We start from the raw sequence: 57,671 nt of genomic DNA on the forward strand, positions 1-57,671 counted from the left end.
CGATGGCGGCGACTGCTCCCCATGCCGTGACGCGGCGTGAGTAGAAGGCGGCGAGAACCACGGGGGTGAGGGCGGCGGAGTAAATGGTGTAGGCCCAAAGCATTTTCTGGAGGATGGACTCGGCGTAGACGGCCTGGTAGAGCGCCCAGATGCCGAGGAGCACAACGGCGAGGCGCGAGACGATGAGCACGCGCTTGTGGGAGGCGTCTGGTGCGATGTAGCGAACGAAGACGTCATTGATCAGGTTGGTAGCGGGCGAGAAGAGATAGTTCGATGCCGTGGAGATAACCTTGGCAAAGACGGCGCCGAGCAGGAGAGCGCCCATGAATGCGGGCAGCCCGTGTCGCGCGGTGTAAGGAATGATCTCGCGGGGATGTGCGGCCACTTCTCCAGTGGGAAAGAGCGCGCGCCCGAAGACAGCAATTGCAACGATGAGGGTTTCCAGCAGAAGCGTTCCGATGATCCAGCCAATGACGGAGATGCGTGCGTCGCGCTCCGATTTGGCGGAGAAGAACTTCTGGTACATGACCTGGTTGCCGAGCATCAGCAGCATGGTTGGGACGAGGAATTCGAGCGCGCGGAGAAGCCCCATGCCTGCGCCCTGGTCGACGCCCTCGGGGCTGAGGCTGAAGTTGCCGAAGACGGTGAAGTAGGCGGGTGGCAGTGCTGCGTGGACGCCGGACCAACCGCCGGCTTCGTGCAGCAGCATGGGGGTGGCGATGATGCAGATGACGGTGACAAGCGACCCGATGGCCACGTCCATGTAGGCCACGGAAGACATCCCAGCGAGCGCGGTGGAGACGATGACGAAGGCGGCGATGATGAAGGTGCCGAGCTGACTCGAAACGGTATCAGGAAAGATCAGGTGCAGGACGTCGCCGCCGCCTTTGAACTGGTAGCTCGTGATGCCGACATAGGCGAAGAGAATGGCGAAGGTGCCTAGTACGCGAGCCGCCTGGTTGTACCGAGCCTCAAGAAGATCGGGCAGGGTGAACTGGGCGAATTTGCGGGCGCGCGGCGCGATGAAGTAGATGAGCACGAGGCCGAGCCATCCGCCGGCGGGCTGCCAGAGTGCGGCGAATCCGTTGCGATAGGCATTTTCGGCTCCGGCGAAGAGGGAGCCTGCGCCTATCCAGGAGGTGAGCAGGGTGAGCACCAGGACCAGGGCAGGCAGGGAGCGGCCGGCGACGAGGTAGTCAGCTTTGGTTTTGACGGTGGAGGTGCGGTAAATGGCGACACCCAGCAGAACCGCGACGATGATGGCCAGGACGATCACGTAAAGCTGGGACATGCGGCGGACACCTCGGCGAAATCAATGGGTTGCGAGCAGTGTATCGGATGAGCGCGTAGGCGTGCGGACGGGCCGGAGGGGCTTCGGTTGACCGGGCTGGGGGCGGGAGTTAGACTGTAAATGCGGGGTGGAGCAGCCCGGTAGCTCGTTGGGCTCATAACCCAAAGGTCGCAGGTTCAAATCCTGCCCCCGCAACCATCTAGGCCATAGGCCAACCGGATTTCAACCCAGTTTGAACCCAACGAGGGCGCCCCAGCGGGCGTCCTCTCCGGTTTTAGGACGCATACCGCACCGATCTCCTTTCCAGAATCGGCCGTATGGCTTGGCAGTTCGCCGTTCGCTGATTGTCCATCGGCACCTCGCCGTACTGCGTGGTGGTACGGATATCGGCGTGGCGCGCCAGCCCCTGTTGTACGTCCAGAGGAGTCTTGGCCCCCCGGAGAAGGGTGATGTATTTGTGGCGGAAGGTATGCCAGCCGATGCTGCCATAGCCTGCCGCAGTAGCTGCCTCACTCCTGGGCCCATGCACGTCGATGCGGGGGCGTTTGCGGTTGGAAGTGAAAACCCACTGCAGCGGACGCCTGGGGCCGCTCCACATTCCGGGCACGCTACCAGACACCACCCCGCCCGCCAGATCCAGTCCTGCTGGAGCGGCGAAGCGTGATGGCACTTCCCGGTGACATGGTCCTAAAAACCACGCCCGAGTTCCCTCGGTTGCCGAACCGCTTCCAGTCGAGCAGCACTGTCGCAAAGCTGGGGTCGAGTGGCAACTCGTCGTCCGAGTATTCGCTCTTCACCGGCCCGATGCGCCCATGCACCACGGCCTCTTCGACCTTCATGCCTTGGATGAATTAGACCGGATTGAGCGCGATCGAAGTGCGTGCGGTACCTTGCTCGTACGATCCCATTCGATCTCGACCTACTTCGTGAACGCTATGAGCAGGAACTTCGCCCTTATCTCGGAAACCCCAAGCGCGAGGATCTCACGCTGAAGCTCTGGACCGAAGCGATCGAGGAAGACCGATCGCAGGAACCGCAGTATCCCAGTGGAGCGGTCGTAAGGAGCTACTCCACCAATCGCGTGCGAGACTGGATGCTGGTCTCGCACGCGATCGGTTGACCGCCGCTGCTTCATGAGGGGGCTGGCCGTTTGAGGGATGCTCACGACGGTGCCGACGGATTCGGCAAAGGTCAAGATAGCCAGCTACCGGATAACAACGCCAGAAAAGAGGTAAAGGTCTGGCAGTTCGCCGTTCTTCCATTACCGATCCGGTTCAATTAAGCGAATTCCTCGGCAGGGATTTCCAACTGCCAGAACATCATTCGGAAGGCTGCGTGAGACTACAGTGCCGGCGCCGACTACCGTGCGTGATCCAATTGTCACGCGCGGCAAGATGATTGCTCCCGACCCGACCCAAACAATGACCCAATCGTGACGTACAGTATTCCGCATCGATCGCGGCGATTTCGCGGCATGAACAGCATGCCGACTCAGGCCAGCTACCTCGTACACGATTCGGATAACGTCGTGGGCGAATCATCATTATGTGACTCGGACAACGACAGGACGGAGGCGGGAAATAGGTGATACGCACTCTCCTCAGCGTTGTACGCCATAAGAGGCCACCACGGCACCGTCGCTCCGGCGGATTAAAACGAGTGCACCGTGCTGCGCCGGAAGCGTGTAATGCAGGCGCGCGTGGGTAATGCTGTCCTGGATATCGATGGGCTCGTCCTCAAACGATTCTGAGGAGAAGGAGTAGAGGACCGCGTCGCGCATCACGGTGGGAAATGCAAGCACGCCTGGAGAGAGCGGACGCAGTTGTGCGAAGGGCGCGGTCACTCCGCTCTTTTCCATGGCAAAGCGATAGAGGGCAGCTGGAGCATCGAAGCCATCGGAGAACTCGAGAGGCTCGGCAGCCCAGAGAATTTGGCCGTTTCCGTGGCGCACGATCTGGATGGAGGAACCATCGGCGAAGCGCATCAGGCTGACCGGTCCGGTCTGGACCTCGGAGGGAAATGAGACAGACACAGTGCGATCGTTTCCGGGCAGCGCGAGCACGGATTGACGAACGTCCAAGGGCGCAAGTTGAGCCGAGATGTGAAGGGGCGCCATGCGATCGACGGGCTGCCAATGTTCATCGCGATCCACTGGACCAGTGACAACCAAGGTTCCTCCGGCTTCGACGTAACCGAGCAGCTTCTGCCAGGCATCTTCGCCCAGAGCCTGCGCGCTGGGGAGGATTACCAGGCGCGGTTTGCCGAGTTCGCCTACCCGGTTCTCCGGCAAAATCCGCAATGGCTGATGGTTGTAATAAGCCATTGCCCGAACTGCTTTCTTTTGCATAGCAATGACCATGTCCCACATGCCCGTGTATTGCTGGGCCTGGGAGGTGACGAGGGTGACGCTCGGGGGCTCGATGGGGGAGAACAACTCCGGATGGCTTGAAGCAAATTGTGCCAACCCGGCGAGAACCTGGGCTTCGGGCTTCTCGGTTCCATCCGGGCGTATAGCGCCGATCGAAACTTCATCCCCGATTGCCATCATCGCATTCACGTTCCACACCCATTCGATTCCGCCTGCGCCCTGGGCGAAGGAGATGGCCAGCTTACGGGAGAGCTGCCATGATTCTTCCTCCGCCGAGAGCCGCAGATGCCCGTTCTGGGTTAGCCGGCGCTGCTCTCCCATCTCTTGGATCAGCATGGGTTGGCCCGGCATCTTGGCCGAGAGGCTTGCCCAGAGGACGCTATCGAAGTCCCACCACGTATGCGTCGCAGTGAAGCTGATATCCGGCGAGTAGAACGCTGGAGAGAGGCGCCCGGAGACACCGCCCTCGTCCTGTCCTACGGTGATGAGCTGGTTCGAGCCGGTACCGCGGATCGTCTCGGTTTGATGTCGTACCCAATCGCGGAAAAAGGATTGGGTGAACAGGAAATAGTCGTACACCTTAAGCGGATTGTGGCCGGCGCGGACGGCGTCTGGCCCGAAAGCCGCTGGCTCGGGCAGAGCGAAAGGATCGGCGGAGCCGTTTTTAGCCGATGCATTCAGAGAATCAGACCCCGGAGCCGCCGCGCCGGGACCTGTATCAGCCCAGGCGGGTAGGAGGGCCTGCTGATCCGGATATTGCTGAAGTAGCCAGGCACGCCAGGCGGCTGCCTCGTCGGGGCTCGGCGACGTCTGCCAGAAGTTGCGATTGGGGCTGGGTTCATTGATCAGGTCCCAGGCCAGGAAGGGCACCTCGTGAAAACGGCTGGCGAGGGATGAAACGTAGCGGTCCTGCTCGGCCCCTTGCGCCAGATACGGGTGGCCCTTGCGCGTGAGGTCAGGAGCAAATGCAAACAGATTGAACTGCACCGGCAGCCCGTACTTGCGGGCCGTCATGAGAAAGGCCTCGATGGAACGAAGGGTATGCTCGCTGGCGGATTTGTCGGGATTCAGCAGCAGATCCCAACTGGTCCAGATTCCGGTGCGGAGCATGTTGAGGCCGGCGGCGCGGATGGAACCCATATCCTTGTCCCATGCCGAGGGATTGGGCTCGTAAAGAAACCAGCGATGAACGTCGCTGGCCATGTAGGTGGTGCCGACAACGGGCAGTGGTTTTCCATCGAGCTGGAAATAGTCTGAATCGACGGTAAGGCGCGGGCCGGAGTTGAGCCAGGCGAGATCGCGAAGCCAGAATCCGGTTCGGTAGGTCCACAGCGGTTGGCCGCGGCGCAGCAGCGTGGCTTGAACGGTGTGAAGGCCACGGCCTTTAGATGCGGATTGGGGTAGAGTGATGATCTTGCCCGGCACGGCGGGAAACGAGAATTCTCGCGGGGTCTGATCGTCAGCAGACACTCGGAGCTTCAGCTGGTCCCCTGATTCGGGATGGCCGTCCCTGGCAAGCTTGAGCTCAAACTCAAGGGACTCTCCGGGGACAAAGACCGCGAAGCGCGGGCGGAACGTGAACCGGTCATTCTGACGCAGCGCGAGTTTTTGCAGGTTGGCCATGAGGCGGTCGCCCTCGATGCTTGCGGGATCGGCATCGCAGGCCAAGAAGATCCAGCGGCCACCCACGAATCGCTGCGCAACGCGATCGATCATGACTACCGGCGCGGCGAACCGATGCCCATCGCGCGTGCCCCATGCAAGCGTGGTGAGAAACGCATCCTGCGTTCCGTTTGACCCCTCGTCCACGGGTTGGCGACGACTGACGGACAGCCGAAGGACGGGGCTGAAGGCGCGCTTCCACGCGAACGGCGAAATGTCGACGCTCACATCAGGATTCTGTTCGAAAGCGAGCGATGTTGAGCCGGGTGTTTCCTGGTAATCGTCGATGAACAGCTCATGAGAGGCTGCCACGCTGGGGGGGCGCAGTTCCCATCGGCGGCCGTTTCGGTAAGCTGGGCGCGTAAAGGGCTTTCCTCCGAGGACGACAAGGTTGCCGCCGCGCTCCAGGAAGTGCAGGATTGCGGGCCAGTCCTGTTCGGGATAGGCGGATCCGTAGGGCATGATGAGGAGCCGCGTGGCCGGTTGGGCCAGCACCTCCGGCAGACGATCGGCGTCGGCGCTGCGTACTCCTTCGAGTTGGGCCCTCAAGGCCTCGGTGGAAAATGCGCCCGTGTCGGCGGCAGGAAAGCCGCTCTCGGTGAAAAAGATAGTGCTCGGTTGAGCCATGACCGACGGAGTCCAGCCAACCAGGCAGGAAAGTAGGAGAACTACACCGACACGAAATGACATAGCCCAGCCTCGAATCTCTTCAGCGCCCAGCAGGTGTCGAAGGTAGGTGACGAACTCTTCTACTGTACCCCCAGATGTAGGTGGTTGGATGGCACCGAAGCAGAATTGCTTCAAGATAGAATTAATACGCTTAAAAATGGGTCAGTATTTTCATTGCAGACCATTGACATCGAAATAATGATCTGCAACAGTCTCCTATGTCGAATGACGTGTGCCAGTGCCGCCGTGTGTTCAGACCTGGGAACGGACAGCAGGAGGATTTTAACGATGACTTCGAAAGCAGGATCAAATGCGCCGGAGAGCAGATCAGGCATTCTCGCGATTCATGGCGGCACCCCGGTCCGCAGCACGCCGCTCCCGCTGGAATTCCCCGGAGTCCACCACATGGACGATGAGGAGATCGATGCTGCCGTCCGCGTGTTGCGCAGCCGGTCGCCTTTCCGGTACTACGGGATTGACCTGCAGCGAGAAGTTGAGTCGTTCGAAGCGGAGTTCGCACAGTATCTCGGAATTGATCACTGCCTGGCGGTCAATAGCGGGACGGGAGCACTGCATCTTGCGTTATCGGCTCTGGGAGTGGGCCCCGGACAGGAAGTGATTGTGCCCGCCTACATGTGGGTGTCGGTGGTTGCGGCCGTCGTGAACCTCGGCGCCATCCCGGTGCTGGCGGACATTGACGAGACCTTTGGGGTAGATCCGGAATCGGTGGCCGCGAAGATCGGTCCACGGACCGCCGGTGTGATCGTTGTCCACATGAGCGGCACTCCGGTCAATGTGCAGGAAGTCGCGAAGATTGCGCGCGAGCGCGGTATCTTCCTGCTGGAAGACTGCGCGCAGTGTGCGGGCGGCAGCATCGGCGGCCAGAAGGTCGGGACCTTCGGCGACATGGCCATCTTCAGTTTCCAGATGAACAAGAACATGACCAGCGGGGAAGGCGGAGCCGTGGTAACCCGGCATGAGCATTTGTTCCATCGCGCCGTGGCATGCCACGACACCGGGTATGCGCGGGATGCTGCCGGACGAGCCATGTTCGAGCGGCGCGATCTCTGCCTCTGGGGCCGTGGATACCGGCTGGATGAGATGCGGGCGGCGATATTGCGCGTGCAGTTGCGCAAACTGCCGCGGATTATCGAGCAGATGCACGGAAGCAAGTACCGCATCCGCAAGGCTCTCGAACAACTGCCCGAGATCAGGCTGCGGCGCATCGTGGACGAGGCGGGCGACACGGGATGTTTCCTGCTGACCACCTTCGCGACAGCGGAGATGGCCCGCGAACTCAATCAGGCCCTGCGCGCCGAGGGCATCATTACGTCGTCGCAAGGAGTGAACAACGTCGTAATGACCGAATGGGGCCTGCACATCTACTACAACATCCCCAGCCTTGTTCTAAAGACGAGCATCGACAAGAACAACTTCCCGTGGGGCCTTTCAGAAAACCGGGAATGCCGGGCCGAATACGGAAAAGGAACCTGCCCGCAGGCGGACAGCCTGTTCGAGAGAACCATTCTCATTGCGATTCCCTCCTGTCTTTCACCGCAGGATGAAGACGATATTGTCGGAGCATTCAGGAAGGTTCTTGCGGCGGTACCGGCCTGAGTTGCTTAGTGCCCGTTCCCGCGAATTCGCAGTGAATGGGAGTGCAGACCATTGGTACATAATGTTGGCGCGGTACCTGAACAGTACCCGCCAAGGACGGCGGTAGCACACTGGCGGGTAAGCCTCTGAAGGTCAATGAACCTATGCCTGAAACCACCCGAGCGGCAAGCCCGATACGATTGCGCCGGGTCCTGACCCTGTGGGATCTCATCTTCTACGGCATGGTGTTGATCCAGCCGACAGCGCCTATTCCGCTCTTTGGCGTCGCCCAGAAGCTCTCGAACGGACACACCGTAACCACCATCCTGATCGCGATGCTGGCCATGGTCATCACCGCCGTAAGCTACGGGCGCATGGCGGCGGTTTATCCCTCCGCGGGTTCCGCTTACACCTATGTCGGACGCACAATCAATCCGCACCTCGGATTCCTGATTGGCTGGGCCATGCTTCTTGATTACGTGCTGCAGCCGCTCCTAAACGTCATCTGGATTTCGGTGGAGTTGCAGAGCCGGTACATTCCCCGCGTCCCCTTCGCGGTCATCGCACTGATCGTGGCAGGATTTGTCACCGAGCTGAACCTGATTGGAATCAAGTCTTCAGCGCGGGCAAACAAGCTTCTGCTCACTGCGATGTGCGTTGTGATCGCCGCCTTTCTTGTAATGGGCGTTCACTATCTGTTTGACACGGCCGGATGGGGAGGGCTGCTTTCCACCGCGCCTTTTTACACTCCCGCCACTTTCAATCTGCGCCATATCTGGGGAGCCACCTCTTTCGCGGCGCTCACCTACATTGGATTTGACGGCATTACGACGCTTTCGGAGGATGTCGAGAACCCGAGACGCAACGTGCTGCTCGCCACTGTGTTGGTATGCGTTCTCACGGGACTGCTGAGCGGAACCGAGGTGTATCTCGGCCAGCGCATCTGGCCGGACTGGCACCTGTTTTCTAATCTCGAGACAGCTTTTCTGGATGTGTGCCATCGCGTGGGCGGAGGCGTACTCGCGCAATCCATGGCCTCCATCCTTTTGCTTGCTGCGCTGGGTAGCGCACTCACCGGCGGGCTCGGCGCAGCGCGACTCCTTTTTGGTATGGGCCGGGACGGAGTACTTCCGCGCCGCTTCTTCGCGCACATTAACCGCGACACTAATACGCCCACATTCAACATCCTTCTCATCGGCGCGCTCGCGTACGTGGGCGCGATCAGCCTCAACATAATCGGCAACGCCTATGAGCACGCCGGCGAGTTACTCAACTTCGGTGCGTTCCTTGCCTTCATGGGGGTGAACCTTTCGGCTTTCTGGCACTTCGCCCTGCTGCGCAGGGCAGGATCGCGCCGCGTGCTAGCCGACGTCGTTCTGCCGCTCATCGGCTTTGTGTTCTGCGGCTCCATCTGGCTCAACCTCAACGTGATCGCGAAGATTGTCGGCGGAGCCTGGTTTGTCCTAGGATTCACCTACCTCGCGGCCACCACGCGGCTGTTTCAACGAGCGCCGAAGGCCATCGATTTCAGCGAAGCCTGATCACGTCATCAGGCAAATTCAATCCATTTGGTCGGGGGTTCCGAGAATGCCTGGGGAAACGGTCCTTTGTAGTCCTGTGCAATCCAAGCCCGTTCGCAGTACTCAACGTGCGGTAGTTTCTCTGGCGCATTGCGGCTTCAACGCAGCACGCCGGGCTGTGCTTCCGCTGACGCTTCTGCTTGCGGCCGCCAGCGGCACGCCGGCCCATGCAGCTCAGGCTGCCGACGATAAGCCGGCCTACTTCGATCGCACACTGCCCATCGACGCGCGCGTGGACGATCTGATCAAGCGCATGACGCTGAAGGAGAAGATCGGTCAGCTCAACCTTCCCTGCGTATACGTTGATCAACTTGGCACCACGGTGGACGAAAAAGCCGAACAGGTAAGGAAGTTCGCTGCGGGAACCCAGACCGAAGAGATCGGACCCGGCGCCGGGTTCTTTACGCTCGCCGACACCCTCAAGCAGAAGGACCTCGAGTGGCAGGTGAACTACTTCAATGAGCTGCAGAAGATTGCCACCACCCAGACTCGCCTCAAGATCCCGCTGTTGCAGGACGAGGAGGGAACGCACGGCGCAATGTTCCCCAATGCAACGGTGTTCCCGGAGGGCCTCGCGGTCGGAAGCACATTCGACATGCCGCTCGTGCAGCGCATCTACGCCGCGTCTGCTGAGGAGGCCCGCGCCATCGGCATCCATGTGCTGTCCACCCTCGTGGCGGAACTGGACCGCGACCCGCGCATGGGGCGCAACATGGAGGCGTACACCGAGGATCCCTACCTGTATGCGCAGATCATGAAGAACATCGTGCGAGGCGCGCAAGGATCCGATATCGCCGCTCCCGACAAGGTTGTGGCTCTCCTGACCGACTTTCCCACCCAGAGTGAGTCGGCCAGCGGAATGGAGCGCGGTGCCGTCGAGGTGTCGGAGCGCAGCCTGCGTGAGAACTACCTCGTCCCATGGGTGTCCGGGTTCAATGCGGGCGCGCTCGGCGTCATGGCGGGCTATCCGGAAATCGAGGACGTTCCGGAACACTCGTCGGAAAAGTGGAACACCCAGGTACTGCGCAATGAGTTGGGGTTCAAGGGAATCCTGGTGAGCGAAGGCAACGGTTTCGACTCGATCGTGTATGAGAACGTCGCCCCCGATCAAAAGCAGGCCGGAGCCATGGGGCTGCGCGCAGGCGTGGACCTGAACATCACTTATGAGCCCGCGTACATGGGCCCAATGGTGCAGATGGTTCAGAACGGTGAGGTTCCGGAATGGCTCATCGATCGTGCAGTGAGGCGAGTGCTCGAGCTCAAGTTCCGTCTGGGTCTGTTCGAAAACCCCTTTACGGACCTCGAGCACGCGAAGAAGGTCATGCATTCCCAGGAGCACCAGGAGCTCACACTGCAGGCGGCGCGAGAAGGAATCGTCCTTCTCAAGAACGACGGCAACCTGCTGCCCCTGAGGAAGCAGGTGAAGACGATCGCCGTCATCGGACCGGATGCTGACGACGCGTGGAGCCAACTCGGCGATTACTCGCCTTCGGCCGTGCCCTACAAGATGACCAGCATCCTTGATGGCATCAAGCAGAAGCTGGGCGCTCAATCCGGGGTCCTCTATGCACATGGCTGCGACGTGATCGGCGGCAAGAAAGATTTCGCAGAAGCTGTGGCGGCAGCGCGCAAGGCCGAGGTGGCTGTTGTTGTAGTGGGTGAGCGTCCCGACAATGCAGGAGAAAGGAAGCTGGGTATGTCGACGGATGGCGAGGCTTACGATGTTGCAAGCTTCGACCTGACCGGCTACCAGGAGGAACTGGTGCAGGCGATTCAGGCGACCGGCACTCCGGTTGTGCTGGTCCTGGTGAACGGGCGCCCGCTGTCCATCCGCTGGGAAGCCGAACACATTCCCGCCATTGTGGAGGCATGGGAACCCGGTGAACGCGGCGGAGAGGCCGTCGCGGACGTGCTCTTCGGGGATTACAACCCCACGGGCCGCCTGGCGATTACGATTCCGCGCAGTTCCGGACAGCTTCCGGTGTTCTACAACCACAAGCCCTCCAAGGCGTACTGGATCAAGCATGCCTGGTCGAAAGACGGAGGATACGTCGATATGCCGGGAACGCCGCTCTATCCATTCGGATATGGCCTGAGCTACACCAGCTTCAAGTACAGCAACCTTCGCGTATCGTCTGGGGAGATCTCCGAGGGTGGGCAGGTTAACGTCACCGTGGACGTGGAGAACAACGGCCATCGTGCCGGCACCCAGCTCGTGCAGTTGTACCTGCACGAGCACTACGCTCCCGTTTCGCTCCCGGTGGAGCAACTGCGCGCATTCGAGCGGGTCGATCTCCAGCCGGGAGAAAAGAAGACCGTGAAGATGACCCTTCGACCGGAGGACCTGATGCTGCTCGACCGCGATATGCTGTGGCGGGTCTCGCCCGGCACGTTCGACGTGCTGATCGGCAATTCGTCGGCGGATATCGCCCTCCGCGCCTCGTTCGAAGTGAAGCAGCCCTCCGGTCCGCTTGCCGGGCGTGGATTCAGCACGCAACCAGACCTGGCGAGATAGGTCCCGTCAAGCGTGATCAATGCATCACCTCAGCCAACGATCCGCGCATTGGCCAAGTGGCCGGCAAGTTCTACTTCTAGGCGGCAGACTAGGGTTCGGATAAGGCTGAGCCGAGGCGACGCTATGGGGACGATATAATCACGGGGCGAGCATCGGTCAGGCGGTTCGAATGCGGCTGTCCGCCCCGCCCAACGGAGCACGTCTCCCGTATTTGCCTTATTCGTTCACCACGCGAATTGAAAATCGCGTGTCCGCCGATGTTCACGAGAGCGACAAGAAAATGCCCAAGACCGTCGAAGCGAGTGATTCCCAACGCCTCGTCAAGCCCGAACAACGGGAGCTTGGAATCCTCCGCCTCATTCATCAAGGGACAAATTACTCTCGGTTAGACATCGCGAAGAAGACGGGCCTGAGTGCTTCCCTGATCACGTCGCTGGTGCGCGACCTCATCGCACGCGGGCTGGTCACAGAAAACACGCCTATATCCTCATTCGTAGGCAGAAAGCCCATACCGCTTGAGATTCGCGGGGACGCGGGGTACCTCGTGGGGGTCGACATCGGCTCATACTACTCGCACGTTGTGATCACTGATCTCAATGGCCGCATCGTCCACAAGGCCCAAATCGAGACCGGAATCCCCGATGGCCGGGTTGCCGTACTGCGCAGGGTATTCGCCTGCGTGCACCAGGCCATCGCGGTATCTGGCGTCCAGCGAGACCTCATCCTCGGCGCCGGCGTCGCTCATTCGGGGGTCATCGATACCGAGAACGGCGTGGTTCTGTCTTTCCCCCGGCCCGGCCAGATGGCGGAATGGAAGAACATACCCCTGCAATCGATCTTCGAAAACGAGTTCAAGATTCCGTGCCGCCTCGAGGACAGTGTCCGCACCATGGCCATCGCCGAGCGGGTTTTTGGCCTCGGCAAGGAGATCAGTGACTTCCTCTTCATCGAGGTCGGCATGGGCATCGGCGCCGCCTTCTACTTCAACGGCGAGCTGTACCGCGGTGCCGGCGGCAAAGCCGGTGAATTCGGGCACATCACCGTAGATGAAGATGGCCCGCTCTGCTCCTGCGGCAACAACGGGTGTCTCGAGAGCGTAGCCTCGTGCGCGGCGATCATCGAGGCGGGAAGGACCGGCATCGAGCGCGGAGTGGACTCCAGAATCCGCGACTTTGCCGGAGGGGATCTGAACCAGATCAGCGTCGAACTCATCGCGCGCGCCGCAAGCGAAAACGACAGCCTCGCCTTCCGCGTTCTGCAGGAAGCCGCGTCTTTCATCGCGGCGGGCCTAGCGGATTTGGTCAACCTGCTCAATCCGCGCCTCGTCATCTTCGGTGGCGCCCTTTTCCGGGCCGCGCCCCACCTGCTTTCCGATCCGCTGAAGCGCGTCATCCGCCAGCGGTCGCTTGAGAAATCCGCCAACGACGTCCAACTGCGAGTCTCCTCGCTCGGCAGCGAGGCCGGCGCACTGGGCGCTTCCCGGGTCATCTCAGTGGCAGCGCTCGAACGCCTCTACCGCTCGCAGCTCCACGCGTGAATTCCGTCTGCAGATCATGACAACTGCCAAGTATCGCGCTACCCCACAGGCTCTCATCTTCGATTTCGATGGCGTGCTGGCCGACACGGAGCCCCTCTACTGGAGGGCGTGGTGCGAACTGCTGAAGCCCTGCAACATCGATTTCACATGGGCAGACTATTGCCGCATCGGTCGAGGTATCCGCGACGAAAACATGCTGAGCTCTTTGGCTGAGTTGATCTCCGACCCGGACGCCATGCATCGTCTGAAGGAGAGACTTCCCGAGCGCAAGGAAATCGTGCGCCGCTGGAAGCTCGCACAGCCGCCAATTGCTGAAGCAACGATCGCGCTGCTGCACTCTGTTGCGCGCCGGAGCCTCGGACTGGTCACGAGTTCCGATCGCAGTGACATCGAACCATTGCTGCACAGAGCGGGTATCGCCGAGTGCTTCACCGCTTGCGTATTTGGAGATGAGATCACGGCGCACAAACCCGATCCCGCACCGTATTTGCTGATGCGCGAAAAGCTGCAAGTCAGCGGCGGTATCGTATTCGAAGATTCCGATGCAGGATTGAAGAGCGCGGCGGACGCCGGTTTCGATGTTGTTCGGGTCGAAAGTCCTGATCAATTGCCTGCGCTCGTCCACAAACTGCTCAATCGCGATTCAGGGGGAAAGTACAATGAACGCACTTAGGTTGACTTCAATCGCAATCGCCCTGGCAATCGGATTAGGGCATCTGGCAGGACGAACCTCGGCGCAGCCCTCCGCCCCCGAGACTGCTTTCCACTGGCCCGAAGGCAAACGGGCGGCCGTGAGTCTCACCTTCGACGACTCACGCACGTCGCAAATTGATGCCGGGCTGGTCGTACTGAACAAAGCAGGAGTGAAGGCGACCTTCTATGCCCAGGCGCCCGGGATTGAAAAGCGGCTCGATGGCTGGAAGCAGGCGGTAGCGGCAGGGCACGAAATCGGCAGCCACACGGTCACGCACCCCTGCACCGGTAACTACCCGTTCTCACGTAGCAATGCCCTTGAGGATTACGACCTAAACAGGATGGCTGAACAACTCGATGAGAACAGCCGGCGCATTCACAGCCTACTCGGCGTCACGCCCAAAGACTTCGCGTACCCCTGCGGCTTGAAGTTCGTTGGCCGCGGAATGCAAACCAAGAGCTACGTCCCTCTGATCGCCAAACGCTTCCTGACTGGGCGCGGCTACCTTGATGAAGCGCCTAACGACCCCTCGTTCGTAGACCTCACGCAGGCCATGGGCACTCCCTTCGACGACCTCGACTTCGATCACATGAAGCAAGTTGTAGACGACGCGAAAAGAAACGGCAGCTGGATCATCTTTGTTGGCCATGACATGGGTTCGCGTACGTATCAGACCACCGACCTCGATGCTCTGGCCCGCCTTTGCGCATATCTAAAGGACCCAGCGAACGGGATCTGGCTCGGCACAGTGGAGCAGATCGGCACCTACGTTCGCGATCACCAGCACCTGCCTCGAACACGGTAGCCGGGCCCATGACGTCCAGGGGACCACACCATGAAGATCATTGAGATTCTCTGGCCGCAGGATCGCGAGGACGCATCCCGCCCGACGGATGGAGCAACGAGATCCGCCCGGCCGATTGCCCGCACACACTAGTCCACGCACTTGCAGGCGTTGGGGCACTACACACAGGACCTACAAAACACGCAGCCAGATCACCCTTCGTACCACTCCACGCGGATCCTCGTCGGATGGATACGGCGCGAAGGCTGATCAGTCGCATGAGGTTTCCTGGTACCAGTTTCCACGGACCGTGTTGGACTGCAGGACTATTTGGAGAAGAGTGTCTGCTTCTCCAACGTGATCTGGATGGGGAGCAGAGCCGTGAATCTCGAATCGTATCTGGGTTGGGGGCCCCGGCGAGATTCGAACTCGCGACCCGCTCTTTAGAAGAGAGCCGCTCTCACTCCACTGAGCTACGGGGCCAGTTGCGCCTCGATCCACGCAATCTCCTTCCGACTCGCACTCTTTACGCGACGAACGACAACTTCAGTGCGATACGGCCGGAGATTGCGGATCTCGACGTTGACCAGGCAGCGAAACCACAACCCATCAATCCTCCTGTAGACCTGCGGCTCATTTTCCGGCACCGGAATATCCGACCTTGCCGTGTTCTTCAGCGGACGGAAGCGCCTTGGCTGCTTATAGAGAAGCAACCCGGTAAGTGGATGAACAAAAAATCCGTCCACCTTCGACGGACGTCCTCCGAATGCCGGCCGTCCATACACCTCGCCATCCTCCCCGATAAAAGTCTTGGTCTCGACCTCCCACATCAGATGAGTCCAGATGTGGTAGCCGCTGAGTCCACGCCGGTCAAGAGCTTCGCAGAACTCGCCGAAGACTTTGTCCCAAGGCCGTCCAACGTTCTTGCGGATTGCCCCGCGCAACGGTGAAAGAAAGTCGGAAAAACCTTTCGGGTTGATCTGTCTTTTCCGGGAAGAAGAACGGAACCCGCCGTATTCTTCCGGATAGTCGTGCTCCCGATCGGGGCTGACTCTTACACTGCCGCCGTATTTCTTCGTGATCGCCCAACTGCGGCCATGCCGCGGTCGTTCGGTCGTGCACTTCGCCAAATCTCGTCTCACATTCACCTCGCTAATGATTCGTCATCGGTTGACCTCCTCTCTGGTACATGGCAATCTCCTTTCGTTCTGGTGGAGCCGGTGGGACTTGAACCCACATTGAGATTTCTCTCCCTGATTAAAAGTCAGGTCTCTGCAATCCAATTCGAGTACGACTCCAAACTCTGGTGGGCCACCGGGAAGTCGAATCCCGTCCGAGCGGTTAAGAGCCGCCTATGCTGCCGTCAACACCTGTGACCCGCTGGTGGACGTGGTGAGAGTTGAACTCACGGACTGGCGCTTATAAGGCGCCGGCTACATACCAGCCAGCAGCTACACGTCCACACAATCTGGTGGCTGCGGTCAGATTCGAACTGACTACCTTGCGCTTATGAGACGCACGCTCATCCGCATGAGCTTCGCAGCCATTGGCGAGGGTGGGAGAACTCGAACCTCCGGGTCCGGTTTTGGGAGACCGGCAGTGTAGCCACTTCGCTTACACCTCATTTTCAAAGCGACAGAACATGATTGACAACGATGTCATTCGGGACATAGACTTCGCAGCGTTCCAAAATGACAACGATGTCAGCACGCTTGGAACCTCTAGACGTGCCGACCAAAGCAAAACCCCCCAGGAGGATCTATGGAACGCTACTACACGCTTCGTGAGTGTCTGAAATGGAGGCGCCGCGATGCGCTTTCTTGGTTAGGCTGCTTGCTGGCGCTCCTCATTCCGGCGATGGCCCTGCACGCCCAGGAATTTCGCGGAACGATTACCGGTCAGGTGACCGATGAAAAGAGTGCGGTACTGCAAGGGGCGACGGTCATTGCCGTCGGCCCGCAACAGACCTACAAGGCGGAGACTACCGCCAAGGGCGACTTCACCATTCCGCTGGTGCAGCCGGGAACTTACTCGATCTCCGCGGAAGTGCAGGGATTCAAGAAGACCGAGCAGCAGGGCCTTGTGATCGACGTATCCTCCAAGGTGAATGTCAACCTTGTGCTCGCCGTGGGCACCGTCAGCGAGACGGTCACGGTAACGGCGGAGTCCGCCACGGTCAATACGGTGGACGCGTCCGGCGGCACGGTGATTGCTCCCGAGCAGGTGCAGAGCCTCCCCATGAACGGGCGGCAGATGTATACCCTTTTGAGCCTGACGCCAGGTGTCAAGGGCTCCGATCCGGGCACTCAGGCTTCGGGGCTGAACGAATCCAATGGCTACTCGATCAACGGCAACTGGGGTAACTACAACCAGTTTTCGCTGAATGGCGCTCCCGTTTCGCAGCAGAACGGCGGCGGATCCGGTACGTGGAACATCTCCCCCAGTGTGGACGCGGTGGAAGAGTTCAAGGTGATGACCAACACCTACGACGCCCAGTACGGGCGCACAAACGGCGGCACGGTCAACACCATCCTGAAGAGCGGCACATCCCAATACCACGGCACGGCGTTTGATTACTGGCGCAACGCGGTGCTGGATACCAACCGCTTCGACCTGAAGCAGGCCGGTGTGCCCAAACAGGCCCACAATCTGCACCAGTTTGGCGGGACAGTGGGCGGTCCGGTGCCCGGTCTTCGCAAGAACACTTTCTTCTTCTTTAGCTGGGAAAGTTGGCGAGAGGCTCGGCCCGGCAGCGTCACCGAGAACACGATCACTTCCGACATGCTTCCGGGTTCAGATGGTAGCGTGGACCTGTCGAACTACCTTGCGGCTATCGGCGCGACGAACGGCATTTACGATCCCCTCACCACCTATTGCGTCACCGAGGGGAGCAACGGATGCAGCAAGTGGGCGCGCCAACAATTCCCCGGCAACGTGATTCCCGCGAATCGAATTGATCCCGTGGGCGTGGCCCTGCTGAAGCTCTTGCCGAAGGCGACCAGGTCGGGATACCTCAACAACTACGTGGTGGGCAATCCGGGCCACTACAGCTACAACCAGCCCATCGGCCGCCTGGATCACAACTTCAGCGACAAGACTCGTGCCTACGGCATGATCGCGGTGTATTCCAGCAAGTCTCTGCAGAGCGGGAACGCCTTCCCCGGAGCAGCGGCCTTCAACAGCAACGGGTACAACAACACGCAGTACACCATCAGCCCGGTGGTGGACGTTACGCACACCTTCCGTAACAACCTCTTCATGGATGTACGTGCCTCCTACAACCGCATGAACAACGAGAGCCCGGATGGAGCCGAAGCTGCCGGGCTGGCGAATGTAACCGCCGCCAGCATTGGCCTCACCATGCCGGCCATCCCCACGACGCACAACAACTACCTCCCCGAGATCCACGCAGATGACGGAATTCTGCCCAACTTCGTCGGCAACGTTGTGAACCCGTCGATCTTCGAGACCTACAACATCGCCCCCTCGCTCACCCACGTTATCGGGCGGAGCACGCTGCATTATGGAGGCGAGTACAACTGGTACCACGACATCGCCAACGGGGTTCGCCGTCCCAATGGCGGCTTCAACTTCGGGCCTGGATTCACGCAGAAGGATCCCTACCAGAACAGCGCAGACGGATCAACGATCGCCGGGTTCCTGCTGGGATATCCGTCGTGGGGCGGCGTGGAGTACAACGATCCGACCTACGAGTCCTACAAGGACTACGCGCTGTTCATCCAGGATGACTGGAAGGTCAATCATAGGCTGGCGCTCAATGTCGGGTTGCGCTACGAAAACGAAACTTCACCCATGGACCGCTGGGGCCGTCTGCAGGCGGGCATCTGCCTGACCTGCACCAATCCCATCAGCGGCACATTGCCGACGGTCACAATGCCCAACGGCACAACGTTCCCCAGCACGATCATGGCGGGACTGAAGTTCCAGACGGACCGTACGCCGTATGAAAACACTTGGGGCATTCTTCTGCCCAAGTTCGGCGCCACCTTCAGCCTGACGAACAATCTGGTTGTGCGCGGCGGCTGGGGCCTCTATCGCGCTCTTGGGTTCGAACTCGGCGGCACCTCAACCTGGGACGCCAACACGGGCTATAACACCTCATTTGACAACGGCCGCACACCCAATCCGGCATTCCGCACCGGCACGCCTTTCACCGACGGGTACATCACTCCTCCGGGTGATTCCAAGGGGCTGGCGTCGGGTGACGGCGACGGCATCTGGGAGGATAGCTGGAACCGCAAGATTCCCTATACGCAACAGTTCTCGTTCGGTCTCCAAGGCGGCCTGCGGGGCGGCATCGTGTGGGATGTGGAGTACGTCGGTGCCCGGACATTCGACCTGCGCGCCGGCATGCAGCGCAATCACCTGACGCCGACCGAGTTCGCCCAGGGCATGGCCGATTCCTCCTACTTGGATACGCTCATGCCCAATCCCTTCCAGGGCAACGCGCTGATCCCGAGCGCCACCTACCTGGGTTCGCACTCGCAGGTCTCCGTCAAGGAGATGATGGTTCCGTATCCGCAGTACGACAGCGTTTGGGGGCCCGAACTGTGGGAATGGAATACGCCCCAGGGATACAGCCACTATGACTCATTGGTGGGTAAGGCGGAGAAGCGCTTCTCGAATGGGAGCTGGCTCAGCAACGGCCTCAGCTTCACCACTGCCTTCACCTGGTCGAAGGTGATCAGCGCAACCAGCCGCCTGAATAACGGTTGGCTCACCGATCCGGAACCGACGTACGAGATTGATGGATCGGATCGTCCCTTCCTGTTCAGCTTTGGAGGCGTCTACAAACTCCCGGTCGGCCGCGGAGGAGTGGTGGCCAGAGATGCACACGGGATCCTCGGCGGGGCGCTTAACGACTGGCAGCTGAACTTCATCGTCCAGGACCAGAGCGGACAGCCGGTTTCGTTCCCCAACAACTGGAACTACACCTGCGGATCCTTCGACATTCGCCCGGCGCATAAGAGCTGGGGTAGCTACCTCAACAATTCCCAGCCGAATTGCTTCCATGGCTTCCCTGAGTATGAGGCCATTACGTTGAAGGATCGGACCTCGGCGGTACGCACGCCGTGGGCGCCGCAGGAACAGTTAGGCCTTCAGAAAGGGTTCCAGCTTCTGGAGAAGACTTCCCTGCAGTTCCGCGCGGAGGCATTCAACCTGACCAACACGCCCATCTTCAACGGCCCGAATACCGGGGGACCCAACACGCCCGTCATTCGCCAGGCCAACATTCCCGCAAACCTGCCGGGTGCCTACACGGGCTACGGCACCGTAGGCCCATCGATTCAGAACGAGCCTCGGGAGATTCAGCTGTCGCTGAAGATCCTGTTCTAGCGACACGTCAGCAAAGATAGAGGGCACGCGCTGCCGTGCCTTCTGTCTGTTTTATAGTGATCACACTCAACGGCGCTGCGCTGCGGCCATTCCTCTGGGCGGCACCGGCCAGCAGCCGCGGCGCGGATGCAGCGGAAGGGACAGGGGCAAATGAAATTGAAGGCCAGGCAGGTTGCGTTTGCGCTGGGCGCGTCATGGTTATTCACGGGATGCGGCGGGTCTGCCGCCACCAGCCCGACCTCGGGTCCGGCACCCGCCCCGACTACGCAGCTTTCCCGTGCTGCCGCGGGCATTGCCACCCTGCAGACCTGGTACAACTCAGCCAGCGGCCTGTATGACACGGCCGGATGGTGGAACTCGGCGAATGCGATCACGGTGCTGGTCGATTATGCACGGGTCAGCAAATCGGGCCAATACGATACCGTCTTTTCCAATACCTTCCACGCAGCGCAAAAGACCAGTGCCGGGTTCCTGAACAACTTCTACGACGACGAGGGGTGGTGGGCGCTGGCGTGGATCGATGCATACGACCTCACCGGCAACAAGCAGTATCTGGCCATGGCTGAATCCATTTTTGCCGATATGAGCAGAGGCTGGGACGGCACCTGCGGCGGGGGAATCTGGTGGAGCAAGGATCGCGGCTACAAAAACGCGATCGCCAACGAACTGTTTCTTTCCGTGGCCGCGCACCTGGCCAATCGCGATAACGTCAACTCGGCGCAGTTCTTGGGTTGGGCGAACAAGGAGTGGACCTGGTTCGCGCAGTCAGGAATGATCAACGGCACGGGCCTCATAAACGATGGCCTTGGCACCAGTTCGGGTCACACTGTCGCTGGATCGTGCGCCAACAATGGTCAGGCCACCTGGAGCTACAACCAGGGAGTCGTGCTGGGCGGTCTGACGGAACTGGCAAAGCTGAACAGCGATGCTTTCATTCCGCGGGCCGCTCAGAAGATTGCCATCGCTGCAATCACCCACCTGGTCGATAACCAGGGCATGCTTCACGATCCCTGCGAACCTAAATGCGGGGCCGACGGCGTGCAGTTTAAAGGGATTTTTGTACGGAACCTTCTGGCGCTGAACGCAGCGGCCCCTCAAACGAGCTACAAGACATTCATCACGACGAATGCCAATGCTATCTGGCAGCAGTCGCAAGGGCCGGGCTACAAATTCGGCCAGGTGTGGTCCGGGCCCTTCGACGTGGGCAACGCAGCCAGCCAGAGCTCCGCGCTCGACGCGATTGTAGGTGCGGCCGTACTGGAGAATGGCAAGTAGGGACAAGGGGCGGCTTCTAGCCTCTTGGGTTGAGAGGGTATGAAAGGGAATCTCACAGCGTCGGCGTTGGGCGGCTCTCTCGCGGGGCTGATGTTCGGATACGACATCGGGGCCATGTCGAGTGCGGCACCGGGGGTGCGCCTGCAGTTCGAGCTATCAGCGGCGGCGTTCGGCTTTGCCGTCTCTGCCGGCCTGATTGGCACCATAGCCGGCTCGATTGCGGCCGGCTTTCTGGCGGACGCTATCGAACGCCGCACCACGCTGTTGGTCTCCGTTCTCAGCTATTCGGCAGGGATTCTAGGAGCCGCCTTCTCCAACGAGCCGCTGGCGTTCGGCACCTGCAGGATCCTCTGCGGTTTTGCCGTCGGGATTCTCTCAGTGGCCGCTCCCATGTACCTGGCAGAGGTGGCCCCCCCGACCCTGCGCGGCCGCATCGTGGGGGCTTTCCAGTTCAGTCTCAGCATTGGAGTGGTGCTGGCCTTTGTGGCAGGCTACCTGCTCTCAAATCAAGTCCAAGCGACCTCCGCGTGGCGCTATGTGCTGGGCACCGGTGCGCTGACGGCGGTGCCCTGCGCGGCACTCCTTCTTTGGTCATCGCCCAGCCCTCGCTGGCTGGCGATGAAAGGGCGCGGCGCCGAAGCTATGTTGGCATTGCGAAAGCTGGGTTCTGCGGATCCCGAAGTTGAGTGCGCGGAACTACAACGCTCCATGGCACAGTTCGCAGCCGGCAGCCCGACTCTGTTTGCGCGCCAGTATGTGCGCCCAATCCTGCTGGCCATCAGCATCGCTGTATTCAACCAGCTGACCGGAACGAATGCGCTTCTTTATTACATTCTCGACGTCTTTACAGATCTCGGATCGGGCCAGTTGAACGGCCGTAAGGACGCCATTGTCATCTCTACTCTGTGCCTGATCGTGACCATGTTCGCCGTCAGCATTATCGACAAAGTAGGGCGCAAGCCCCTTCTGATCGCCGGCACCGTCGCTATGGGAATCTGCCTGATGCTGTTGCCCCTGGTGCGCGTGATGAACTGGCCGGCCTCACTGGTGGTTGTGATTTTGGCTGCGTATAACGCTTCCTTCGGGTTCTCGCAGGGCGTCATCGTGTGGGTATACCTGAGCGAAATCTTTCCCCTGCCAGTCCGCGCGCGCGGACAAAGCTTGGGTAGTACTGTGCACTGGGTCTGCAACGCAGCGATCGTGGGCGCCTTCCCGTCGGTCATTGCGCTGCTGCACGAACGAGTTTTTGTCGTACTGGCCATCCTGATGGTCGTGCAGTTTTTCGTCATCATTCTCTTCTATCCAGAAACCAAGCGCGGGCGCTTGGAGACCCTGGCATCGAATATTGTTGCCTGATCGCAAGACAGAGGAAAGATGTTGGAAAAGAACGGTTCTGTAACTTTGCTGGACGTAGCACGCGCCGCCGGTGTTTCTATCAAGACGGCTTCACGTGCCTTAAACAACGCTCCGGAACTGCGCAAGGCCACTGGGGATCATGTACGCGAAGTCATGCAGCAATTGGGCTATCAACCCAATGAACTGGCTCGCGGCCTGAAGTCGCGGCGTTCGGCAACCATTGCGATGATTGCTCCAAATCTCGCGGATCCGTTCACCGCGGCCGCGGTGCAGGCCGTGCAGGATGTTGCCCGCGAGCATCGGTATGTGGTGATCCTGGCCAGCTCAGGAGGAGACGCGGCTCTGGAGCTGTCGGAAGTCGAAATCATGGCGCGGCGGCAGATTGATGGGCTCATCCTCATTGCAGCCACCAGTGGTAAAAACACGTTGAAAGGAATGCTGGCGAAGGACGTTCCGGTCGTCGTATTTGACGAGCCGGTCCGGGGCGAGGAAGTTGACACCATTACCGTGACTAATCGCAAAGGCGCCCGTCAAGCCACGGAGCACCTCTTGGGGCATGGTCATCGGCGGATTCTTGCCGTCGGCGCCAGACCATATCTTTACACGTGCAGCGAGCGCGTAGCGGGCTATCGAGCGGCCATGCGCTCGGCAGGTGCCGAGCCGGTTGAGCTGCTGGTGAAACACGAGAACGAACTGACTTCGGAAGCCCTGGCACCATACCTTTCCGGTCCCTGCAAAGTGGAGGCCATCATCGGGCTGAACTGGGTGTGCACCATGGGCGTGCTGCGTGGGTTGAACACATTCAAAAAACGTCTCGGCGAGGAGTTTGCGTTCATCTCATTTGACGACTTCGAACTGGCGGAGATGATCCCGCCGGGTTTGACGGTGGTGCGCCAGCCCACCAGAGAGTTGGGAAGGCAGGCGGCAAGCCTGTTATTTGAGCGTATCGCCGAAAAATCGCACGGAGAGGCGCGCAAGGTCGTGCTCTCCACAGAGTTCGTGATCCGCGGCTCCTGTGGTTGCACCCCCACTTGAATGGACGCCACTTTAGGAGTTCACTGACTCATGCTGATGGACACAGTCGCGGAACCGCGACTTGATCCCCGATTCCGAAGGAAGGGATTCACCGCCAGGTAATCCTAGGATCAGACAGTTCACAGACAATCAGCACAAATAGAGAGGCAGCGACCAGGGGGATGTCGGTTCGGCGACATGAGCGGTTCGTCGCTGTTGAAGTAGAGGAATAGTTCGAGAAACTGAAGCGATGAACGTCTTCAATACCTTGACAATCGGTGCGAATCACTTGCATCGAGCTTTATGACAGCCCAGTTGTCCCATGTTGCGCGTCTCCTCCGTTATATAAAGCGTGCACCATTGCGCTGATTTGGCGTTAGTGCAACACGCATAATCTTGGAGGTTCACTGCCGTGGCGATTTGGCATAAACCGAGCCCGTGTCAACCTGGGTGGAGCAGAACCCGTTTATCGGGACTGAACATCCATGTCCTCCGAAACACGGAATATTCACGATCAGGCGGTGATTCGCTCATGACCCGAAATGGCTCCGCGCCGTGATCGGCGTTCTAGAGCGCCCAAACACACAGGAATGTCGGCTCGACCACCTCCAGAAATAGACAAAAGCCAACTTCATCGATCAGGTCCCGCTTACAGGGAGCCGCAGTCGATGTCGCTTACACCTTCGAGCATTAGAATGATCAGCCGCCAGACCGATTCCACTCCGTCCCGGTAAGGCCTCGTGAACAGGATCGGGCAAAGAATCGCCTGCTCGACACTTCTTCTCCGCCGGATGCCCTTAAAGCCGCCGCTTGTTCCGTTCCGCCACATTGGACGCCAACATCTCATCCAGCCATTGGGTCAATGTTGATTTTCTGAATATCCAGGATTTCCCGATTTTGGCCGCAGGGACCCGCTGGGCACGCGCCATCCGTTCCAGAGTCTTCCAGTGAATGCCAAGGAGCAGGGATGCTTCTTTAGATGTGATTAGGGCTTCGAAAACGTTCGATGATTCAGGTTTCAAATGCTGCTCCTCTTTGGAGTTAACTGTTGTAAAGACAAGTAAATCTGGGGGGACGATGCGATAATCCGTCGGAGCCGAGAGCGATTGGCCCTGCACGCGGTCTTTCCCGAGGGTGAATTCGTCATCGAACTAGCGCCTGATGCATCCCCGGCCTGCAAGCCCAGCGGGCGAAGCCTGGGACGGCAACTTCATAGGCTTGTTCTACAGGTAATCTGACCCATCAAAGAAACGTCGTGGGACCTCGCCAGTGCTCCCTGAAGGTGGGGTGTGGCTTTCTGAATCTGCCCGCTCAAATTAGCGCCTAAATTCCAGAACTCATAACCCAAAGGTCGCAGGTTCAAATCCTGCCCCCGCAACCATTCGAACCTCTGATCATGAGGAATTTAGTAAAGGCCGCCTGTGAGCGGCCTTTTTGATTTTGCTACTAGTGGTTGCATTCTCTGAAGGCCAACGAAAAGATCTTGAGGCGGGCTGCAGTAGAGACGAGTGTCGTCTGGGTTCCGACTCCAAACAGGCTCTCTCGAGCTGGGGAACGGGCGCTCAGCTCGCCCCGGGATCGCTGACCGAGGGCCCTTGGCCGTCCGGGGCCACCGTCGCCTGCGGGGACGGGCGATATACTGCCGGGGGAATTTGCGAAGAGAATGAGGATTGCAGTCTCAAGCGGCTTAGCGGGTGCGGTGCTGGCATATGCGGTTGGATTTCTGCATGCGCAGGCGACCGCTTCCTCCGCGATAGAACGGGCGAGGCAGTTGATTGGAGCGCGCGACGTCGACCGGGCCAGCGTGGTGCTCAAGGATGCGTTGGAGAAGGATCCAGGCAGCCCGGATCTCCTTCTGGAACTGGGCGGCGTGCAACATGCGCAAGGGCTGCATGAAGACGCCATGACATCATTCGAGGCGGTTCTTGCGGCCAGGCCCAACGAAGTTCGCGCGCGCGAGGGTGAGGTGGATGCCGCCGAAGCGGCGGCACTGGCCGATCGCAAAGCGGGGGCCAACGGCAGCGCCCTGCTGGTGTTGATGCGGGCGCGCAAAGTAGTTCCGGATTCGCCACGCCTGCTCTTCGATTTCGGTATGCAGGCGGAGAGCATGCGCATTTTCGATGATGCAGATATGGCGCTGCAGCAGGCGCACAAGCTGGCACCGCAAGAAGCGAAGATCTTGTATGCCCTGGCACGTGTGGAGCTCGATGAGCAGAAGATGCCTGAAGCGGAGGAGCATCTGCGCACATACTTGAAAGAGAAGCCTGACGACGCGACGGCGCATTACGGGATGGGACACCTTTTGCACATGCTGGCCCGAGATGATGACGCAAAGGCGGAGTTGGAGAAGTCGATCGCGCTGTCGCCGCGGCAAACCGCCTCGTATTACGAAATGGGAGAGATTGCACTCGAACTGAACCAGAATGATGAAGCGAAGGCCCAGTATGCGCGTGTACTTGCAGCCGCTCCTAGCCACGCCGGCGCGCTGACAGGAATGGGCATTGTGGCGTTCAGGGCAAAGGACTATCCCGAGTCGGAGAAGTATCTGAAGCAGGCAATGGAATATGCGCCGGAGTACTCCACTGCGCATCACTACTATGCCCTCGTGTTGGGTCGAACTGGGAGACCGGAGGAAGCGAAGCGTGAGGCGGATCTGGCAGAACAGTTGAACAAAAAAGAAGTACAAGACCGGCGTGGAAACGTGATGAAGGTACTGCAATAAGGAAGGAGAGATCCTTCGGGAGCAGGGATGTCAGGCAGAGGCAGATGGGCAGCAATCACGGCGGCAGTGATCCTGATGTGCGCAGCGGGGTGCCGGCACGAGCAGCCGGCGACCATCATGGTCATCACGCCGACGGGCGGGTTGGAGTATTGGGAGAAGTTCGATCACGCGGTGCGTACCAACGCCGCGGCAGCCGGGATTCACATCGAGCTGGCAGCACCGCAATCGGTGACCGACTACACCGAGCAGGCGCAAATGGTGGAGAACGCGGTCGCGCAGCACGTGCAGGGGATCATCGTGTCCCCCGCGCACCAGCTTGTCCTTACGTCGGTGCTGCAGAAAGCCGTGCGTGCGCACATTCCGGTGGTAATCGTAGGCACGCCAATTGCGTTGTCCGACAAGGACTTTGCGGCGTTTATCGGCTGGGATGAGGCGGAGGCCGGTCGTCTGGCTGCGCGGCGTTTTGTGGCCTTACTGGGTGGGCGCGGCGAGGTAGGCGTAGTGGGTGTGAGTCCCACGGTGGAAGGTAGTTCGCTCATTGAGAAGGCATTTGCCGACGAGATTGCGCGCGCCCCCCGGGTAAAGCTCGTGGGTGTCAAGTATGGGCTGAGCGACTGGGCGCGAGGAAATCAGGCCGTGCTGGATCTCCTGTCGGAGCATCCGGATATCAAGGGCATCTTTACCACCGACGAGTTTTCTACCCACGCCGCGGCGTACGCATTCGAGCAGCGAGAGAAGAAGCGGCCCCTGCTGATTGGCGTATCGGATGAGTTGAATGAGATTGCGGGCGTGCGTTCGGGGAGGACGGATGCGCTGGTACTAAGCGATCCCCACGAACTTGGCACGAGGGCTATACAGGCGATGAAGGTTGCGCTGGCCGGTGGTGATGCCAGGTCGTTTTCCACCCAGTTGCCGGTGACCATCGTAGACGCGCAAACGATTGACCAAAGCCCGATGGTGGCGGCAGTTTTGAAGAACAGCGATTAGGAATCCGCAAGGACCCTGCATGCGTGAGACAGATACGGTGCACAACACGCGTTTCTTTACTCAGGAGTGATGCGGACGTTCCTCCATGAGGCCTGGGCATAGAAGGAGCGCAGACCGGCAACTCCCTGGGGCAGGCATTGCGGATCTTCGTGCTCTAATCGTGTGGCTCCGGTGCCGCTTTCAGGTGTAACAGTTACGACCAAATTGCATGCCTGAGCCGAAAGCGTCACGCGATACCAGCTTCCCACACTCACGGGCGTAGCGAGGCGCTTAGAAGCGAGTTCGTGCCAGTCGTAAGAAGCGCGACCAAGGATCACGGTCTGCTGGTCGGGGCGAATGCCTGCGTAGTAGCCCTGGTAAGAGTCGACGCCCTGCTCGGGATCGGTAGTGCGTATGACCAGGCCGGCGTCTCCGTAGTGCGTCTCCGGGAAAAGCAGGTCGAAGCGGATGTCAGCGGAAACTGAGTAGTTGGCGCCCTGCGAGTGCTGGGCGATCAGCATGTCACCGCGGCCGTAGTTGGAGTTGGAGAAGACCGTATCGCGTTCATTCCAACGACCGCTGATCGTCTGCCATCCATGCATTGTCTGGTAGCGAGAGCCTGCGGACTTTCCTCGGGTTGAGCGATAGCCAGCCCACAGACCCGCGCAAAGAGCGACCGCGAGCAAAAGGATGAAAGCGATTGAGCGCAGGATGACTGCTGGTTTGGGCATGGATGACGCGTGAAGTATAGTGGATTTTCATTCGCTGATTCAATGTACCTGTGTGCGCATCTCAAACGTCGCTTACACAGCGGCTTCGTGCTGCTGACAGTTTTGGCGTGTGTTGCGCTGCAACCACTCCGCTTAACCGCTGCCTCCTCGGCGGAAAAGAGTGGCAAAGAGGCGCCCTCGCGGCTGCAGTCGATCGAATCAGCGATCCAAGCCGCGGGGTTCTCAGCGAAGCCATTGCCCGTACTCATGCGCGGGATCGTTACGTCGAACCGTCATCGGATTGTGATCGAGGACCGAACCGGCGCGGTCGAGGTGAAGCTATTGAGGTCGGAGGAGATCTCGCTCGGTGATGAAGTAGAGGTGTCCGGGCAGTTGAAACTTGCTCCCGCTCCGCAGGTGGAAGGTACGGAGCTGCGGCGGCTCTGGGGAGGTTCGATGCCGTTGCCCCTCTCCATTACTCCGGACCAGGCCGCCGATGGTGAGAATGAATTCTTTCTGGTTCAAACGGTGGCGAAGCTTTCCGATTTTGCCCCGGCGGGATTGACGGGTGTCCGGCTGAATCTCCGCGGCGGCCACCAGAACTTCTCCGCGATTCTTGCCAGCGATGTGCCCGATGAGGAGCTGTCGACCAGGTCTATGCAGGCGGGTGCGACGTTGCGGCTCACTGGCATCCTGATTGTGAATCACGGGCTTGATGCGCGCAGTGGCGATGCATTCTCACTGGAGTTGCGCACGCCCGAAGACATTGAGCTGGTGGAGCCGCCGTCGTGGTGGACGGGAGCGCATGTGGCGCTGCTGGCGGCGGCCGGCATCATCCTCATTCTGATTGCGATCGGTTCCTGGAACCACGTTCGGCATTCCCGGTATCGCGCGGTTGCAGAGGAGCGGGCGAGTATCGCGCGCGACCTGCACGACACTCTCGCCCAGGGGTACGCCGGCATCACGTTGCAGCTGGAGGCGGCGCAGCAGACAATCGCTCGCGATCCGCAACGGGCCGGCTCGCTGTTGAACGAGGCGCTTCAACTGGTGAGGCACAGCCGGCACGAGTCGCATTTGTCCATCGACATTCTGCGTTCGCTTTCACGCAACAGCCGGCTCGATCACCTGGTCTCCCGTTGCGTGCAGCAGATGCGGATGGGGAGTCCAGCTCGGATCGATCAGGCGATTTCGGGCGAGCCGGTGGCGCTCTCGTATACGATGGTGAACAACCTGTTTCGCATCGTTCAGGAAGCACTCGCCAATGCAGTTCACCACGCGGGAGCCATGGCAATCGTGGTGAGGGTTGAATATCGAAGGCATGACGTGTTGATCGAGGTAGAAGACAACGGAAACGGATTCGACCCAAATGAGGTTCCGGGACCGGAAGACGGACACTTTGGCCTTGTGGGAATGCGGGAGCGCTGCGCAGCTATCAACGCGAAGCTGGAGTTGCACTCCGCGCCGGGAGGCACTGTGGTGCGAGTGAGGGCCGCAATATGAGATTGAGCGTGACGGCTGCTAGCAGGCCGAAATCGGTATATCCGCTGGGTGCGAAGGCTGTCCGAATTCTGGTGGCGGACGATCATCTCGTTTATCGCATCGGGATTCGCAACCTGCTCGGATCAGAGCCGGGCTTCGATGTCGTCGGTGAAGCGGCAGACGGTTTGCAGGCCGTTGAGTTGTATCGCAAGCTGCGTCCCGACGTGCTTCTCCTCGACCTGCGTATGCCTCACAAGAATGGGGTAGAGGTGGTTCGCGCAATTCGGCAAGAGCACCAGACGGCGCGCATCCTCGTGGTGACGAGCTATCAGACCGAAGAAGAGGTCTTTCAGGTGTTGCAGGCAGGTGCGCAGGGCTACGTGGTAAAAGACGTCGGGCGCGAGACGCTGATCGAAGCCATTCGAGCGGTGAACGCCGGAACCCGCTGGGTTCCTCCCGCGATCCAGAAGCAGTTCAGTGACCGCGTGCTGCGGCAGGAGCTCACGGCTCGGGAGATCGAAGTGCTGCGACTCTTGACGCGCGGACTGACGAACCGTGAGATCGCGAACGTCTATGGTATTTCGGCTAACACGGTGAAGAACCATCTGAATAACCTGATGGCGAAGCTGGATGTCGCGGATCGCACGGAGGCGGTAAGTTTTTGCCTGGCGCGCGGAATCGTCAAGCCCGAAGAGATATAGAACCATTAGCGGATCGCGGTCCTATCGTGGCTTTTCCATGCGCGGGCCTGCCAGCATAGCCTCTCCATAATTGCCTGTCAATAGCCTTCCTTTCTCAAGACAGAGTTGGACGAGCTCCCTAGGCTTCTTGTTCGAGTCGGTACAGGTGTGTTGCAGCGACCTGTAAGGACAGTACTCACAAGTCACAAAGAGCAATCGATTGGAAACGATTACATGGGCGGGCCGTGGCTGCATGCGGCGCAAATGACCCATAGCTGTTTGGGAGGCAATGAATGAATCCACGACTACGTATCTGGCATTGCTGCGCAGTCTTTCTGCTGGCCCTGCTACTGGGAACGGGATTGCAAGCGCAGACCGTACACGGGGCGCTCGCCGGCGTTGTCACGGACTCTACGGGGGCTGTGATTCCGGGCGCCAGTGTGCAGATCAAGAACAACGACACCGGGACCTCGTACTCTGCAACAACCACTTCGGCGGGTGTTTTCCGCATTGAGGATGTCGCTCTCGGCCACTATGCCGTGAGTGTGAGTGCTACAGGGTTCAAAACATCGATTACCAAAGACGTGCTGGTGCAGATCGGCTCAGTCTCGGCCGTGGATGTCAGTCTGCAGCCCGGTGAGGTTGCCGAGCAGGTGACGGTCACCAGCCAAGGCCCGACCCTGGAAACTGAATCCTCGGACATCGGTGGAATCGTCACCGAAAAGCAGATCCTGGATCTTCCCCTGGCCCTGGGCGGTGTGGGCGCTTTTCGTGCCAATGAGGCATTTGTGTTCCTCCAGCCTGCGACCACCGGACCCGGCGTAGCTGATAACAACGGTGTCTTTCTCGGGAAGGTGGCCGGCGGCCAGACCTTTGGCAATGAAGTACTGATCGACGGCATCAGCCAAGAACGCGCGGAGAACGGTTCGTCCTACGACGAAGAAGCGCCCTCAGTAGAGGCCCTGCAGGAGTTCAAGGTCACCACATCTCTGCCGGAAGCAGAGTTCGGCCGGACGACCGGCGGCGTGGAAAGCTTCGTGACGAAGAGCGGAACCAACGCGTATCACGGCACTGTCTACGACATCTATAGAGACCAGGCTCTGAATGCGAATTCGTGGTTCAACAATGGCTGGCGAGCATACCACTGCCAGGGGGCCGATGACACTCCAGCTTGCAGGGCGGCATGGGACAAAGGCACCGACCACAAGAACGATTACGGCGTGAACCTCGGCGGTCCCATCCGCATTCCACACGTTTACAACGGGCGTGACAAGAGCTTCTTCTTCTTCAACTGGGAGCAACTCAAGTACACGACGAGTTCGCCGGTTACCAGCACGGTCCCGACGGCGGCGGAACGCACCGGCGATTTCTCCGACCGGCTCACCACGACGGCGGTTGGGAGCAACCCCTGCGATGGCACGCAAATTTATGTCGGTGAGATCTTCGATCCGACCACGACAAAAACCGTGAACGGAACTAGATGCCGGACGGCGTTTGCCGGGAATAAGATCCCATCCGGCATGATCAGTTCGGTCGCCAAGAATCTGCTCGCCTACTATCCGGCGCCCACGAACAGCGCCATCTTTAGCAACTACACGCAGGTTTCGTCTATTCCAATCACCAACACTGCCTATGAAATCCGCATTGACCAGAACATCACGGACAAGTTGAAGGTATGGGGCTCGTACAGCCCTCGTGAAAATACCCGCTGGTCAGGTAACCCTGCCAACCTACCGTCGCCAGTTAGCACACAGGGCTGGTGGCAGGGCTTCACCACTCACTTCTTCCGTACGGGCATCGATTACAACATCACGCCGAATGTCTTGAATTACCTGGTCTTCGGTACCAACCGCAGCAACAGCAAGAACTACTCGCAGGCGGCCAATATCGGCAGCGACTGGTCCAAGCTGGTTGGCCTGGGTAACGCCGGCGGGAACAACTTCCCGGGCATCAACACCGGCGATGCGCAGGTCGGCTTGGGGAATATCGGCAACGATGACGATGAAGTCGACAACGGCTTCTATCTCGATGACGCGGTTGTATGGTCCCATGGCCATCACAACTTCAAATTCGGCGGCGAGGCTCATTATCAGCAGTTCAACCACATCGTCGGGCAGACCCAGTTCCTGAACTTCAGCGGGAATGAGACAGCGGGCGCACAGGGCGTTGGCGGCGGTCTCGGATTTGCCAGCCTGATGCTGGGTTTAGCGGACAACGGCGGCGCCAACAACGTCTCCGTGAAGGCCCCGAAATGGGTATCGAACTACTATGCCTTCTTCGCCCAGGACGACTTCAAAGTCACACCCAACCTGACTCTGAATCTCGGCATGCGTTGGGATGTGGAAGTGCCACGCAAAGAGGCATATTCCCACACGTCGAATTTCAGCCCGACCGCGATCGATCCGGAGTACAACATCCCGGGAGCGCTTGTATTCGCCGATAAGTGCCACAGCTGCAATCCTCGCTGGGCTGACACGTGGTACAAGGACTTCGGTCCACGCGTAGGCTTTGCCTGGACGCCTGCATTCCTGAATCAGAAGATCGTGGTACGCGGCGGCAGCGGCATTCTCTATGGGCCGCTCGTGTATAACGACTTCGGCGGCGGTATGACGACCGGTTACACGGTAAATCCTGCGTTTCCGAGTCACAACGGCTTTGATCCGTCGTTCCAGATCGATGCCGGTATACCTGCTTATGCACCGCCTCCCAACGAGGATCCCGGCATTTATAACGGGAGCTACTTGCCCGGTTCCTATATCACCAAGAATGCTGGCCGTCCTGCGACCGTCTACAACTGGAACCTTCAGGTCCAGCAGCAACTCGCGCAGGATTTGATTGCGACGCTGGGGTACATTGGCAACCGCGCTACGAATCTGGCGTCGAACCTGCTCAACCCCAACAACATGCCCCAGAAGTATTTCTCGATGGGCGACGCGCTCTATCAGCCGTTCGTCGGTAATTCGCAGGGTGTTCAAGCGCCGTTCCCCGAATTTGTGCAGAATTGGGGCGGAAATCCGCAACTTCAGGCGGCGCTGCGGCCGTTCCCGCAGTACGACTTTATCGACCAGGGCTGCTGTCTGGAGAACGTCGGCCAGTCGAGCTTCAACGCCATGATTGCGACGGTACAGCGGCACTTCCACCAGGGGCTGAACATGCAGGTGTCTTATACCTGGGGCAAGACGTTCAGCAACTCGGATGGTGCGGTGCCCGGAGTGCATATCGGCAACAACTGGGTCCAGGACATGAACACCGACAACCTGAAGCAGGAGAAGGCTGTTTCAGTCTTCGACCTGCGGCACCAACTGGTGCTCAGCGGTCTGTACGAGCTTCCTTTTGGCAAGGGGAAAATGTGGATGAACCACGGCATCGCTGCCACGCTTCTGGGAGGCTGGGAAGTGGGTACGGTGCAGCGCATCCAATCGGGCCAGCCGATATCGTTCGGCTGCGCGTGGGGCATTCCAGGATTCCAAAACTGTATCCGCTTCAGCAGGGTGGCCAACGCCCCGCTCAAGAGCCCGGCGTATGCCAAGGGAGCCAAGCATCTGCAGCCGATCTGGCTACCGTTGACTCCTAGCGATCATGCAGACCCGAATGCCCAGTCAATGTTCAATGCAGAATTCAGCAACGTTAAACAGAACGGGTCGGACATTGCAGGAAGTACGATCGCATTCTACGACCTGAACAACAACTACAACCGTGACTGCCAGGGATCGGATCCCAAAGCGGACAAATACATCTCCTATTGCAACGGCGGGCTCGATCAGCCGTATCAGCTGCCCACTACTATGCCGCGTGTGACAGACGAGATTCGCGATCCACCGTACTTCAACAACGATCTGAGCGTTCTCAAGAAGTTTGCTTTCTATGAGAACTACACGCTCAGCATCAAGGCGGAGTTCCTGAATACGTTCAATCAGCACACCTTCGGGACTCCCGATCTGCAGCCGTACGACCTGGGCTTCGGTGTTCCGACTTACACGATCAATGGGCCCAGGAACATGCAATTGACGGCACGGTTCGTCTTCTAGAGAACTGTCTTCTGGACCCAACTTATCCCGGGGATATAGGCTTTCCTGTATCCCCGGCGCTTTCGTAACTCTCCGCCGCAAGGGGCGTTCTGTTGGTCCCTTACCGCTGCGGCATACCACCGCGCATTCCTTGTTCGAGATGGAAGCATCGGTTGTGAGGATCTTCGAATGAGAATAGGGAATGTGTGCCTTCTCAGCGCGTTTCTTCTGGCTTGCGGAGCCGCATGCGCGCAGTCAACGCCGCGAACATCCACAGACGACGCATTGCAGCGCGGCACTGAGTCCCTGCACGCGGGGCGTTTCGCCGACGCGGAGCAATGGCTTCAGCAAGCCGTGGCTTCGACCCCCGGCAATCCCGTAGCGCAAGTCGAACTGGGCGCCGCTGAATTGCGCTTGGGCAAGGCCAACGAGGCAGTGGAGCACCTCCGCAAGGCAATCGCTATCGAGCCAAACATTACAGGCGCGAACCTCTTTTTGGGTATTGCCCATGCGCAGATGCACCAGGTGGACGAGGCTGTTGCTGCGCTACGCAGGGAGACCGAGCTCAGTCCGAAAGACCCGCAGCCCTGGATGTGGCAGGGAATCGTCGAACTGCAGGACGGTCATCCGGAAAAGGCCACCGAGCCGCTAGATCGCGCCGCGGAACTGGCGCCCAACGATCTCGACATTCTGGAATATCGGGGCAAGGCGCACACTGAAGTGGCCTTCGCCAGTTACGCGCGCATGGCAGTCATCGATCCCAGCTCGTGGCACGTGCATCGCGTGCAGGGACAAATGTACTCGCAGCAGAGCCAGCACAAGGAGGCGATCGCGGAGTTCGTCGAGGCTATCAAGCTGATGCCCAACAATTCGGATCTTTATGAAGAGCTGGGCGCGGAGTATCGCAAATCGAGCCAGTTGGAACTGGCGCAGCAGGCGTATGCGAAGGAACTCGAGCTAAGCCCCAACAATCCAATCGCCATGTACAACATGGCGAAGATCGACATCGAGACCAACCGCACCGCCGAAGGCCTTGAGCTACTGCACAAGGTGGTGGCGAACTACTCAAACGTTCCCGCCACGTTTTTCTACCTTGGGCTTGGCGAGTTTGACGCTGGACACACGCAGGAAGCGCTGGCTGCGCTGGAGAAGGCGAAGGCCATGAATCCAGAGCCGGAGCTTCGCCCACGCGTTGAGTATGAGTTGTCGCGAGTGTATCGCAAGCTGGGCCGCATCGAGGATTCCAACAAGGCAGTTCACGAGTACACGCGGCTGAAAGCGCAGAACGCAAAGCTGAACCCGCAGGTGCTGTCGGCAATCTCTTCGGGCTTTGGATCGGCGGACGTGCCGGCAAGCGCGCCCGAGAAAAAAGACTGAGCGCTGTTCTCATCCGCCGCAGAGTGGAGCGCAGTGCGAAACAAGGAATATGGGTCTGGGAAGCAAGACGATGTTCGGGCGCAGTAGCTCCGTTATTTTGCACGCTCTGCTGGCAATGGCTGGACTCGCGGGTTGTTCCGGGGGAGGGGGTAGCGCGCCCATCTCTCCCCCGGGCCCTTCCGCCACCACTACCGCGCTCACTCTTTCTGCCAACGCTTTGAACGTGGGCGCATCGGTGACGCTCACCGCGCAGGTGATGTCTGGTGGTACAGCGGTCGGTTCCGGTTCTGTGAGTTTTGCCGACGGCACGACGCAACTTGGCAAAGCTACCCTGGGCGCGGACGGGAAAGGCGCGTGGTCGGGTACATTCCGCGCGGGAACGCACATGCTGACGGCAAGCTTCGGAGGCACGCCGGTGTATGCTCCCTCCGCTTCCACCGCTGCGTCATTGAGTGTGACGCAACCGACCGCACCAAGCAGCATCGCGCTGGTCCTCTCGTCTGCGCATCTAGGGCAGGGATTGCCGCTGGAAATCATCGCCACAGTCACCGGCGGCGGAAGCACAACACCGGCGCCCACTGGAACCGTGACCTACACATCAGGCTCCATCTCTCTGGGGACGGCTACCCTCGATCCGACAGGCGTGGCTAACTTCACGTCCACCCTGCTGCCCCCCGGCCAAAATCAGATCACTGCGACATACAGCGGCGACAGTGTTTATGCTTCGTCTGCTTCGGCAGCAGCAGTGGTGAACATCGAGCCGCCTGCCTCAACCGCATACAAGAATCCGCTCACGCTCAACGTGACCGGCTCGCTTACAGCCGTGAGCTGTGCAGATCCCGCCATCCTGAAGGTGCAGAATGCGGGCGCAGACACGTGGCATCTGTACTGCACGAGTGATGCGCTCTACGCGGGCGATCCGAAGACGCACTTGGTCAACCTGTTTCATTCCACTGACCTGGTCAACTGGAGCTACGACGGGGATGCCTTCGCCGCGTTGCCCTCCTGGGCCAATGTGAAGAGCTCGTCGTATTGGGCGCCTGCCGTTAGATTTCTCAACGGCAAGTATTACCTCTACTTCGCAGTGCCGGCGACAGGTCTTTCCGGCGGAGGTTCTGCCATCGGTGTGGGCACGAGTTCGAACCCTGCGGGTCCGTTTGTGGATGCCGGCGCGCCGGTGGTTGAGCCGGAACCGGCGACGAACTGCTGTGGCGGCGTCTACAGGACGACCATCGATCCCGACGTAATAGAGGATGCTGCCGGCCAGAAGTACATCCTGTTTGGCGGTTTCATGGGTGGCCTGTATGTTCGCAAGCTGTCCGCAGATGGGCTCACTTCAGATAAGGCGAGTGAAGTGGAGGTCGCGGTGGACAACCGCTATGAGGGCGGTAACTGGGTTCTGCACGACGGCTACTACTACTTATTCGCTTCATCGACAAACTGTTGCAACGGTCCGCTCACTGGCTACGGCGTCTTCGTCGGAAGATCGAAGAGTCCCATGGGACCTTATGTAGACGCGCAGGGTATTGCAATGAGCGCAGTGAACCCCGGTGGCACACCCGTCCTGACCATGAACGGCAACACAGTGGTGGGGCCAGGCGGCAACGTGATTTTTTCTGACGAAACCGGACAGGACTACATCCTTTATCACGGAATCCTTTCGGCCAGTCCCTACTACGCAGGCTCGGTCAGCTACAACGCGCGCCCGGCCTTCCTCGAAGCAATTGATTGGATCAACGGCTGGCCGGTGGCGCGAGGGGGCTTCGGGCCGTCCGATGATGCTGCGCCGCAGCCCATGCCCGCTGCACAGCCTGGACAAACGAACGCCTACGCGAGCTCTCCGGCGAAGCAGGACCTTCCTCGTGCACAGTTAACAGCCGCATCGGATGACTTCAGCGTTTCCACTCTGAGTGCGCAATGGTCGTTTGTGCACGGCACGCCCAATTACGCAATAAGCGCCAATGGCTACCAGGTCAGCTCCGTAGCAGCGGACCCAGTAGCCAATATGCCTGGCGTCCCAATGGCGTGCGAAGCCGCCCCAACGGGCGACTACATGACCGAAACGAAGCTCGACTTCGACCTGCCGGCCGCCGGCAAGGGTCCCGATTTCGCGCAGGCGGGGCTCCTGATCTATGGAGACGACGCGAACTTTCTGCGCGCCGATATCTACAACAACAACGACACCCGCCAGGTGGAGTTCATCAACGCCGAGACTGCCGAGCATCCGGGCTATCCCACGTGGGGTGGGTCGAACCTGGGCTCGGTGGCGATCGGCGCACAGGTCACCGCGTGGCTGCGCATCGTCAAACGCAACGTAAATGGCGAGTCCCACTACACCGGGTACAGCAGTGCCGATGGTGCCACGTGGATCCAGGGCGCCACCTGGGTGCATTCGCTGGGAGCCGCGGAAAAGCTCTGCATGTACGCCGGTAACCAGACCGGACACACGGGAACATTTCACTACGTGCACGTCTCGACGGTCGAATAGTGTCGAGCAGATTCACGGGAGAACGAGGCAAGGTGAGGAAAGCGATTCAATTAGGTCTCGGGCTGGCATGCGCGATTGCGGCGCAGGCGCAGGTGACGGTGGATAAGCCAATTCCGCAGGTGGTGCAGGTCGAGGTAAACGCGGCGCAAAAAGTCGGCCAGCCGATTCCGCGCACTATCTTTGGCTCGTTTCTCGAACCGATCGGAAACTCCACCTACAACGGATTGTGGGCCGAGCTTCTGCAGAATCCCAGCTTCGAAGCCGGCCTCTGGACTCCGGCGAAGATCGAAGAGATGCTGCGCGAGCGCCCGGAACTGCGTCGTGCCGGCGATCTCGCCATCCCGTTGCCGTGGGAGCCGCTGAATGCGGGACAGGGGAACCGCTATGAAATTCGCGCCGGAGATGCCGCAAACTCCTGGCAATCACTGATGGTCATAGGGGTGCCCGGCGAGCCCACCGGCATCAAGCAGATGGTTTACCTGCCCGTTCATCGCACGCGCGACTTTCAAGGCAGTTTCTATGCACGGCATCTGGGCGGGGCTTCCAGAATTACCGTGTCACTTCGGCTGCATGATCAAAATGAGATCCTCGCTTCGCAGGACCTGGATGTAAGCAACACAGGCGATTGGAAGAAGTACACCTTCGCGCTGCAGATCCCCGAGGACAAGCTCCACCGCCTCGATCCCGCTGATTTCGTGGTGCAACTCGATGACGACGAACGCGTGGAACTGGACCAGTTCTCGCTTATGCCCGCGGATGCCCTGGATGGCCTCGATCCCGACGAAGTCGCGATGGCGAAAGCCCTGCACTCGCCCCTGGTGCGCTTTGGCGGTAACTTTACATCGTCTTACCACTGGACCGACGGTATTGGCCCGCGCGACAAGCGGCGAAACATGCTCAACAACTCGTGGGGGATTCCCGAGTACAACACTTTCGGCACCGATGAGTTCCTCGCGTTCTGCCGCGCCATCGGCGCGCAGCCGCAGATTGCGCTGAACCTCGGTAGCGGCACGCCGGAAGAAGCGGCGTCATGGGTGCGCTATGTTGATGAGCACTGGACCACGCACTCGGGCCTTTTGTGGGAGCTGGGCAACGAACTGTGGGGCAATTGGAATCTGGGCTGGCCCACCAAAGGGCAGCTGGCGCAGAGAACCCTGGACTTCTCAAAAGCCATTCGCGGAGTCGATCCAACGGCGCGCCTCATTGCCACTGGAGGCGATCCCGAGGTTTTCCACGATTGGAACGCGATCCAACTCACGATTCCGCCGGGCACATTCGACTATTTGTCTACTCACTTCGTTGTGGGCACCAGCAACGTGAAGCTGAAGAACGCCTCGCCTGACTTCGTGCAGCAAGCTGCGCTCGCCATGCCCATCGAACTTGAGCGTAAGCTGCAGGAAGATCAGCAGCAGATTGACTCAACTCCCGGTTACGCAGGCAAAGTGCATATCGCGTTCACCGAGTGGTTGTTCATCGGCGATCGCCGCAGCGCGCCCAACTTCACTAACACGAGCGGGGCGCTCATCACAGGCGGCTTCCTCAATATGCTTATGCGGAACTCAGGCACGGTTCCTATCTCCGACATGACAGGCATCATGGAATTTGCCGGTATCTGGAAAAAGCGCAGCCAGGTCTTTGGCACGCCGGCTTACTACGTACTGAAGATGTACGCGAACGCTGATGCCGCGCAACCGGTCACTGTCAAGGCCGACTCCGGTGCTTATTCCGTGAAGCAGGGCGTGGATCGCCTGCCGGAGATCGCGGCTGTGCCGTACCTCGACGTCGTAGCGCTTCTCAGCGAGGACGGCCGCAAGCTCACGCTTTTTTGCGTGAACCGCAGCCTGCAAACAGACATTACTGCCAAGCTGCATCTGGATGGCTTTGCCGCTGCCCGAAAGGCCAACGTGCAGGTTCTAAGTTCGGACCTGCTGACGGATGCGAACGACGAAATCGACCCTGACAAGGTGACTCCAATCGACAGTATGGAAACGATACCGGCGGGTGAATGGAGCCGTGTCTTTCCGCACGCCAGCGTAACGGTCATCGGGATCGAGCGCAAATAAGGAGGGCTGAGTCGGGATGGTAAAGAAGGAAAGGACGGCCCCGGTGAAACATCGTTTAATCATGAGCTGCTTGTGGCTTTTAGGCTGCGTTGCCCTGCTCTCCATCTGCTGCAGCTTCCTCGTTTCTGCGTCCACGCAGGAGACCCGTTGGACCGCGGAGCGCGCCAATCAGTGGTATGCGCAACAGCCTTGGCTGGTGGGATCAAACTTCCTTCCGTCGAATGCGGTCAATGAACTGGAGATGTGGCAGGCCGATACATTCGACCCGGCGGAGATCGATCGCGAACTCGGCTGGGCTGAACAGCTCGGCATGAACACCATGCGCGTCTTCCTGCACAACCTTCCATGGGAACAGGATGCGAAGGGGTTCCAGAAGCGTATCGACCAGTTTCTCGCAATCTCTGCGAAACACCACATCCGCCCTGTCTTCGTGCTGTTCGACTCGTGCTGGGATCCGAATCCGAAGCTTGGACCGCAGAGACCTCCGATTCCCGGCGTGCACAATTCGGGGTGGGTGCAGGCTCCGGGCAAAGCTGGGCTGATGGATGCCGCGCAGTATCCAAAGCTGCAGGCTTATGTGCAGGGAGTTGTCGGCGCATTCGCGCACGATGATCGCATCCTTGCGTGGGATGTGTGGAACGAGCCAGATAACAACAACGACTCGTCTTATGGAAAGCTCGAGCCGGCCAACAAGCGCGATCTCGTATTGGCGCTGTTGCCGCAGGTGTTCGCCTGGGCGCGCGCCGCGCAACCAATACAGCCTCTCACCAGCGGAGTATGGACCGGCGACTGGTCATCGATCGACAAGATGTCGCCGATGGCGCGGGTCCAGATTCAGGAGTCGGATGTGATTACGTTCCACAACTATGGCTGGCCGGAGGAATTCGCCGCGCGCGTGGAACAATTGCAGCAGTTTCATCGGCCAATCATCTGCACGGAGTACATGGCGCGCGGCGCAGGCAGCACGTTTGACACAATCCTGCCGCTGGCGAAAAAAGAAAATGTTGGCGCTATCAACTGGGGCCTCGTAAAGGGACGCAGCCAGACGTATCTCCCTTGGGATTCGTGGCAGCATCCCTATATCAACGAGACCCCGCCGGTCTGGTTCCACGACGTGTTCTACGAGGATGGAACACCGTATCGCGCGCGCGAGGCGCAGATCATACGCGAGGCCACTGGCAAGCAGCAGCCGAGCACAGGTCAGGAATAGGCGCGTGCAATGCTGCCTTTGTTAGGCTGGTAGCGAACGATTTGTAGATCGGAATATCCATTCGCCGACGGCACGATTGCGGCGGTCGGGAACCTCTATCGATGCAAACAATGCGACAGAAACACGCGGTCGGCGCATGGATTGTGCTTCTCTGCGCCGTCGCATTTGCGGCTTTCAACACAGCCTCGGCACAGGCACCCGCAACTGAGGGTCAGCGGCCGGGGCGCTTCATTGATGCAACGGAGAAATCCGGGATCAAGTTTCAGCACCAGGCGCCGCACACTTCGCGTAAGTACCTCATCGAGACGATGGGCTCCGGTGTGGCGCTTTTTGACTGTGATAACGATGGCCGCCTCGACATTTTCTTTCCCAATGGCGCGCCTTACACCGATCCCACGCCCAAGGGCTTCATCCCGCAAAAGGCTGGACCGCAAGACTGGAACCGGATGTTCCGCCAAAAAACCGACGGCACGTTTGAAGACATCACGGAAAAGGCCGGCCTGAAGGGTGTGGGCTATAGCATGGGCGTGGCCGTTGCCGATTACGACAACGATGGCAACGAAGACCTGTTTATCACGGGTTATGGCGGCAATCGCCTGTATCACAATAGCGGGAACTGCACGTTCACTGATGTCACGGAACAGACCGGCGTGGGCGGCAGCGGATGGTCGAGCTCCGCTACCTGGGCCGACCTGGACAACGATGGCCTGCTAGACCTCGTGGTAGCGCGCTACGTCGAGTGGGATTGGAACGACCTCTGGTGCGGCGAGCATCGCGAAGGATATCGCGGCTATTGCCACCCCGACGTCTTCCAGCCCATCAGCATGCTGGTCTATCACAACGAAGGCCACGGCCGTTTCACGGAGGTCGCGCACAAACTCGGTCTCGATGTTCCCGCCAAGGCGCTGGGCGTCGCCATTGCCGACTACGACCAGGATGGCCGCATCGATCTCTTCGTCGCCAACGACTCCATGCCGGAGTTCCTTTTCCATCAGAAGAAAGACGGAACGTTCGAGGAAGTTGGTCTCGAGAGCGAAGTAGCGGTTAACTCCGAGGGCAAAACGTACGCCGGAATGGGCGTTGACTTTGCCGACTATAACAACGATGGCTGGCCAGACCTGGTCATCACCGACCTCGCCAACCAGCGATATGCGCTCTATCGCAACCTGGGCGACAGCACATTCGACTACGCCAGCTTCACTTCCGGCCTGGGCGGCATGACCATGCTCCACTCGGGCTGGAGCCTGCGCTTCCTGGACTACGACAACGATGGCTGGAAGGACCTGCTCATCGCACAGGGGCACGACCTCGACACGATCGAGAAGAGCTTTCCGCAGCTGCACTATCGCGAACCGATGATGCTAGCGCGCAACACCGGCAAGAGGTTTGTTGACGTTTCGGGAGTCTCCTCGGAGATCTTCCACGATGCATGGGTGGGCCGGGGCATGGCCATTGGCGACATCAACAATGACGGCCGCATCGATGCCGTTGTGTCGACGAACGGCGGCGCCCCGCACCTCCTGCTGAACATGACCGAGACATCGAATCACTGGATCACGCTGAAGCTCGTCGGCCACAAGAGCAATCGCGACGCCATCGGCGCACAAGTGAAGTTGACTACGAAGCTCGGAAGCCAGTGGGCCACGGTGACTACGTCGAGCGGCTACATGTCCGCCAGCGACCCGCGTCTGCATTTTGGTCTGGGCACCGCGGCTGCCATCGACCGCATCGAGATCCGCTGGCCCAGCGGCATTCAGCAGGTGCTTACGGACCAGGTAGCTGATCGGCAGATCACTATTGAGGAATCCGCGCAATCGAACAGCACTACCCCGGCCGCGGCCGCAGACAGGCCCGCACCGTAGCCGCTACTCATGGCTGTGCGACGCATATAGCTTCTGGCTCAGCGCGAACTCCTGCTGCGCGCGCTCCGTTTGTCCTGCCTGGCGCAGCGCGCGGCCGAGTTCATAGTGCGTTTTCGGATCCGACGGCCCCAGTCGTGCGGCGATTTCCAGCTCGGCGATTCCGTCTTTGAGTTCGTGGCTTCCAATCAGCGCGCGACCCAGTTTCTGGTGGCACGCTGCGCAGTTTGGCTGAATATGCGCCGCGGTGCGAAGAGGTTCGACTGACTCCTGCGCGCGCCCGTGATCCAGCAGAAATCCGCCGTAATCCAGGAACGGCCATTCATCCGTGCCATCCTTATCGGCCCATGAAGCCGCTATGCGAAGTGCTTCTTCGGCCCGGTCGGGCTGGTTCGTCGCGTCGAAGACGAGACCGAGATTCTCCTGGGCTTTCAGATTTTTCGGCTCAAGGGCAAGAACGTGCGCAAACATGCGCTCCGCATCGAGATAGCGATCCCGGCTAAAATAGCAGCGGCCGAGTGAATAAAGAACACGGACGTTGGCAGGATCCATGCGCACGGCGCGCTCGAGCCAGCGAATGGCATCGTCGTAGTCATTGAGCAGCACATAGTCAAGAGCGACGGAACGGATCTCCTCGGCGACAGGTGTGCGAAGCTGTGCGGCGTGCGTGTACGCGTCAAGCGATTCATGCGCCTTTCCCTCCTGGAGCAACAGGAGGGCGAGAGAGTACACCGGATTTGCATCGTTGGGCCGTTGCGTGATCTGTGCGCGTAGTTCAGCTTCCTTCCGTGCAAAGGCCGGTGCGACAGTTCGGCCTTCCTCGGCGGAGTAGGGGGCGGTGACGGCCCGAGGTTCTTTCGATGGGCCATCGACCTGCGAGAAGGCAGGTGTATGAAACAGAGAGAGAGCAATCACTACGGCGATGGAAGCTACCGTCGCGCCTAGTGATCGCATGAGAAGAGATTTCATGATGCCCTGAGTTTTTCTCTACTCGATCATACGCCGCATTGCTGCAGTTTTGCCTTCATCATAGCCGGGCTTGGCTCACCATGATGGGATTAGAGAAGGCCGCCTAAGAGCGGCCTTTTCTATTTCTGATGACCAGGCTACTTCACCTGCAGTGTGACTGGCGTCGTGCGTATTGTTGATCCCGAGGTTCCGCTGATCGTGATGGTATAGGTCCCCTTGGGTGTACCGAACAGGCCGAACAGGCCGGCTGAGGTGCTGATACTAAGCGTGGTACTTGCTGATCCGGTGCCGGGCGTCAACGACGTGCTTGTGAACGTGCACGAAGACGCAGACGGCAAGTTCGAGCACGCGAGCTTGACAGCCGAGTTGAAACTCCCTCCCAGCGCGCTCACAGTGATCGTGTAAGTTGCTTTGCCGCCGGCCGTGACAGTCGCACTCGAAGGCGAAGCTGAAAGCGCAAAATCGACGCCCGTGCCCGTCAGCGATGTAGACTGCGAACTCCCGCCAGTCGAATCATCGCTCACGGTCAGCGTGCCGGTTCGAGTTCCAGCCGCTGTTGGCTTGAACGTGACACTCACAGTGCAACTGCTGTTGGCCGCCAAGGTCGAAGAGCAGGTGGTTGTTTTGGCGAAATCGCCGGTCACGGCGATGCTGGTGATATGCAGGGTTGCGTTCCCCGTATTGCTGAGAGTGACACTCTGTGAACTGCTGGTCGAACCAATCGCGAGAGCAGCGAAGGTGAGAGAAGCAGGTGAGAGCGAAGCAACCGGTCCGGTTCCCGTGCCTGAGAGCGAAACGGACGGCGGTGTTCCGGGTGCGTTGCTGTTCACCGTCACCGTGCCTGCCCGGGTGCCGCGCGCGGTTGGCGTGAAGGTGACGCTGATCGTGCAGGTGGAATTGATCGCCAGAGTATTGGTTCCAGTTGGACAGTTGCTGGTTTGCGCGAAGTCTCCGGCGTTCGTCCCGCCAATCACGATGCCGCTGATCTTCAGGGGCGCCGTTCCGATGCTCTTCACGGTGATCGTCTGCGCTGTACTCTTTATCCCAACAACCTGGTTGCTATAAGTCAGGCTGGATGGGGTCAGCGTGAGGTTGGCGGCAGTCGCGGATCCGCTCAGGGACACGTTTTGCGCGTGCGTCGGAGCATTATCAGAAATCGCGATGATAGCGCTGCGGGTGCCGCTCGCGGCTGGAGAGAAGGTGACGTTGATTGTGCAGGTAGCGTTGATCGCCAGCGTATTCGATCCGGTTGGGCAGTTGTTGGTTTGAGCGAAATCACCCGGGTTCGTCCCGCTCAGCGTAATGCTGCTGATACTCAAGGGGGCGGTTCCGGTGCTCTTCACCGTGATGGTCTGCGCGGTGCTGCTGGTGCCCACAACCTGGCTGCTGTAGGTCAGGCTGGTTGGCGTGACCGTAACGCCGGCCGCAGCGCCTGATCCACTCAGGGGAACGGTCTGCGTGCCGGTCGTGTCATTATCGGTGATCACCAGCGCGGCGCTTCGGGCACCCGTCGCGCCAGGAGTGAATGTGATGTTGATTGTGCAGGAGGTATTGACGCCCAGCGTGTTCGATCCGGTCGGGCAATTGCCGGTCTGGGCAAAATCCCCGCTGTTCGTCCCGCTCACGGCGATGCTGCTGATGGTCAGAGGAGCCGCTCCCTGATTACTCAGCGTGACGGTCTGGGCGGCGCTGGTTGTACCCACACCCTGGTTGCCAAACACCAGGCTAGTCGGATTCAAAATTGCAGCCGGCTTGGAATTTACCGGTCCGTTGTAGAAATTCGAGATCGCCACATCATCGAAGTAGAAAGTGCCGGTGACTGTGTTGAGGAGCATGAGGCGGGCGAACGGATTGGCGTTGGAGAGATCGGCATTCACGGTGCCGAGCGAAACTCCATTGAGCCAGGCTTGCGCTTGTCCGGTGGTCGTCTGCGTATCACCCACCTCCACGCAATACCACGTGTTGGCCGCTACAGAGTTGGTAGCGGAGAAGAGGCTATACACCCCGCCCGAACCATCCCAGAAGTAGATGTCCAGGCCGTGGCGATTGGTGTCGTAATCGATCTCCCAGCTGTTGCCTCCATTGGCATTCCGGCCGATAGCTACCTGTGTAGAGGTGGTCGTATTCGCGAGCCGTAAGTAGAACCGCGTGAACGTCTGCGGCTGCGGAGATGCCTGCGCGGTATAGATGTAGGCGTATTGCCCTGTGCTGTTGGTAAACGCGGCAGCACTGGTCCCGCTGTTGACGACCTGCGTCTGGATCGTTCTCTGCCCTGTGCTGTCGCCGCTCTGCAAGTTCCACAGGCTGAAGTTTCCAGATTCAAAGCCATCCTGGAAGAAGACGGTTGGCGCAAACGCCGAGCCAGTCAACGCCACGCTCTCGGGGCTGTCGGCGGCGTTGTCGGTCACCGTCAGGTTGGCGCTTCGTGTGCCGTTTGCTGTTGGCGAGAACGTCACGTTGATAGTGCAGGAAGCATTCGCAGCCAATAAGTTCGGGCAGGTATTCTTGGAACTGAAGTCGCCCGAGTTGCTCCCGGTTAGGGCGATGCTGCCGATGTTTAGCGAAGCCGTCCCGACATTCGATAGAGTGATCGACTGAGCCGTGCTTGACGTGCCAACGTTCTGACTTCCGAACGTGAGGCTCGTGGGATTGAAGCTGACGATGGGTGCAGCCGCCGCCTGTCCAGTGCCGCTGAGCGCCACGCTTTGAGGACTGTTGGCCGCGTTATCAGTGATCGCCAAAGTCGCGCTGCGAGGGCCTACCGCGGTTGGCGTGAAGGTCACGTTGATAGCGCAGGATTGATTGACGGTCAGCGTCGCTGGGCAGTTGTTGGTCTCGGCAAAGTCCCCGGGGTTCGCACCCGACAGGCCAATGCTGTTGATGTTCAGCGTTCCCGTGCCCGCATTCGTCAACATAATGGTCTGCGGACTGCTCGTGACGCCAACAGTGATGCCATTAAAATTCGCGCTGCTCGGGCTCAGAGTGGCCACGGGGACGCCGAGGATAAAGTTGTTCAGCAGGTTGGCAGTGGTTTGCTGAATGCCGGCATTCGCCCGAGTGTTGCTCATCACATTTGCTAGCCCTAAACTCCACACGATGGTTCCAGAGGCAAAAACCTTCGCACCGCTCGGTGCGGTGTAGATCGATGAGTTCGCATATGAACTCGCGCCGCTGCTGTTCGTGAGCGGCGAAGTGGAGAGCACGACCAGCCCCGGCGGCGTGAATCCATTGTTATAGATCCTGTCGTATTCGTAGCCAACAAGCCCCGGCACCGTGGAGCCATCTACAAGACCACTGTTGGCGTACACCCAGTTGCTGGAGTTCTGCACCACGTAGTCGGCACTCGCTGCGCTCTCCGACATGATTCCGACAATGCCGTTTTCCGGTTCGTTGATCGTTGCGTCGCGCCATTGGGTGGTCACGAGCGAATTGTCGAAGCCCCACTCGGGATCGGGACCGGGGGAAGATGGGCTAGTCGCAAAATCCTTGTAGCCGACCTGCACGCGATTCGGCACCCCGGAGGCATTCGGCTCAAATCGGATCTGCCAGAACATCGTGTTGGCGCCGAAGAAACCCGCACTCACGCCTGAATTGATCGCGTTCTGGACGTTTGTGCGCATCGCGCGCGACCAGTATTCGTCATGGCCAACAGACAGGAAGGCTTTGTGGTTCGTGATCGGCGCCGTGCCCTGGTCAGTATCTACATCGGTGCTGTAACTGATGTTGTATCCTTGCGATTCCATCCAGTAAACAAAGGCGTACTCGTAGTCGAGATATTGCCCGGCGCCGTTGCTGTCCCCGGGAATAAATGGGCGGTCAAAAGAAACCTTGGTCGCATGCGGATATGGGTATACCGACTTGTCCGTAGTATTGCCGTAGAGGCTGGTGCCGCCCCACAGGTTATAGGCCTGATAGGTGGTGACGCTCGTCTGGTAAAGAACATCCTCCGTGCCGCCGTCGTTCCGAACCACAAAGAAGATAAAGCTGGAATTGCCGCTGGAACTCGTGAGTTTTGCCAGATAAACTCCCGTCACCCACGAGGCGGGAATCTGCACCGTCGTCGCGGCAGTCCAGTTGCTGCACGAAATCATGCCAGTAACCGGGTCAGGAGCCGAAATTGCCTGATGAACGCCGGTGAAGCTCCCCAGAGACTGCACCAGTCGCGCGCCGATCCCTTGGTAATAGCCGGTGCGGTAAATGTCTATGGTGAAGCTGGGATCCGTGGTCGTCACGTAAAAAGCGATGGAATCACCATGATTGGCGCTGATCTTCGAGCCGAATCCCGAGAGCAGATCTTGCTGGGAGGATGCGGTGAAATTAGCCCAGCCGGAAGTGCCGGGAAGGCTGTTTTCCTGCTGGATAGGGTTCGGCGTATCAGCAAAGAGAAGAGCGGGCGCGGACATCAACCCCAGAAAACATGTAATAAGGATGCGAAGGGTAAAGGCATGGATCGGGTGCATGAGCTGCAGCCGTGCCTGCTGTAAGCTGCCGCGCGGGGAAACAGAGAACGTAGTCATGGGGCATCTCCGGGGTTCGGGGCACTAGGAACCAGCAGGAAAATGGCGATTTGCTGCTAATTCGTTTGCTCAGGGCCGGGGAAGCCCGATTGGAAGCAGAAACACCTGCGTGCGCGCAGACGCACGGCTTCGTGATCACTTTTGGGGGGAAGTATGGGGAGTATATAGCGACAGCGGGTGCTCGTCAACGCTGTGGATTTGACAGGGTAAGAAAGGCGAACCCGCCTGCCGGCAGATTTATAAATCCGGTATAGGTCTGGCACATCTGGAGCGGTACAGGGAGGAGCTTTTCGAAGAGCGTTCGACCAGGAGAAATCACTCCGATTCGTCGATGACTTCGATTGCCGAGACCGTCGCAAAATTCACCGTGGGGTCGAACGTGAGGTCGAGTTTGCCTTCCGGGGTGGGCCGGATATGGGTGAATGTCTTCGTCACCGCGTGCAGGCTACCCACTTCCTTGAAGATGTCGAAGTGATCGAGCAGCGTGGAGCCATTGCAATACACACTGAAGACGCGGGTCCCGACGCCGATGGACTGAGAGCGGTCGGCTATCCAGTACAACTCCGCGAAGTGGAGTACCAGCGTGTAACGGCCTCGAACGTCAACGGGAATGGAATAGGTGAAGTGGCCGAAACGTTCCTGCATGTACAGGTTTGGATCGGGAGTGCCGCTGACCTGGCGAGGAGTGTCGGAAAGCACACCATTCTCGAAATAGTTGTCAGGGTGCCACAAATTGCCGTCATGGTCCGTGACCGCCGTTGGCTGCGCGACTATCCGGATGGGAACCTGACGGTGAGGTAGGCCGGGCAGAATCTCGAGAGCGCTCAGGGTAGCCGCCGCTCGCCCGGAGGTGAACTTCAGGTGAAGATGGCCATCCTTATCCGGAGAGATGTCCTTGAACACCTTCTCGTCGGCGACGTTAGGTCCGAGCGCATCATAGCTGATGTTGAATCCCTTGAGCAGCGGCTGACCATTTGCCGTTACGTCAAAGAACTGTGCCTTGTCGTCGGGCGCGGAGGCGACGAAGAACAGGTGCAGCTCATAGACCCCTGGAGCCAGGGGTATGTCGTAGGAGAAATCTCCGGTCCGCCAGTGATCGAAGAGCATGGGATCGCTAGTGCGTGCTACCGGGGTCCGAGGACGCTCATATCCCACCGGGCCAATGTAGAACCGGTCGTCTGATTCCCAGTATGCGCCGGCGCTATCGATCTTGGGGCTCCCCTGATATCCGGCGAGAAGGCGCAAGGGAACCTGAGCAACATTAGCCGGTGTAACCGGAGAAGCTGCAGTCGGAGGATTGCCTGCTGTCGTGTTTGATGGATGAGCTGACCGGATCCAGTTGAGTTCGTATGCGGAGAACGCGAGCAATGCCAGAACGACAAGCGATGCCGCACCGAAGATTAGAGGGCGTGGTGTGCGCCTGAGCGGCGTGATTGCATCCGCTCCGCCGTTCAGGTCGATCGCGGGTCTGGCCGATCCAGTGTTCAAATCGCTGGGAGGGAGTTCCTGCCGGTTTGCGGCAACTTCTGGTGTGGCTGGCGGGAATGTCAGACTAGGATCGACGCGTCGCGCGAACTCCGGCACGTAGCTTCGGAAAGGCAACGAGATCACAACGGGATGGTCTTTCCCCTCAGTTTCGTAATACTCCTTCAGCCGCTTCCTGAGCCTATAGGTCTCCACGCGTGCGATGGAGTCGGTTGATCCGTCGAAAGCTGTTTTCGAACGGCCGAAGACCTCGGTTGCGATGGCGTATTCGGTAATCTCTTCGTCTCTGCCCTCAAGAGAACGCTCGGCCAGAAACCGCAGTAGCTTGGCCAGCCGCGGATTGCGCGCCAGTGCCGCAAGAACTGTCTCCAGTTCTGCGCGCTGCAAGCTGACCGAATCCGAGGGGGGACCCTGCATTCTCACATATCTCCGGACAATGACTTTCATACTACAACCGGTCCGAGTTAGAGGGGAAGCACCGTTCGATACGGCAGCTGAACGTCAGGAGGGTCGACGTTACGAACGTTAAACGTGTTGATATTTATCGGAGTTAGCTGCCGATTCCGGCTCCAACCGTTCGGTGGATGATAAACCCAGTCGATCCGGAGCTCGCCCGCCGCTTGCCGCCCAGACGTCAATCTCGCGGGCCAACCTCCATAGAAAATGGCCGCCCAGACGACCTCAGGGATCGAAAAGGTGTCTGGCTCCTGTTTGCTCGTGCTGATTTCGGAGCCGGCTGGCTCGAAAGCGGCACTGGCCCAGAAGCGATTCCTCCGCCCCGATCAGTTTCAAGCTTGGTCACGACCATTTTGGTGGATCTCGGGTCCGGTTCAGTACCACCGCGAAGTTTCCGTACCGTCACCTCATTCCCGACCGCCAGCGCATCACAAACGACCGCCTCCCGTCCCCCTTCGCTGCGGATGTCGCTTTCGGCACCTCGATTAACGTGCCGCCCTGCACATGTAACGTCGGCCAGAAAGCCCCCACTTTCAATGACGTGACATACGTTCAAAGCGCCTGAACAACTTTGTGCATGATCGAACTTCACAATGGCCATTTCTGTTCGGCAGGATTCGTTCCGGTTGATTTCACAGGACCGACACCGCGCGAAACGCACGGAGAAAGTTGAAAGCCCCTGAGGTTGGGGAGCACTTTCCGCAAAGATCTGCGGAAAGGTTGAGGAGGCAGTAGATGCACAAATGGATATTGAGGGTGTTAGGGGTGTTGGCAATCCTGTTCGCCCTTACGACATCGCTAAGCGCCCAGGAAACGGGCAGCATTGTGGGAACTGTGGCGGACCAGACCGGGGCAGTGGTCGGCCATGCCAAAGTGACGCTCACCAACGCGCAAACCAAGGATGTCCGCACCACCACTTCGAATGGTGAAGGCTTTTTCGCTTTCAACGGCGCGACCGTGGGAGACTACACCGTGAAGGTCGAGTCCCAGGGATTCCGGCCGGCGCAACAAACCGGCATCCATGTGGATCCAGGCGACCGCCGCAACCTGAATGTTTCGCTCGCCATCGCGGCAGGTGACGCCAGCGTTACGGTAGTCGCTGACTCTTCTTCAATCGTCGTGGATTCGGGCGATCTCTCGAGCACGCTGAATGCGGGCAATATTCACAAGCTGGCGCTGCAGGGTCGGGACGTGACCGAACTGCTCAAAACGCTGCCGGGTTTCAACGCAAATACCAGCTACAACGGCATCCAGAACAAGCCGGGGTACGACACGCAGATTACAAGCATCGCCTCGGCGGTGGGCCGCGGCATCAGCGCCAACGGAAGTCCTGATCGCGCAGGCGGCACGGACCTGCTCTCTGACGGCGCCCACATTGTTGACCCGGGCTGTAACTGCAATGCCAATCAAACTGTGAATGCCGATATGGTTGCTGAGGTCAAGGTGACAACCTCGGCGTACAGCGCCCAGAGCGCAACGGGGCCGGTGGTCATTTCGGCGGTGGGCAAGTCAGGTTCGAGCGAGGTTCATGGATCTGCGTACCTGCATTTCCGGGATCACGCAATGAACTCCAATGACTGGTTCTTCAACCACAACAAACAGCCTCGGCCGGATGACCGCTATTGGTATCCCGGTGGCCAGGTGGGCGGCCCGATTCCGTTTACCAAGAAGAAACTGGTGTTCTTCACGGGATATGAGAACTACAACCAGAGCTTCCCAGAGCAGACCAGTGGCGGCCTGCTGGAGGCCCTTGTGCCTACGATGAACGAGCGCGCGGGACACTTCGATCCCACGCTGCCCGACAACGCCGCGGTGTGCAGCTCGATTGCGAGCTGGGTTTCCGGCCAGTACCGGTGTCAGCCGATTACCTCCATCAACACAGCAGCAGGATATGTGGACGGCATCCAGAACAGCGATGTCTCAGCGTATCTCGGTCCCGCATCGCGGGCGATGCTGCAGTTGATTCCGGCGCCGAATCACACCCCCACCTCCGGTGCGGACTTCAACTATGTGAAAGCGCTGATCAACACCAACAATGGCTATATGTTCCACGCCAAGACGGACTACAACTACAGCCAGAACACCAAGCTGTATGTGAGCTACAACCAGCAGCACGAACTTTACGGCTCGCCGGTCATGCGGTGGTGGATTCCTGCGGATTCAGTTGAGACGCCGGGCAGCCCCGCGACCTCATCCACATCGCGCACGATCTCGGGCAACCTGGTGAAGGTGTTCAACTCTACGATGACCAACGAGTTCATCGCCGGAATCAGTTACCTGCACGATCCCATTACCTTCGCCAACCCGAAGGCGGTGGACAGGAAGGCGCTGCAGTACCCCTATACCACACCGAACTCGTCGACAGTAATGCCCAACATCATGAACGGCTGGTGGACCAACGACATGGGAGTTCCCATGCTGCTCGACATGGGGCGCGGCTCGTACTACGAAACAAAACTGCAACCCTCGGTTGACGATAACTTCACCAAGGTGCTGAGGACGCATACCTTGAAGTTCGGCGTGAGTTGGATGGCGTCCGGCGACGAGGGATCGAGCGTGGGCCAGACCGACGGGCCAAATGGCACCGCCGGGTACGCTCCGATCTGGGATTTCAATGGTCCAGGCGGAAGCCAGATCACCTCGGCGTACAATCCGGTGCTGGATTTCATGCTGGACTATGCGAGCGGGTTCTCGTATCTGCCTGTGACCATCACGAAGATGAGGGGCGCAGGCTGGGGCTTCTACGGCCAGGACGAGTGGAAGGCAAGCCGGCGGCTTACGCTGAACTTCGGCCTGCGGCTCTCGCATGACCTTGCTTGGACAGACGCGAGCGGCAAGTACGGCGCCTCAGCCTGGACGCAGGCATGGTATGACGCGGACCTCGCCAAGGGTGTCACGGCGCTGCCTGGCATGCGCTGGCACGCGATGGATAAATCGGTCCCGCTGGCAGGACGTTCGCTGAATGCGATCTTCTATGCTCCGCGTTTCGGCGTAGCCTATGACCTATATGGCAACGGGAAGACGTTCTTGCGCGGCGGATTCGGGACATATTACTACCGCGACGGCCTGGGCGGATCCTCGGGAACCTCGATTGCGCAGGGCGGAACCCAGTGCAGCTTGTCGCAACCGACCTTCCTTTCGCAGGTGGACTCCGGGAAGAACGTGGCATGTGCCAACACCCTTGGTGGTCTGACCAGTGGCTCCGCGGTGGATCCCCATGATCACGTGGAACCGAAGACCTACACCTACAACTTCACGTTTTCGCAACAGCTGCTTGCGAAGTCAATTCTCGAAATCACCTACTCCGGCAGCCAGACTACAGACCTGATTACAAACCTGGGCGACATCAACAAGATCCCGGTGGGCGCGTTTACGAAGCCGGATCCGAACCCACAGTCGGCGGATTTCGGCAAGCTGTTCCCCATCGACAAGATCTCCGGAACGGTGTTGCAGGACTACAAACCGCTTACCCACTACACGCAGATGAACCTGATCCGGCATGGGGCGTGGGCGAACTACAACGCGCTGCAGACCTCGTGGTCGAAACCGCAGGGGAGCCTCACGTACAACGTGAACTACACCTGGTCGAAGACGCTGGGCATCGACAGCACGGCCGATCCCATCCACATTGAGAACGACTACGGCATCCTGAGCCAGGATCGCACGCATGCCTTCAATACATCGTGGGCATACGAGGTGGGCAAGCGCTTCAGGAACAACAAGGTGGAAGCGGCAGCATTGAATGGCTGGATGATCTCGGGTATTCACACGATCCAGAGTGGCGCTCCACTGCAGGAGAGTTTCTCAATGAACATTGGGTACCAGGGAACAAATACGCTGCCCAAATACAACACCATCAGCAGCACCTACTATCTGGGCACGTCCGATTACACCCTGATGCCCAAGCTACTTTGCAGTCCCAATGCGGGTCTGAAAGGCGGCGCGTACTACAACGCGCAGTGCTTTGGGACAACCCAGGCGCCACAATTCGACTCCAACGGCGTTCTCGTTGGATTGGGCGGCCAAGGGCCATATCACATGCCCTATCTGCATGGGCCGGCCTACTTCACCAACGATCTCTCGCTCTCCCGTTCTGTCAGGGTGACCGAGCGCCAGAGTGCCGAGATCAAATTCACGGGCATGAACTTCATGAACCACGCGTTGAACTCGTTCGACCAGAACAACGCCAATAACCTCAATCTCAACTTCACTAAAGGGGTTCTCAAGACGCAGGATGACAGCGGAAACGCCGCCTGGGTTTCCGGCGTTCCGAATGTGAAGTTCGGCCGCCGCGTACTCGAATTGAGCCTGCGGTACAACTTCTAACTCGCGGCAGCGGCCGCTTACGCGCGGTCGCTGCTTGAAGCAAGTTTGCTAGGAACCTCCTCGTGTGACCACGGGATGGTGCAGTCACAGCCATCCCGTACCTTTTTGTGTGAACATATCGAGCAAGGAATTAATCTGTGAATTGGAACGTTAGTGAGCGCATGGCCCGGTTCTGCGTGGCATTCTTACTCTTCTTTGCAGCACTCATTGCATATTGCCTGACAGGTTGCAGCAGCGGCAGCTCCTCGCCGCAGCCGCCCGCGACCCCGACAATTACGTGGGCTGCTCCAGCGGCAATCACGTATGGCACTGCGCTTAGTTCCAGTCAACTCAATGCAACGGCCAACTATCCGGGCGCGTTCACTTATTCGCCGGCCTCGGGAACCGTGCTTGCGGCCGGAACACAGACGCTGAAAGCGACGTTCACACCGAGCGATTCGTCGAAGGTGACCTCGGCGACCGCGACCAATACCATCACTGTGAACAAAGCGACGCCGGAGATTGTGTGGAGTACGCCTGCGGCAGTGACCGTCGGCGCAGTGCTGGGCAGCAGCCAGTTGAATGCGACGGCGACCTTCGGAGGCGCAAGTATTCCGGGCACTTTCACCTATTCGCCCGCCGCGGGCACGGTGATGGACGCCGCGGGAAATCGGACTCTTTCGGTGACCTTTGCGCCAACGGATGCGACTGACTTCAACTCTGCGACAGGCACGGTGACACTGGTAGTGAACGCGTCCGGCGGCTCCCCTGCGTACTCATTTACCAACGTCAAGATCCTTGCCGGCGGATACATCCCCGGAGTCTACTTCCATCCGACGCAGCAGAACCTGATGTACGCACGCACCGACATCGGAGGCATCTATCGCTGGGGACCCAAGGACACACATTGGGTGCCCCTGCTTGACTGGCTGTCGGATGGCTTTTTCAACGGCGGCGACGCGATCGGGCTGGATCCGACTGATCCGAACAAGCTGTACGTTGCAGTAGGCTTGTATGCCAACTCCTGGGCCGGGAACGGAGCCATGCTGATCTCCGACGACCAGGGAGCAACATTCAAGACCGTTCCCCTGAGCTTCAAAAATGGATCAAACAACCCCGGCCGCGGCATGGGAGAGCGCATCGCCGTCGATCCCAACTTATCCAGCATTGTTTACTTCGGGACGCGCCAGGACGGCCTGCGGATCTCGACCGACTGGGGAAGCACCTGGCCCCAGGTGCCCGGCCTGACGGTCGTGACTTCGGTTCCGATCGGAGGCGGCAACACCATGCCCATGGGCGTCGTTTCGGTGCTTCCCATCAAGTCGAGCGGCTCCTCAGGCTCGGCCACTCCCGTGGTGTATGCCGCTGTCGCCGGAACTGGCCTCAACGGCAATTCGCAGGGACTGTACGTAACCACGAAAGGTGGATCAACCACGAGCACGTGGACCGCGGTTACGGGACAGCCGTCGTTTGCGACAGCCACCAAGCCCCTGTCGCCCATGCAGGCAAAACTCGGTCCAAACGGTTCCATCTACATCGTCTATGGCGATGCTGCCGGCCCGGACTCGGGAAGCGTCGGCCAGCTCTGGAAGTTCACGCCCGGCTCGAACTGGACTTCGGGAACTTGGACCCAGATCGCTCTACCGCCGAATGTGGGCGGCCCTGCCGACCAACAAGGGTACGGCAGCGTCGCGGTGGATCCGAGCCACGCTGGACACATCATGGTCGGCACGCTCGACCAGTACTGGCCGACCGGCGACGTCATCTATCGTTCCACCGACGATGGCGCAACTTGGCGCGACGTGTCCTCAATAGTGTTTCCGGGCTCGACCTTCTCGAAGTCACCGAACCTGGCGACGCACAGCAACACCAACGCGCCCTATGTCGGCGCACCTGGAACGGTGTCGACTGGAAACTGGCCCACGGGCCTTGCAATTGATCCATTCGATCCCGATCACGCCATCTACACCTTCGGCGGAGGTCTTTGGATCACGCATGATCTGACTAAGGCCGATCCCAGCGCCAGTTCGGTGGGCGTTGTTGACTGGAAATTTGAGGACGATGGCATCGAAGAGACTGCCACCAATGTCCTGCTAGCTCCGCCCTCGGGAAGCACCATTCTGTTGAGCGGAATCGGCGACGTTTACGGCTTCGCGCACACGGACCTCACCGTGTCTCCGGCGCAGGGAAACTACAAGGTTTCGCAGGCCATGCCAACTTCCATGGATTTCGTGCAGAACACGCCGACGACCGTGGTGCGCGCATCGGACGGGACCTATGGCGCTACGCCACTCGCTGTGATCTCAACCGACGGCGGCATGAACTGGACCGGGTTCGCCGCGATGCCAACCGGGACAACGAAGGGCGGCGGATCGATCGCGATTGCCGCCGATGCCTCATCCATTGTTTGGGCCACTCAGGACACCTCTTCCGTCTGGTACTCGAAAGATGGCGGAAAATCGTGGACTGCCTCGACGGGGATCGCGGCACAATCGCAGGTCGTAAGCGATCGCGCAAAGGCCGGCGTCTTCTATGGATACGACGGCAACACCGGAACTCTGACGGTGAGTATGAACGGCGGCGTGACCTTCACCACGCTTCAGACCGGCCTTCCCCATGCGGCTCAGTTCACGGCCACCCCAACCCTCTTTTCGTTGCCCGATGCGCAGGGCGACCTCT

At 59.4% G+C, this 57,671-nt stretch carries 34 protein-coding genes and 6 tRNA genes (2 of these 40 cut by a window edge); 24 read left to right on the plus strand and 16 right to left on the minus strand.

Features of this window, described 5'->3' with window-relative positions:
• Positions 1-1,291: the 5' portion of a sodium:solute symporter family protein gene (locus tag MOP44_RS07725; protein WP_260795427.1), read on the minus strand. It extends 182 nt beyond the left edge of the window; only the first 1,291 of its 1,473 coding nucleotides appear in the window; its start codon is at positions 1,289-1,291; its stop codon lies beyond the left edge, outside the window.
• Positions 1,292-1,412: 121 nt separating this feature from the next.
• On the opposite strand from MOP44_RS07725, the gene MOP44_RS07730 reads away from it, so the two are divergent.
• Positions 1,413-1,489: transfer RNA gene (locus MOP44_RS07730), tRNA-Met, on the plus strand.
• A 76-nt stretch (positions 1,490-1,565) separates the two neighbouring features.
• On the opposite strand, the gene MOP44_RS07735 is transcribed toward MOP44_RS07730, so the two are convergent.
• Both MOP44_RS07735 and MOP44_RS07740 read right to left on the minus strand, forming a co-directional pair.
• Positions 1,566-1,898: a site-specific integrase gene (locus tag MOP44_RS07735; protein WP_260795428.1), complete on the minus strand. Its 333-nt coding sequence runs from the start codon at positions 1,896-1,898 to the stop codon at positions 1,566-1,568.
• Position 1,899: 1 nt separating this feature from the next.
• Complete coding sequence (locus tag MOP44_RS07740) at positions 1,900-2,130, minus strand: hypothetical protein (protein ID WP_260795429.1); 231 nt, start codon at positions 2,128-2,130, stop codon at positions 1,900-1,902.
• Positions 2,131-2,171: 41 nt separating this feature from the next.
• Here MOP44_RS07740 and MOP44_RS07745 point away from each other — a divergent pair, with 41 nt between their 5' ends.
• On the plus strand, positions 2,172-2,411 hold the full coding sequence (locus MOP44_RS07745; RefSeq protein ID WP_260795430.1) for a hypothetical protein: 240 nt from the start codon (positions 2,172-2,174) through the stop codon (positions 2,409-2,411).
• Positions 2,412-2,552: 141 nt separating this feature from the next.
• Here the strand turns inward: MOP44_RS07745 and MOP44_RS28045 are convergent, their stop codons facing one another.
• Together MOP44_RS28045 and MOP44_RS07755 are read right to left on the minus strand one after the other, a co-directional pair.
• On the minus strand, positions 2,553-2,744 hold the full coding sequence (locus MOP44_RS28045) for an LbetaH domain-containing protein (RefSeq protein ID WP_390905476.1): 192 nt from the start codon (positions 2,742-2,744) through the stop codon (positions 2,553-2,555).
• Between the two features lie 147 nt (positions 2,745-2,891).
• Positions 2,892-5,948, minus strand: coding sequence for a cellulase family glycosylhydrolase (locus tag MOP44_RS07755; protein ID WP_260795431.1), 3,057 nt, complete (start codon positions 5,946-5,948; stop codon positions 2,892-2,894).
• Positions 5,949-6,278: 330 nt separating this feature from the next.
• Here MOP44_RS07755 and MOP44_RS07760 point away from each other — a divergent pair, with 330 nt between their 5' ends.
• From MOP44_RS07760 to MOP44_RS07785, 6 genes are all read left to right on the plus strand, one after another.
• Positions 6,279-7,607 (plus strand): DegT/DnrJ/EryC1/StrS family aminotransferase, encoded by a 1,329-nt coding sequence (locus MOP44_RS07760; protein WP_260795432.1) that lies wholly within the window; start codon positions 6,279-6,281, stop codon positions 7,605-7,607.
• Positions 7,608-7,750: 143 nt separating this feature from the next.
• A complete protein-coding gene (locus MOP44_RS07765; protein ID WP_260795433.1) occupies positions 7,751-9,127 on the plus strand; it encodes an APC family permease in 1,377 nt (458 codons plus the stop codon).
• 46 nt (positions 9,128-9,173) lie between these two features.
• Entirely contained in the window at positions 9,174-11,681 is a 2,508-nt protein-coding gene (locus MOP44_RS07770; protein ID WP_260795434.1) for a glycoside hydrolase family 3 C-terminal domain-containing protein, read from the plus strand.
• A 169-nt stretch (positions 11,682-11,850) separates the two neighbouring features.
• Positions 11,851-13,218: an ROK family transcriptional regulator gene (locus tag MOP44_RS07775; protein WP_260795435.1), complete on the plus strand. Its 1,368-nt coding sequence runs from the start codon at positions 11,851-11,853 to the stop codon at positions 13,216-13,218.
• Positions 13,219-13,234: 16 nt separating this feature from the next.
• Complete coding sequence (locus MOP44_RS07780) at positions 13,235-13,891, plus strand: HAD family hydrolase (protein WP_260795436.1); 657 nt, start codon at positions 13,235-13,237, stop codon at positions 13,889-13,891.
• Position 13,892: 1 nt separating this feature from the next.
• Entirely contained in the window at positions 13,893-14,717 is an 825-nt protein-coding gene (locus MOP44_RS07785; RefSeq protein WP_260795437.1) for a polysaccharide deacetylase family protein, read from the plus strand.
• A gap of 384 nt (positions 14,718-15,101) precedes the next feature.
• On the opposite strand, the gene MOP44_RS07790 is transcribed toward MOP44_RS07785, so the two are convergent.
• The 6 genes from MOP44_RS07790 to MOP44_RS07815 form a co-directional block, all read right to left on the minus strand.
• Positions 15,102-15,179: transfer RNA gene (locus MOP44_RS07790), tRNA-Arg, on the minus strand.
• Entirely contained in the window at positions 15,170-15,826 is a 657-nt protein-coding gene (locus tag MOP44_RS07795) for a hypothetical protein (RefSeq protein ID WP_260795439.1), read from the minus strand. Before MOP44_RS07795 ends, MOP44_RS07790 begins: the two co-directional genes overlap by 10 nt.
• A gap of 79 nt (positions 15,827-15,905) precedes the next feature.
• Positions 15,906-15,994: transfer RNA gene (locus tag MOP44_RS07800), tRNA-Lys, on the minus strand.
• A gap of 83 nt (positions 15,995-16,077) precedes the next feature.
• Positions 16,078-16,157: transfer RNA gene (locus MOP44_RS07805), tRNA-Ile, on the minus strand.
• A gap of 8 nt (positions 16,158-16,165) precedes the next feature.
• Positions 16,166-16,241, minus strand: a tRNA-Met gene (locus MOP44_RS07810).
• 2 nt (positions 16,242-16,243) lie between these two features.
• Positions 16,244-16,319, minus strand: a tRNA-OTHER gene (locus MOP44_RS07815).
• A gap of 138 nt (positions 16,320-16,457) precedes the next feature.
• On the opposite strand from MOP44_RS07815, the gene MOP44_RS07820 reads away from it, so the two are divergent.
• The 4 genes from MOP44_RS07820 (at position 16,458) to MOP44_RS07835 (ending at position 23,720) form a co-directional block, all read left to right on the plus strand.
• Entirely contained in the window at positions 16,458-20,054 is a 3,597-nt protein-coding gene (locus tag MOP44_RS07820; RefSeq protein ID WP_260795441.1) for a TonB-dependent receptor, read from the plus strand.
• A gap of 150 nt (positions 20,055-20,204) precedes the next feature.
• Entirely contained in the window at positions 20,205-21,329 is a 1,125-nt protein-coding gene (locus tag MOP44_RS07825) for a glycoside hydrolase family 76 protein (RefSeq protein WP_260795443.1), read from the plus strand.
• Positions 21,330-21,368: 39 nt separating this feature from the next.
• A complete protein-coding gene (locus MOP44_RS07830) occupies positions 21,369-22,685 on the plus strand; it encodes a sugar porter family MFS transporter (RefSeq protein WP_260795444.1) in 1,317 nt (438 codons plus the stop codon).
• 18 nt (positions 22,686-22,703) lie between these two features.
• A complete protein-coding gene (locus MOP44_RS07835; RefSeq protein ID WP_260795445.1) occupies positions 22,704-23,720 on the plus strand; it encodes a LacI family DNA-binding transcriptional regulator in 1,017 nt (338 codons plus the stop codon).
• A 776-nt stretch (positions 23,721-24,496) separates the two neighbouring features.
• Here the strand turns inward: MOP44_RS07835 and MOP44_RS07840 are convergent.
• Positions 24,497-24,817, minus strand: a complete 321-nt coding sequence (locus tag MOP44_RS07840) for a helix-turn-helix domain-containing protein (RefSeq protein WP_260795446.1) — start codon at positions 24,815-24,817, stop codon at positions 24,497-24,499.
• Between the two features lie 545 nt (positions 24,818-25,362).
• Here MOP44_RS07840 and MOP44_RS07845 point away from each other — a divergent pair.
• Both MOP44_RS07845 and MOP44_RS07850 read left to right on the plus strand, forming a co-directional pair.
• The gene (locus MOP44_RS07845) at positions 25,363-26,421 is read left to right on the plus strand and encodes a tetratricopeptide repeat protein (RefSeq protein ID WP_260795447.1); all 1,059 of its coding nucleotides are present in this window, start codon (positions 25,363-25,365) and stop codon (positions 26,419-26,421) included.
• 27 nt (positions 26,422-26,448) lie between these two features.
• A complete protein-coding gene (locus MOP44_RS07850) occupies positions 26,449-27,408 on the plus strand; it encodes a sugar ABC transporter substrate-binding protein (protein WP_260795448.1) in 960 nt (319 codons plus the stop codon).
• A gap of 56 nt (positions 27,409-27,464) precedes the next feature.
• Here MOP44_RS07850 and MOP44_RS07855 read toward each other — a convergent pair whose 3' ends face one another.
• Positions 27,465-28,118: a DUF1080 domain-containing protein gene (locus MOP44_RS07855; RefSeq protein ID WP_260795449.1), complete on the minus strand. Its 654-nt coding sequence runs from the start codon at positions 28,116-28,118 to the stop codon at positions 27,465-27,467.
• A 246-nt stretch (positions 28,119-28,364) separates the two neighbouring features.
• Here MOP44_RS07855 and MOP44_RS07860 point away from each other — a divergent pair, with 246 nt between their 5' ends.
• The 8 genes from MOP44_RS07860 to MOP44_RS07895 all read left to right on the plus strand — a co-directional run bounded on the left by MOP44_RS07860 (position 28,365) and on the right by MOP44_RS07895 (position 43,263).
• Positions 28,365-29,597: a sensor histidine kinase gene (locus MOP44_RS07860; protein ID WP_260795450.1), complete on the plus strand. Its 1,233-nt coding sequence runs from the start codon at positions 28,365-28,367 to the stop codon at positions 29,595-29,597.
• Between the two features lie 8 nt (positions 29,598-29,605).
• Positions 29,606-30,277, plus strand: a complete 672-nt coding sequence (locus MOP44_RS07865; RefSeq protein WP_260795451.1) for a response regulator — start codon at positions 29,606-29,608, stop codon at positions 30,275-30,277.
• A gap of 272 nt (positions 30,278-30,549) precedes the next feature.
• Positions 30,550-34,284, plus strand: coding sequence for a TonB-dependent receptor (locus tag MOP44_RS07870; RefSeq protein ID WP_260795453.1), 3,735 nt, complete (start codon positions 30,550-30,552; stop codon positions 34,282-34,284).
• 168 nt (positions 34,285-34,452) lie between these two features.
• Positions 34,453-35,640: a tetratricopeptide repeat protein gene (locus tag MOP44_RS07875; protein WP_260795454.1), complete on the plus strand. Its 1,188-nt coding sequence runs from the start codon at positions 34,453-34,455 to the stop codon at positions 35,638-35,640.
• Positions 35,641-35,755: 115 nt separating this feature from the next.
• Positions 35,756-38,128 carry a family 43 glycosylhydrolase gene (locus tag MOP44_RS07880; RefSeq protein WP_390905487.1) on the plus strand — a complete coding sequence of 791 codons (2,373 nt, stop codon included), beginning with the start codon at positions 35,756-35,758 and terminating at the stop codon, positions 38,126-38,128.
• Positions 38,129-38,160: 32 nt separating this feature from the next.
• Positions 38,161-40,191: an alpha-L-arabinofuranosidase C-terminal domain-containing protein gene (locus tag MOP44_RS07885; RefSeq protein ID WP_260795458.1), complete on the plus strand. Its 2,031-nt coding sequence runs from the start codon at positions 38,161-38,163 to the stop codon at positions 40,189-40,191.
• Between the two features lie 61 nt (positions 40,192-40,252).
• Positions 40,253-41,401 (plus strand): cellulase family glycosylhydrolase, encoded by a 1,149-nt coding sequence (locus MOP44_RS07890; RefSeq protein WP_260795459.1) that lies wholly within the window; start codon positions 40,253-40,255, stop codon positions 41,399-41,401.
• A gap of 101 nt (positions 41,402-41,502) precedes the next feature.
• Positions 41,503-43,263, plus strand: coding sequence for a CRTAC1 family protein (locus MOP44_RS07895; protein WP_260795460.1), 1,761 nt, complete (start codon positions 41,503-41,505; stop codon positions 43,261-43,263).
• Positions 43,264-43,266: 3 nt separating this feature from the next.
• Here the strand turns inward: MOP44_RS07895 and MOP44_RS07900 are convergent, their stop codons facing one another.
• The 3 genes from MOP44_RS07900 to MOP44_RS07910 form a co-directional block, all read right to left on the minus strand.
• The gene (locus tag MOP44_RS07900) at positions 43,267-44,229 is read right to left on the minus strand and encodes a tetratricopeptide repeat protein (protein WP_260795461.1); all 963 of its coding nucleotides are present in this window, start codon (positions 44,227-44,229) and stop codon (positions 43,267-43,269) included.
• Positions 44,230-44,366: 137 nt separating this feature from the next.
• Positions 44,367-48,746 (minus strand): choice-of-anchor D domain-containing protein, encoded by a 4,380-nt coding sequence (locus MOP44_RS07905; RefSeq protein ID WP_260795462.1) that lies wholly within the window; start codon positions 48,744-48,746, stop codon positions 44,367-44,369.
• Positions 48,747-49,061: 315 nt separating this feature from the next.
• Complete coding sequence (locus tag MOP44_RS07910; RefSeq protein ID WP_260795463.1) at positions 49,062-50,648, minus strand: malectin; 1,587 nt, start codon at positions 50,646-50,648, stop codon at positions 49,062-49,064.
• A 774-nt stretch (positions 50,649-51,422) separates the two neighbouring features.
• On the opposite strand from MOP44_RS07910, the gene MOP44_RS07915 reads away from it, so the two are divergent.
• Both MOP44_RS07915 and MOP44_RS07920 read left to right on the plus strand, forming a co-directional pair.
• Positions 51,423-55,013: a carboxypeptidase-like regulatory domain-containing protein gene (locus tag MOP44_RS07915; RefSeq protein WP_260795464.1), complete on the plus strand. Its 3,591-nt coding sequence runs from the start codon at positions 51,423-51,425 to the stop codon at positions 55,011-55,013.
• Between the two features lie 137 nt (positions 55,014-55,150).
• A protein-coding gene (locus MOP44_RS07920) for a hypothetical protein (protein ID WP_260795465.1) crosses the window boundary here: on the plus strand, positions 55,151-57,671 show its 5' portion. Its footprint extends 341 nt past the window's final position; the window shows 2,521 of its 2,862 coding nt (coding positions 1-2,521); the start codon lies at positions 55,151-55,153; its stop codon lies beyond the right edge, outside the window.

This window comes from Occallatibacter riparius (genome assembly GCF_025264625.1).
GTDB classification, from domain to species: Bacteria; Acidobacteriota; Terriglobia; order Terriglobales; family Acidobacteriaceae; genus Telmatobacter; species Telmatobacter riparius.

Excerpts from the sequence above, each read along its gene's own strand:
- MOP44_RS07740 (WP_260795429.1), bottom strand. The coding sequence starts at position 2,130 with ATGAAGGTCGAAGAGGCCGTGGTGCATGGGCGCATCGGGCCGGTGAAG.
- MOP44_RS28045 (WP_390905476.1), bottom strand. The coding sequence starts at position 2,744 with ATGCGGAATACTGTACGTCACGATTGGGTCATTGTTTGGGTCGGGTCG.
- MOP44_RS07755 (WP_260795431.1), bottom strand. The coding sequence starts at position 5,948 with ATGGCTCAACCGAGCACTATCTTTTTCACCGAGAGCGGCTTTCCTGCC.
- MOP44_RS07760 (WP_260795432.1), top strand. The coding sequence starts at position 6,279 with ATGACTTCGAAAGCAGGATCAAATGCGCCGGAGAGCAGATCAGGCATT.
- MOP44_RS07765 (WP_260795433.1), top strand. The coding sequence starts at position 7,751 with ATGCCTGAAACCACCCGAGCGGCAAGCCCGATACGATTGCGCCGGGTC.
- MOP44_RS07770 (WP_260795434.1), top strand. The coding sequence starts at position 9,174 with ATGCCTGGGGAAACGGTCCTTTGTAGTCCTGTGCAATCCAAGCCCGTT.
- MOP44_RS07775 (WP_260795435.1), top strand. The coding sequence starts at position 11,851 with ATGCGGCTGTCCGCCCCGCCCAACGGAGCACGTCTCCCGTATTTGCCT.
- MOP44_RS07780 (WP_260795436.1), top strand. The coding sequence starts at position 13,235 with ATGACAACTGCCAAGTATCGCGCTACCCCACAGGCTCTCATCTTCGAT.
- MOP44_RS07820 (WP_260795441.1), top strand. The coding sequence starts at position 16,458 with ATGGAACGCTACTACACGCTTCGTGAGTGTCTGAAATGGAGGCGCCGC.
- MOP44_RS07825 (WP_260795443.1), top strand. The coding sequence starts at position 20,205 with ATGAAATTGAAGGCCAGGCAGGTTGCGTTTGCGCTGGGCGCGTCATGG.
- MOP44_RS07830 (WP_260795444.1), top strand. The coding sequence starts at position 21,369 with ATGAAAGGGAATCTCACAGCGTCGGCGTTGGGCGGCTCTCTCGCGGGG.
- MOP44_RS07835 (WP_260795445.1), top strand. The coding sequence starts at position 22,704 with ATGTTGGAAAAGAACGGTTCTGTAACTTTGCTGGACGTAGCACGCGCC.
- MOP44_RS07845 (WP_260795447.1), top strand. The coding sequence starts at position 25,363 with ATGAGGATTGCAGTCTCAAGCGGCTTAGCGGGTGCGGTGCTGGCATAT.
- MOP44_RS07850 (WP_260795448.1), top strand. The coding sequence starts at position 26,449 with ATGTCAGGCAGAGGCAGATGGGCAGCAATCACGGCGGCAGTGATCCTG.
- MOP44_RS07855 (WP_260795449.1), bottom strand. The coding sequence starts at position 28,118 with ATGCCCAAACCAGCAGTCATCCTGCGCTCAATCGCTTTCATCCTTTTG.
- MOP44_RS07860 (WP_260795450.1), top strand. The coding sequence starts at position 28,365 with ATGCGCGGGATCGTTACGTCGAACCGTCATCGGATTGTGATCGAGGAC.
- MOP44_RS07870 (WP_260795453.1), top strand. The coding sequence starts at position 30,550 with ATGAATCCACGACTACGTATCTGGCATTGCTGCGCAGTCTTTCTGCTG.
- MOP44_RS07875 (WP_260795454.1), top strand. The coding sequence starts at position 34,453 with ATGAGAATAGGGAATGTGTGCCTTCTCAGCGCGTTTCTTCTGGCTTGC.
- MOP44_RS07880 (WP_390905487.1), top strand. The coding sequence starts at position 35,756 with ATGGCTGGACTCGCGGGTTGTTCCGGGGGAGGGGGTAGCGCGCCCATC.
- MOP44_RS07890 (WP_260795459.1), top strand. The coding sequence starts at position 40,253 with ATGAGCTGCTTGTGGCTTTTAGGCTGCGTTGCCCTGCTCTCCATCTGC.
- MOP44_RS07895 (WP_260795460.1), top strand. The coding sequence starts at position 41,503 with ATGCAAACAATGCGACAGAAACACGCGGTCGGCGCATGGATTGTGCTT.
- MOP44_RS07900 (WP_260795461.1), bottom strand. The coding sequence starts at position 44,229 with ATGAAATCTCTTCTCATGCGATCACTAGGCGCGACGGTAGCTTCCATC.
- MOP44_RS07905 (WP_260795462.1), bottom strand. The coding sequence starts at position 48,746 with ATGACTACGTTCTCTGTTTCCCCGCGCGGCAGCTTACAGCAGGCACGG.
- MOP44_RS07910 (WP_260795463.1), bottom strand. The coding sequence starts at position 50,648 with ATGCAGGGTCCCCCCTCGGATTCGGTCAGCTTGCAGCGCGCAGAACTG.
- MOP44_RS07915 (WP_260795464.1), top strand. The coding sequence starts at position 51,423 with ATGCACAAATGGATATTGAGGGTGTTAGGGGTGTTGGCAATCCTGTTC.